This window comes from Terribacillus aidingensis, from assembly GCF_900215625.1.
Taxonomy (GTDB): domain Bacteria; phylum Bacillota; class Bacilli; order Bacillales; family Amphibacillaceae; genus Terribacillus; species Terribacillus aidingensis.
Genome location: NZ_OBEK01000003.1, coordinates 114,012 through 170,201, shown reverse-complemented (window position 1 = coordinate 170,201; position 56,190 = coordinate 114,012). Strand labels below are relative to the sequence as shown.

The following is a 56,190-nucleotide window of genomic DNA, read 5'->3' as shown; positions in this document are numbered from 1 at the left end:
GTCGTACAGCTGCCGTTCCGGTTAGCGGGGTACTGGAATGCACGCAATGAAGCTATTAGTGTGCAGCCCTTCTCTGATTGGCTGGGGGAGTATGCATTAAGTTTACTGCTGCTATATTTGGCTGTAACCGCAGTGGTCTTTCTTTCACAGCTGCTCATGAAAAAGTTTCCGAAAAACTGGTGGATCTCTCTATGGGTTATGCTCGTACCGTGCGTCATCTTTGTCGTTTATGTACAGCCAATTTGGATTGACCCGCTTTATGAGGATTTTCATCATTTACGAGAGGGACAGCTGCGTACACAAATTCAACAGCTGACTGCTGAAGCTGGTATTCCGGATGCAACACTGCTGGAGATAGGGAAAAGTGCGGAGACGGTGACGTACAACGCTTACGTGACAGGAGTGTTTGATAGTGCGCGTGTTGTCCTCTATGATACGACGATAGAGGGGTTGGAGCAGGAAGAGGTGCTGTTCATAGTGGCGCATGAAATTGGACATTATGTGCTGCATCATGTGTATTGGGGCACAGCAGGCTTTCTCGTGCTTGGACTTTTTCTTTTGTGGATGACCAAAAGACTTTCTGCTGTCTATTTGGCCAAGAGGAAACTGCAGGCGCACCAGCTGCAAGCGATGCCGCTTTTCCTGCTCCTGCTGACTGGCTTTCAGCTTATCAGTCAGCCTGTATCGCTATACGTTTCCCGGGAAATGGAACAGCAAGCGGATGCCTATGCACTTGAGCATGCACCTGATACGGTAGCTGGAATTCGTATGTTTCAAAAGATGCAAAGCGTATCCCAAGGCGACCCAGATCCTTGGCCGATTATTACATGGCTGCGTTCTACCCATCCGCCCATGCAGGATCGGATCAAAACAATAAAAGAATATACAGAAAACAAGCAGAAGCAATGATGATAACATCTTGCTTCTGCTTTAATTGTAAGGTTTCTATTAAGAAAGCAAAATTCCGCTGTTTTTCGACGTTTTATTTGCTATTGTAAAAGCAATCCTTCTTTTCCTGCATCAGAAAGGGATGATACAATGATCAATCAAAGCCCCGCAGTGGCAGAACTGACACCGCTAACGATGGCGGTACTGCCGAAAATCCTTGAGAACGGCCATCCAGGCTGCGAAGTGCTGGAAACAGAAAACAGCTATTCCTATCGCACACCTCCAAGTAAATTCATCGACTTAGCTTGTAAGTTTTATGGAAGCAGTTTGAAAGGACGACAGGCGGGCGTCAAGGACATTTGCGGCATCACGCATAAAGCGCCGATATCGATTGACCCTGTCAGCGGTATGTATTTTTTTCCTACGTCTTCGCCGCTTTCCCATACGTGCTCCTGGATCTCTCATTCCCACATAAAGCTCATGGAAGCTGCACCTCATCAGCGTACACGCATCATCTTTAAAAATGGGCATACCCTCACACTTGATGTTTCTTATGGCTCTATGATGAACCAAGTGCAGCGCACAGCCCAATACAGATTTTTGCTGGATAAGCGAATCAGGCATTTGTGGAAGTATGGCGGGGACCAGATTGCGGAACCCTTTGTGTAAGCTCCAGTAAAATCTCCTCAACTTTTTTTCGTATGGCGGGATTAAAGTAGTTTCGCTTCTCTTCACATTCTTTTGTGATAAACAGGAAGGTAGTAAAGGCATCATTTTTTTCAGCTGTCACGATTCGCATATTACACGCTCGTAGTTCGGAACGCAGCTGTCGGCGCTCCTCTAAAGCTGCTTTCTCCATAGACTGTAATGTATGCAGCAGATAGGCTTTAATTTTGTGCTTTCCTCCCTCGATAATCTGGATGTCCTGCTGCAGAACAACAATTGCCATAGATAAAAACAGAAACCGTGATCCCAGCCTGTATTCCGACTCACTAAGACAACGCATTGCCTTCCCTCCCTATTGCGAACATATGTTCTATTATACCCTATTGCTTGTAAAGTGAAAACAGGATCATACCGGTAATTTATAATTGGATAACCAAATGCAGGAAAAGAAGGAGTAATCCAACAGACTTTGCATGCTTGGACTTTTCGTATAGAATGGAAAAAAGATGTTTTGCAGGGAATAGGAGAATGGTTAGATGGTCTTAGGTTTTAGTTGGAACGATGTCATGGAAATGTTCCGCAATGGAACATGGGACGATTTCGCAAAGTCCTGGTTAGATAAATATGAAAATTTAGGTCCTATACCCGGCATTGTACTTCCCTACTTGGAAAGTTTTTTGCCATTTCTGCCGCTCGTCGTATTCGTTTTAACTAATACAGTGGCATACGGTCTGCTATGGGGCTTTCTATATTCCTGGATTGGCACGACACTCGGCGCAATCACTGTGTTTTGGCTGATTAGGCGATACCGTCATACACGCATGATTAATTGGCTGCGGAATAATAAGCAAGTAAAGAAAATAACCAAGTGGCTGGACCGCCATGGTTTTGGTCCGCTCTTTATATTGTTATGCTTCCCATTCTCGCCTTCCGCTATCATTAATGTAGTAGCTGGATTATCGAGAGTCAGTCTGCAGCAATTCGCGCTGGCAGTAATTCTTGGTAAAGCACTAATGATTTTCTCAATCGCTTATGTCGGGGACAGCCTGAGTTCGTTTGCTGAAAATCCAATAAAAGCTGTTGTTGTAGGGGGGGCGATTATCCTCTTCTGGATAATCGGAAAGTATGTAGAAACTAGATTGAAGAAGAAAAACAAAAAACTAGAGCAGTCTCATAAGGATTAACGCATCCTAAGCCGGGGTAAAGTGTTGCAAAACACTTACACCGGAGGATAATACATGAAAAAGACAAAGCACTGGAAGTGGTTCCTCTCTTTAGTTGGCATATTGCTTGTGTTCTTCTTTGCCAGAGAATTAATATTTGCGGATTATCGTGTTGAAGGGCAGTCAATGGAGCCTACCTTGCAGGATGGTAACTTTCTAATGGTAAATAAGTTCATGGATGAGGTGTCCCGTATTCAACGTTTTGATGTCATCGTATTTCATGCAACAGAAGAGGAAGACTATGTAAAGCGAGTCATTGGAATGCCGGGAGATACTGTCGAAGTTCATAACGATAAATTGTTCGTCAATGGTGTATACAGGCCTGAGCATTACTTGGAAAACTATCGAGATAAAGTCGATGGTCCGCTGACCAAAGATTTTACGCTGGAAGAAGTTACGGAGCAAAAAACAGTACCAAAAGGTATGCTGTTTGTTATGGGTGATAATCGCAGAGAGAGCCTAGACAGCCGTTCATTCGGCTTTATACCAATCGAAAAAGTCGTCGGTAAGGTCGACGCGCACTTTTGGCCAATGTCAGCAGCAGGACTTGGTAATTAGAGGCTGTAACGCAAAAACTTAACAAATGAAAAGCCGAGCCATTCTGAGGTGTGATTCCCAGAATGGCTCGGCTTTTTACATAAACATGGAGTCTAGGCTGCTGGAGGGTAGTCAAACCTAAGATGCTATTCTCTAATTATTCACTAAAGTTAATCGTCCATTTCATACCAGCACCTTTCCAGTAAATGCAAGCGAACAAACGTGCTTATCTTTTTTCCTTTGCTGCACGTATCGTGGTAAAATAAGAATAATAGATTGGAAGACAGGAGTGAAGCCTAGCATGGGTGTACGTTTTATAATTGGCCGGTCCGGAGCCGGCAAGACACGCGCTTGTCTCGACGAAATCGCAGACAAGCTGCAAACAGACCCAATGGGGCCGAATATATTTTACTTAGTGCCAGATCAAATGACCTTTCAGCAAGAACAAGCGCTGATCAGACAGACTGGCGTAGAAGGCAGCATTCGAGCACAAGTTTATAGCTTATCCCGGCTGGCATGGTATGTACTGCAGGAAACTGGCGGTGCGACAAAACAATTTATTACCTCGACTGGTGTCCAAATGATGCTGCGTAAAATTACAGAGGAACGCAAATCAGATTGGAATGTATTTCAAAAAGCGATTGAAAAGAACGGATTTATGGAACAGCTGGAGAACATGATTTCAGAATTGAAGCGATATCGCATTACACCTGAGCTGCTCCATGACCAGATTCGCGAAATGGAACAATTCCAGCAGCCGCATTCCAATGAAGGTTCACTTCGGGACAAGCTGGAAGATATCAGTTATATCTACGATAGACTTACCGCCCTTTTGCGGGATAAATATATTGACAGTGAAGATCAGCTGCATTTACTTGCATCTAAAATACCGCTATCTCGTTCGGTGAAGGATTCAGAAATATACTTAGATGGCTTCCATCAGTTTACCCCGCAAGAGTTAGAAGTAATCGGCAGCTTGATGACTGAGGCAAAACAGGTAACTGTGACACTGACATTAGACGGAGCGGATCGTCAAGATGTGGACGAGCTGGATTTGTTTGCGCGCACACATGATACATTTGTTCAAATAAAGCAAACAGCACAAGAGCGGAATGTGCCTATCACTTCAGTAGAGAAACTGGATCCAGCGGAAGGTCGCTTTGGTCATAATCCTGCTTTTCTTCATTTGGAAAAGCATTTTGAGACACGGCCGGCCCCTGCTGTAAAAGGAGAAGTGCCGGTTACGCTGGCGCAAGCAGTCCACCCGCGAGCAGAAGTAGAAGGCGCAGCACAAGAAATCGTTACACTCGTACGTGAAAAAGGCTATCGCTACCAAGACATAGCGCTGCTGCTTAGACAAGCAGATGTATATCACGAATTAATTGAAACCGTATTTGCTGATTATCATATACCTGTATTTATTGATCAGAAGAAACCAATGATTCACCACCCGCTGCTTGAGCTTATTCGATCTGGAATGGAAGTTGTGGACGGGAACTGGCGTTATGAAGCTGTGTTTCGTGTATTGAAGACAGGTCTCATTCCTAAATCTGATGACGAATACCCGCTAACAGAAGAAGCAATTGATGAATTAGAGAATTATTGTTTGGAATATGGTATTCGTTCCCGAGATCGATGGCTGCAAAAGGAAGATTGGATCTTCCAGCGTTTCCGCGGATTCGAATCGGGCCGGCAGACGGACAAGGAATTGGAAACACAAAAGCGAATTAACCATTACCGCCGCCAAGTAGCGGAAGCAATGAAGAAATTTGACCGCAAGCTGCGAGAAGGAAAGACATTCCGTGAGCGCGCAGTTGCAGTTTATAACTGGCTGGAGCAGCTGCATGTTCCGCAGCGGCTGGAAGAAATGCAAATGACATTTGATGAACGCGGAGAATTGGAGAGAGCAAGAGAGCAGGACCAAGTATGGGATGCTGTGCTCCAGCTCTTAGATGAAGCAGTAGAGATTGTCGGGGAAGAGCGCGTTTCTCTGCAGGTCTTCCGTCACACAATGGAAACGGGCTTTGAATCACTTGAATTTGCCCATATCCCGCCAAGTTTGGATCAAGTCATTGTCGGGACAATTGACCACAGTAAAGTGAGCGGTCTGAAATGTGCCTTTTTGCTAGGAGTCAACGAAGGCGTTTGGCCAATGAAACCGAAGCCGGATGGCTTGATTAGTGAAGAAGACCGCGAGCTGCTGGCTGTATATGGCGTTCAGCTTGCAGCCGGAAGCAAGCGCCAGCTGCTGGATGAAAGCTTTTATATGTATGTTGCTTTTACAGCAGCGAGTGAACGGCTGTGGGTGAGTTATCCGATCAGTGACCAAGAGGGAAAAGCCAAGATGGCATCCACGCTTGTACAGCGTGTAAAGGATCTCTTTGATTGGTGCTGCGATGAGCGGTTGCTTCAAGACCCAGAGGATAGTCTCGACACAGCCCGTTTTGTGGCGACGATTGATCAGAGCCGGTCGGCACTGACAACACAGCTTGCTCGGAAAATGCGAAGCTATCCGATTCATCCGATTTGGGACAGCGTTCTAAACTGGTTTATTCAGCATGAGAGCGAAGAAGAGCTGACAGGCAGAATTTTGCAAAGTCTTTTCTATCAAAATGAAGTAGAAGATTTAGCCAAAGAGACGAAGGAGCAGCTGTTCCCGAAAAAGGTAAAAGCAAGTGTGTCGCGGATGGAAACATATTATCGCTGTTCTTACCAGCATTTTGCCAAGTACAGTCTTGGCTTGGAAAACAGACGAACATACAAGTTAGATGCGCCTGATATCGGGCAGCTATTCCATGAAGCTTTAAAACAAATCACGGACTGGGTGCAGCTTGAGGGGCGGAATTATGCACAGCTGAATAAGGAGGATGCTTCCGGATATGCGAAACGAGCAATGGGGAATTTGGCGCCAGTGCTCCAAAATCAAATCCTTCACAGCTCGAATCGATTCAAATATATTCAGCAGAAACTCCAGGATATTATTTCGCGGGCAGCCTATACACTGAGTGAGCAAGCGAGGCAAAGTAAATTCTCCCCTGTCGGACTGGAGCTTGATTTCGGAGAGAACCAGACACTTCCCCCGATTGAACTTACATTGCCGAATGGATATGATATCCAGCTTCGCGGGCGGATTGACCGAGTAGATAAAGCGATTGATCAAGAAGAGCTGTTTCTCCGAATCATTGATTATAAGTCCAGCAGTAAAGCATTGAATTTGACAGAAGTATACTACGGACTAGCACTTCAAATGCTTGCTTATTTAGATGTCGTTTTGTCGCACTCGGAACAGTGGCTGGGGCTGCGGGCAACTCCAGCAGGTGTGCTGTATTTCCATGTGCATAATCCGCTGATTTCCCAATCAAGCAGATCACAAGTAGATATTGAGGAAGAAATCTTTAAAAAGTTCAAGATGCAAGGGATGCTGCTCGAAAACGAATCGGTTGCCCGTATGATGGATACTTCACTTGAATCTGGCATGAGTAAAATCATTCCGGCAGGGTTGAAGAAGGATGGAGCTTTCCGTTCTGGTTCCCAGACAGCCGATCAAGATACATTCCGTGCATTACAGCAGCATACAAGATTTTTGATGGAACAAGCGGGTCTTGATATAACAAACGGCGGAGTACATTTGAATCCGTATCGCCATCATGATCGGAGCGCATGTACATTTTGTGACTTTAAGGCAGTATGCCAATTTGATGCATCTCTTGCCAGCAACCAATACCGCGCCATAAAAGATATGAAAGATGACGAAGTTTTAAACAGCATTAAGAAGGAGGTGGAACCAGATGGTTCAGTGGACAAATGAACAGCAGCTGGCAATTGATGCTAAAGGACATGATATTTTGGTAGCAGCGGCAGCAGGCTCAGGAAAGACAGCTGTACTGGTAGAACGAATCATCCAAAAGCTCGTAAATCAAGACGATCCAGTCGATATTGATCAGCTGCTCGTTGTTACGTTTACAAATGCAGCTGCACAGGAGATGCGCAGTCGAATCGGAACGGCGCTTGAAAAAGCCCTGGAAGCAGATTCATCTTCCCAGCATCTTCGTAAGCAGCTTTCCTTGCTGCAGCACGCCTCTATTTCCACGCTCCATTCGTTTTGTCTGGACGTGGTGCGAAAGTATGCATATATGCTGGATTTGGATCCAAGTTTCCGCATTGCAGATGATTTGGAAGCAGACTTGATTCGTCAGGAAGTAATGGGCGATTTGCTGGAAGAATGGTATGGCAAAGAAGGCGAGGAGCAAGCTGCTTTCTTCGGTGTTGTTGACCGTTTTAGTAATGACCGAAACGATTTGGAAGTAGAAGATCTTATCCTGAAGCTGTATGATTTTGCGACGCAGAACCCGTATCCAGACACATGGCTGGATCAGATGGCACAATTATATGATGTTACAGCAATAAAGGAAGAAACGGAGCTTCCATGGCTGCAAGTGTTAAAGCGTGAAGCAAATGATCAGCTGCAGGCTATGCTGCAGGAAGCAGATCAGGCATTAGCGCTTACGCGTGAACCAGATGGACCGTATCATTATGCCGAAACTTTTGAAGCAGAGAAGCAATTCATTGCAAAAGCGACAGAACTTGTAAGCGGCAGCTGGAATGACGCCGTCAGTTTTATCAAAGAACAGTCATTCGGTCGATTGCCGGCTAAAAAGGTAGAATGTGACGATACGAAAAAAGCACAGGCGAAAGCATTGCGCGATTCTTATAAAAAAAGATGGGGCAAGCTTGCCGGGGACTGGTTTGCACGAAATCTGGAAGTTTATTTAGCTGATATGCAAGAGCTTTATCCTTCTATTCAGCAGCTGGCGCTGCTCGTTAAACAGTTCCGCACCCGCTATCAATCGGAAAAACGTGAGCGGGCTTTAGTCGATTTCTCAGACTTAGAACATTTTTGCCTGGAAGTGCTGATAGACGAAAATAGTACTCCAGAACATATTATTCCGTCTGCTATTGCCGAAAGCTATCAAAGTCGTTTCAAGGAACTGCTTTTGGATGAATACCAAGATACAAACTTGGTGCAGGAGACGCTTGTCACCTTGCTTTCCGACCGTTCGGGAAGCGGTAATATGTTTATGGTTGGGGACGTGAAACAGAGTATCTATCGATTCCGGCATGCGGAGCCATCGTTATTTTTAAATAAATACAAAGCCTTTTCCGAAGCGGAGCATCCTGGTATGCGAATTGATCTTGCCAGCAATTTCCGAAGTCGCCAGCAAGTGCTGGATGGTGCAAACTACATCTTCCGCCAGCTGTTTTCAGAGGATGTCGGGGAGATGCAGTACGAGAAAGAAGCCGAGCTGATTTATGCAAATAAGATGTACGATGAGCTCAAGCAAGCAGATACCGACGTCGAGCTTCTTGTCATTAACCGAGATGGATCGGAGGAATCATACGAGGCAGATACCGATACGGAAATGGTGGAGGATTTGGAGAAAGCGCAGCTGGAAGGGCGCGCTTATGCTCGGATGATTCAGCAATGGATTGGACATGAAGGCGAAGGGGCGATGCAAGTAGTCGATAAAAGCACGCAGCAGCAGCGTGATCTTCAGTATCGTGATATTGTCATTCTGCTGCGTTCCATGACGTGGGCACCAGCTATTGTGGATGAATTAAAGCAGCAAGGTATTCCGGTATATGCAGAGCTCTCGACTGGTTATTTGGAAGCAATTGAAATTAAAGTTATGATGAGCGTGCTGAAAATAATCGATAATCCACTGCAAGACATCCCATTCGCAGCCGTCCTTCGTTCGCCTATCATTGGGCTGAAAGAAGACGATCTGGCTAAAATTCGCTTAGCTGATCAGCGAAGCAGCTACTTTGAAGCTGCTAGATCCTATGCGAAAACAGCAAATGATGCTATTTCAGTTAAAATTGAACGGCTGCTGGAGTGGCTGGACAGCTGGAGAATGGAAGCCAGACAAGGTGCATTATCTGCACTCATTTGGTCCATTATGCGAGAAACAGGTTATTATGACTTTGTCGGTGGTATTCCAGGCGGCCGTCAGCGTCAAGCGAATTTGCGTGCGCTGTATGACCGGGCGCGCAATTATGAGAACACGTCATTCCGGGGACTTTTCCGCTTTGTGAAGTTTATTGAACGAATGGAAGAACGCGGAGATGATTTGGGAGCTGCCAAAGCTTTAGGTGAGCAAGAAGATGTAGTCCGCATCATGACTATTCATAAAAGTAAAGGACTCGAATTCCCCGTTGTTATTACCGGCGCTATGGATAAAATGTTCAATCAGCAAGATCTTCGGGAGCGCTATTTGCTGCATAAAGACTTGGGTTTTGGCAGTAAATATATCGACCCTGCGAAACGACTTATGTATCCTACTTTGATTTACCATGCATTAAAAGCGGAGAAACAGCGTGAATCATTGGCGGAAGAAATGCGGGTATTATATGTAGCGTTGACACGAGCGAAGGAAAAGCTTGTTATGGTCGGTAATGTGGCTTCTTTAGATAAAAAGCTGCAAAAATGGCGGCAGATAGCCGAGCATCCTGACTGGGTGCTGCCATCTTATTATCGTTTAGAAGCGACCTCTTATCTGGATTGGGTCGCACCTGCATTGATGCGGCATGAGCAGGCACAAGAACTTCGTGCCGACGAGCTAACCGCAAATCTGCCGCAAGAAATCACCCAGGACCAGTCCAAGTGGCGAATCAGTTTGCAAGCCAGCAAAGATTATGTGCTGGCAGAGGAGCGAAAAGAAGAAGCAAACCAGGAGCTGCTCCAGCGTATTAGCAACTGGCAGTCTGGCGAGGAAAATGCAGACTGGAAAGCGGAAGTAGAGGATCGGCTGACATATCGTTATCCATATGCAGAAGCAACGAGATTTCGCGCTAAACAGACAGTAACAGAAATCAAACGGCAGCGAGAAATTCGGGATAGCTATAGCGATATTCGAGTCGTAAATCGGATCCAGCAGCGAGCTTCGATTGCCAGCAGACCGCGATTTCTGCAGGAGTCGAAGGAACTTACGCCAGCAGAACGAGGAAGTGCTGTTCATGCGGTATTGCAGCAGCTGGATCTCCATAAAGAGTGGAGTAAACAAAAACTAGATGAATTCCTGCTAAAGTTAGTAGAAAATGAGTTTCTGCAGCAAGAAGCGTTAGCGGCAATTGATGGAGAGAAGATACTTGATTTCCTAGCCTCCCCACTTGCGGAGCGTATCCGCCAGGCCGAACAATCTTATCGGGAAACGCCTTTTACATTAGCACTGCCTGCGAACGAACTGTATAACGATTGGTCGGGAGCCGCTTCTGATAAGGTAGTCGTCCAAGGAGTCATAGACCAAATTATTGCAGAAGACGATGGTTTAGTACTGCTGGACTATAAGACAGACACACTATTTGGAGACGACCCAGAAAGAAGGGCAGATGTCCTTACGGAGAAATACCGCGTGCAGATTGAACTATACGCTAATGCAATTGAGCGAATATGGAAGAAGCCCGTCAAAGAAAGATATCTTTATTTCTTCGACAAAGGAATTTTACGGAAGCTATAAAAAAAGGAGACAGCATCGCATGCTGTCTCCTTTATAATTAGTTTTTCAGGTAGCGTTCCAACTCATAATAATCCATTGTATATCCGGTGGCATCAGCCAATTCCTTCATGTTTTGGAGTAAGCGGGTGCGATCGGCTTGAAAGAAAGCGGAACTTGGAACATTATACACCGTATCTTTGGCAAATTCCCAAATGACTGCGTAATTTTTCTCTGAAATAGAGTCGGTTAATCGAATGAATATCTGCATCATCTCAATGATAAGTAGATAATCTTCTCCTGCATAATGACGGATTCTCCCAAACCCTTCATACAAATAGGTGGAGAAAGTGACAGAATTATAGACGACACGTGTCTGTTCTTCATCATCTTGAAGATAAGGATGCAGAGTAGTAGACGCATCCATGTTGATCATTAATACCGCCATTTGATGGAAGGTGTTGATAGCGGAAGTGGGATCATCATTCCCGATTGATTTAATCGCAACTTCGCTTAATTTATTCATACTCATTTCGACGTCTTGGATTTCGGATCTTTTATGTCCGACTTGGATAAGCTTACTGTATTTCTCAACCTTCAAATCTTGTGCTCCGGGACCCCGGTAACTGAATAAACAGTTGCCGTTAAGGACAAAATCCCCTGATTTTGCTTCCAGTTTAACAACGATATTATCTTCTTTTGCGTGTTTAATCATGTCTTTAAAATTAATGAGCTGAATATATCCTGCTTTGGAAGCTTTATAGGTATAAGCAGGATAATCCTCAAATGTATATCCCGGTTCATCGGCTCGATAAGGTTCCAGCTCATCAATTATTGTAGACTTGATAATCTTTTCTGACTCATCTTTCATAGCTTCTACAATATTATGGAGCTGCATCCAATTTGTCGTGTGGTTTACGAAAATAGTGAAGCCGATAACCGCTGCCAGTGTAACGAGTGTACAAGCTATCGGAACAGCCGTGAAATAATCCCTGGAGCTATTCGTGACAAAGAGGAATGAGATGAGCATAAAAACGAAACTTCCATAGAAAAGCCCTAAAATATGCTGCGTTGTACGATCAGATATAAAGTTGAATAGCATCCGAGGTGAATACTCTGAGCTGAAACTTGTCAGCACAACGAGAATAGAGTTAAGCGTATAAGCAGCAAGCAGTAAGGTACCGCTCACTAACACACTAACGAGTGTCCCTGTGTTGGAAGCAGAAGCATTAAAAAATCCCGTTGTATAGTAAGGTAAGTTTAAAACAAGATCCAATAATAATGGGATGGAGACGAGAAGCAATGTTCCTAATATATATATAGTCGGCATCAGCCATAAATTTTGCTGCAATTCGTGCTTACGCTGTCTGTGCGACATATGTAAAATTTTTCGTACCGATCTTGGTAATAGTTTGGTAAGCATAAAAGGCGCCTCTCTCATTGTTGTTATTCTTTTAACCTTTCCCATATTAAACAAATTCCAAACCAGAATTGACAAGATGCATACCTGTCAGAATAGGGGGGTAGAGTAAAAGAAGAAGGAGAAAAAGGAGGCTGAAGAATGGCTAATATAAAACAAGAGGACGGACGTTTCTTTGTCGGGAACGGGGAAGAACCGGATGCGGAAGTGTCTTTTCGAGAAACGGATGATATTGTGATTGAACATACGTTAGTTAAAGAGAAACTGCAAGGTGACGGCCTTGGCACCCAATTAATAGATCATGTAGTTGATTATGCGAAAAAACAAGACAAACAAATCATTCCTGTATGCACATTCGCTCATCAAGTGCTCAGTTCTGATAAGAAATACGATGGATTTTGGGAAGGACCGCTCTAAACAAAAAAGGAGTGACCCGCAACGTGCGAGTCACTTCTTTTTAGTTGTTGATATATTTCTCATAAACGGAACCAAAGTCATGAGTGTGGTATTTATCTTTGGTAGAAGACAACCATTCAAAGCCAAATTCGGTAAGTTTTTTGTATGTATCGTCCAACGTCCCATCCGTGTAGCGGGATTGCTGGAGGATAGCAGCAGCTTTATCGAGGCTCGTATGTGCCATATCTGTATACAAGCTGTTTTCATAATTGATTTCGGCAATACGCAGTAAAGCTTTGTACAAGTCTTTCAACTGATCGATTTGGTCTTTTTTCACATCAATGCTGATTGCCTGACCGTCAATTGTAAATTTAATTTCGATATCTAAGTCTACCTTTCCAGCTGTTTCTAAATAAACATTGCTGATACGGTGCTGCATGTATGGGTAACGGCGCAGTGTGCGCTTAGAGGAAACAGCGCTTTCTCCATCTACATGGATGATGGATAGATTAGTAAAACAGTATTCGTCTTGTCTCGTTTTAATAAGGAAGTAGATTTTTTCATTATCTTCATTCATTACATAGTCATCGGCATCTGTTTTATCATAATCACTAGGCGATATAATCGTGCCGATATCGGATAGACCTAAAGCATCTGAAGCTAGTTTTTTAAACATAAAACAATCCTCTCTGCTGCGCAAGTATGTGATATACTAATTTTAGCAATTCTGACAGCTTGTATCCATCTATTTTTCCGAAATGGTGCATCTGGACTAATATGAATACGGAAGGCGGAAACACATGAACGAAAAGTTACGCGCAATGCCGCAGACAAAGCGCTTGAACTGGATTGACGCAGCAAGAGGAGCAGCTATTCTTGGTATCTTTATGGTGAACGCACCATCATTCGGATCTCCTTACTATATGCCAGGGATGAATTCGCCAGAATGGAATTCAGCACTTGATAACTTTTTACTCGGCGGCATCGATATCTTTTTCCAGGCTAGTTTTTATACGTTGTTTTCCATCCTCTTCGGCTTCGGAATGCAGCTTATTTTTGACAGCCGAAAACGAGATGGCATCAGACCAGGCTGGTTTTTGAGCAGACGAATGCTCGTACTGCTCGTTTTAGGTTCTATCCATGCGTTTCTCATCTGGCATGGAGATATTTTGTTTACATATGCAATTTTAGGTTTATTGCTCATTCCTTTTCTTTATACCCCAAGATGGGTGTTACTGATGATGATTCCGATTCTGTTAATACCGGTTGTCATATTGTTAACATTGAGTTCGCTTCTAGGTTCACTTCTGCCAGAAGGCGAGCTGGATGCGTACATGGTTGAATCTATGGATATACCAAACAAACTTGCTGCTTACGGACATGGGTCCTATGGAGATATTCTTCAGCAAAACTGGATAGACTGGTCAAGCACAAATAGCATAGGTATTATTTCAAGTATCTTCATGATTTTACCGCTGCTGATGCTCGGCGCTTACCTTGCGCGCACGAAGCTGCTGCATGACCCTGTAGCAAATCGACGTAAGCTAATCTGGTTCACGGTTATTACGGGAGGTATTTTCCTTATCTTCAAGGCTGGCCCATACTTAATTGGTGCGCCGCTTTGGCTGAGTATTGCACAAGATTCCATCGGAGGACCTGCCTGTGCGTTGTTCTACCTCTCAATCATCACGCTTGTGTCTCGGCTGCCTGTTTTCAGCTGGATTGCACATCAGCTCAGCTATGTGGGGCGTATGTCATTATCTAATTACTTGTTCCAATCCGTCTTCATGTTCTTCCTGTTTTATAATGTAGGTTTTGGATTATACGCATCTTTCTCTTTGATTGGCTTTGTTGCTTTTGTTTTAGGTGTATTCGTCCTTCAAGTAATTGGAAGCCGGATTTGGTTCCGGTATTATACATTCGGACCTGTGGAGTGGCTGTGGCGTATACTGACATACGGAAAAATACAGCCATTGCGAAAGAAAAAGATGCAGCGGGTGTCTTGATGCCGAATTAAAGGGAATCATGGTATGATAGGAACGAATTGTTCAAAAGGAGGTACATAATGGACGCTATAATATTGACTCATATTATTGGCTGGGGCCTCGGAATAGTGCTCTTCTTTGCGGCACTTGTTCTGTACAACGAGAAAAAAAGCAAACAAGCAACGATTCCGCACATGATTCTGCGCTTGGACTATTTAGTCATCTTGTATACCGGCTTTGTATTATTATGGAGATACTTTGACGCATCTGGATCTTCCTTTACTGTCCAAGCAATCATTAAAGGTATTGCTGGCTTGATTGTTGTTGTCTGCATGGAAATGATCTTAGTCAAAATGAAAAAAGAAAAATCAGCAAAAGCATGGTGGATCATCTTTTTCATCGCACTTGTGCTTACACTGCTGCTTGGCTTCGGTATTTTGCCGATGGGATTTTTGCCTGCATAAGTCTGCCATTTATGGCAGGCTTTTTTCAATACTCACGTTTATCGCCGCTTTTCATATGTTGTAGAAGTAACGGCTATTGAGATGAAATCGGCGAGTAAAGGAGTAGAGCGGCAAAATGTGCGGTATTACTGGGTGGATTAACTTTAAAAGAAACCTGACACGAGAACAGCCTGTGATTCAAAAAATGGCACAGACTTTATCAAAAAGAGGACCAGATGAGTATAACGATTGGGGTGCGTCACATGTGTTGTTCGGACATAGACGACTAATCGTGGTAGATGCTGCAGGCGGCAAGCAGCCGATGCAGTACACCGATGGACGCGGTACTTATACATTGGTTTATAATGGAGAGCTTTACAACACGGAAGATATCCGCAAAGAATTGCAGCAGCGCGGGTGGACTTTCCAAGGACATTCTGACACGGAAGTGTTGCTAAAGAGTTATATCGAATGGCAGGAAGCGTGTGTTGAAAAATTTAACGGTATTTTTGCTTTCGCTATTTGGCATGACAAATCAGAAACACTTTTCTTTGCCAGAGACAGATTAGGGGTAAAGCCTTTCTTTTACATGGAACAAGATGGCGGACTCTTAATTGGATCGGAAATAAAAGCAATTCTTGCTCATCCTGAAGTAGAGGCTGTTCTGGATCAAGATGGTCTTTCCGAAGTTCTCTCACTTGGTCCATCCCGGACACCTGGTCATGGCGTTTTTAAAGACATCAACGAACTGCGAGCAGGTCATGTTGGGAAGTTCGACCGAAACGGTTTGAAACTGACGCGTTATTGGAATGTCGATAGCAAAGAGCACACCGACTCCATAGAGGAAACAGCAGCAACTGTGCGTGAGCTGCTGACAGATGCTGTAGTAAGGCAGCTCGTTTCGGATGTACCGCTTGGCACGTTCCTTTCCGGCGGAGTTGATTCCAGCGCCATAACTGCGATTGCAGCAAATCACTATAAAGAAACAGGCAAAGGGCAGTTGTCTACATTCTCCATCGACTTTGATGGCAATGACACCTACTTTCAGAAAAATGAATTCCAGCCCGAGAGCGATCAGACCTTCGTGAAAAAGATGCAAAAAGATTTCGGAACTCATCATACGACACATGTGATGGATAATCAGTTGCTCGCTGATTCGCTAAAAGAAGCAACAATACTTCGCGATCTCCCAGGTATGGCAGACGTGGATGCTTCCTTATTCTGGTTTTGCGGACGTATTAAAGAAGATGTGACTGTAGCTTTATCCGGGGAATGTGCCGATGAAATTTTTGGCGGCTATCCGTGGTTTTATCGGGAAGAAGATCTCAACAGAGAGGGCTTCCCATGGATTCGATCCGCACAAGTCCGAAACAACCTGCTAAAAAAAGAATGGCAGCAAGATCTAGATTTACACGGGTATATGCTCAGCAGATACCAAGCTACTATTGATGAAACACCGCAGCTGCCAGGCGAGGAAGCAGAAGCAGCGAAGCGAAGACAGATGTTTTATTTGAATATGCAATGGTTCATGCCGACATTGCTCGACAGGAAAGACCGGATGAGCATGGGAGCAAGTTTTGAGGCACGTGTTCCGTTTAGTGATCACCGTTTAGTGGAATATGTGTGGAACATACCGTGGGAAATAAAAACACATGGGAATAAGGAGAAGGGCATTTTGCGAAAGGCCCTGGAAGGTATTTTGCCAGATGAGGTGCTTTACCGGAAGAAGAGTCCTTATCCGAAAACACATAATCCAGTGTATACGGCAGCCGTTGTCAAATGGATGGGAGAAATTTTACGAGATAAGGATGCGAGATTATTCGATCTGTTCGACCGTCAAGAAATTGAGGCGCTTGTGAAAAGCAAGGGACAGGATGTGACGGCACCTTGGTTTGGTCAATTGATGACAGGACCACAGCTGCTGGCGCATTTGGCACAAATCGATTACTGGCTGCGTCATTATAATGTAAAAATACGCGCATGATCGAGCAGGGAGCTTTTTTGCTCCTTACATAATAAAACTATTTTCTTTTGCTTTCATTTTCGCTATAATGATTCGCAGGCTTGGCGCAGGAATAGCTTTCTGCTGTTCTGCGCAAGCTTTTTTATGAGTGTTTTAGAAGGAGGTACATAGTTGTTTTATTTTGAAGTGAAACGAATTATTGTTGTTATATTCGGCGCCCTGCTAAACGCGGTCGCATTAAATTTCTTTCTAATACCTGCAAGTGTATATGGCAGCGGGTTTACCGGTGCTGCACAGCTATTATATGATTTCTTTGCGCAAGTAGTTGGAACCACTGCGATTGGGACGGGTATCTGGCTCTTCCTATTAAATGTTCCAGTAGCTATTTTAGGCTGGATGAAGGTAGGAAAAGGCTTTACGATCTACAGCCTCTTTTCTGTTGCTTGTATGACTGTCATGCTGGAGCTGCTGCCGATTCACGCGCTTTCAGATGATATTATCCTAAACGCAGTGTTTGGCGGAGTAATTGCTGGTGTGGGTGTTGGTCTTACATTGAAGTGGGGTGCTTCTACTGGAGGGATGGACATTGTTGTCATGATTCTGTCTCGCCTGAAAGATAGACCTGTCGGTACTTACTTCCTCATGTTAAATGGAATCATTATTCTTCTGGCTGGCCTGCTTAATGAGCCCGCCAATGCCTTGTATACGCTCGTTACCTTGTATGTTTCTACTCGAGTCATTGATGCCATTCATACGCGTTATGAAAAAGTAACTGCTATGATTGTCACCTCTCAGGCGGACGAGCTGCAGCAAGCTATCTACAACAAGATGGTTCGCGGCATTACAGTTATTCCAGTTCGAGGCGGTTACACAAAACAAGATAAAAATATGCTGATGCTCGTGATTACACGTTATGAATTGTATGATTTAGAGCATATCATCAAAGAAGTGGATCCGGCTGCTTTCATGAACGTTGTCGAGACAGCAGGTATTTACGGTTTCTTCCGGAAAGACAAATAAAAGCTGAGGAGCATATAGTAGCTCCTCAGCTTTTTAATAGCCTGCTTCTTCCATTACGGCGACGACTTTTGCAGAAAGTGCGTCCCAATCTGCGTTCGGCAGCTTGTTAATTGTAATGAAGTTTTGGAAGCCGAATACATTATCGACACCTTCAACTGTCATCAGCTGATTCATGATGTCGTATTCACTCGTTTGTCCAGGCATAACAGAAACACTGCCATTCCCTTCAAAAATCATTTTATCAGTTGTAAATTTCTTTGCATTCGGATTCGGGGTATTTTCCACTCTAATACTCATGCTCTTGACCTCCTAGCGTCCATACTTATTCCTATCATAGCAGATAGACAACATTTAAAAAAGCGAGAAATATCTAGCTCGATTACAGGGACGGACGGGTATGCTCAAAGGAAAAGGAGAAGTTTGGATTGTTTGTCAGAATCTTGCTGATGGCGGCATTGCTGGTCTTATATTATCCGAATGGATGTTTCTTTGTCAGCAGCTTACAGGTATCCGCGTTTATACACTATTGATGAATGTGGACTTTATTCCAGTCTTGAAACAGGTGAAGTGGAATAAACGGATGCTTAATGCGTTTCATTTAATTTATTTCCTGGGCAATTGTTACCACTTACATCTTGATGAAGAGAAAATTATCTGCTAACAAGTGGATAATCGCTCTTATAATGAGTGCTGCTGTGGCATGTGGAGAAGGCAAAAGAATATAAAATAAATCATTATCTTATAAAACCTTCATCGTTTATAAAAAAGAAGAAGAAGTAAAGAGGCAGATCCGATACTCGGATCTGCCTCTTTTTGTTACTGGTCGAGCTTCTGCTGGAAGTCCTGCAATTTCTGCTTTTCTTCTGCAGTTGCATCATTGTATGCAGATTGGATGGCCTCTTGCGCTGTGGCAGAGTCATCCTTACTTGGCTTGTTCGTCAAGCTCTGCATTTTGTGTTTTGCTTTCTCGAAGAAGTTTTCCATCCTAAAACCCTCCATTATGGCTTTCTGATTTTTGCTTCTTCACCGTATCGCTGAAGCGTTCGCGGTAAACGAAGATCTCGTCATGCTGCCTCACCGATTGTGCACCTTGACTTGTTATACGTTTTGATTTACTTCTCTTGCTCATTCGTTACCCCTCCGAACGTCTTAAGAAGTAAAAGCATAACCGGCTTTACCCGATTACGCTTTTATTTTGCACCCATAACGGAAAGATTATAAGATGAAAAAATTGCTAATTAGTTTGCAGGCGTTTCCAGCTTTAAATACGAATGAAGGAAGGATGCAATACCATCTTCCATATTCGTACCGGTTGTGTAATTGGCCAAGTCCTTCAAAGGCGCAATGGCATTCCCCATTGCTACGCCAGCACCGGCGTATTCAATCATTTCCAAATCATTATCTTCATCACCAAAAGCAATAATGCGATTTTGCGGAATGCCGTAATAATGGGAGATCTTCTGAAGACCAACAGCCTTGCTCAGGCCTTTACGGATAATCTCTATTATGTGGTAAGGTGCTCCCCAGCGTCGGTGTTCAATCACCTCGGCATGCTCTTGTTCCAACGTTTCACGTATGGAAGCAACTTGGTTTTCATGTGGATAAATAAGTAAGGATGTAGGATCATCCTGCAGCAGCGATGTTAAACTGCCGACTTTTATCGGATCATCTTCCTCTTCCAAATGAAACAGATCCAATAAGTATTGGTCGTACCGATCAATATAAACATCATCCATCACTTCAGCAATGATATTTTTGACGTCAAGCCGATGGCAAGTTTCGACGATTTTCCTTGCCGTCCGAATTGGCATTGGTGAGTGAACCGCATCCCATTTCTTCTCATCAGGATGATGGATAAGCGCACCATTAAAGTTGACCATCGGTGTAGTTAAGCCTAGCTCTCGGTAATAATCGAGAGAAGCTCGGTGCGGTCTTCCTGTTGCAATAACGACAATATGACCTGCTCGTTTCGCTGCCGCAATTGCTTGTTTGTTTCTTTCGGATATGTGTTTATCATCTGTTAAGAGTGTTCCGTCCAAATCTAGTGCTATTAAGTGCTTTTCCATTATTTATCACCTCTATATTGTACATTATAGTGTATCTCTCTCTTCTTTATCTGTAAAGAAATCGTCAAGACGAGCAGAATCAATTTACAAAGACCATCTGAACATACTAAGATGAAACAGTAGGTAATGGAAAATGAAGAAGAGGATGAAGTGAATGATCGTCATTAAAGAAGAAGTCTGGAACGAGGTGCCACTGCTTCGAGTCGAACAAGCAGGTGCTGAAGATCAGGAACTTCCAGTGTTTACATATTTCCACGGATTTACAAGCGCAAGAGAACATAATTTACCGATGGCTTATATGCTTGCTGAGAAGGGCTATCGTGTCTTGCTGCCCGAAGCACTGCATCATGGAATACGAGAGGATGCTAACAGCAGCAGCAAGCGCCAAATGGAATTTTTCGCTATCGTAAAGGAAAATCTTCATGATTTAGAGCGAATTCATCACTACGCATCGGAAAATGGCTTCATCCGAGATAATCGTTTTGCCATTGGTGGTACGAGTATGGGCGGAATTACGACATGTGCAGCATTGACGCAGTATGATTGGGTTAATGCCGGTATGGTCATGATGGGATCACCCAAAATTGCTGCTTTCGCACGAGATATGGTAGAAGCAGTAAAACAATCAGGTATGCAAATGAATATTTCAGATGATGAGTTAGAACAGCTTTACACACAGCTGGAAACAATTGATTTGTCGCTTCATCCGGAAACAATCGGCAGCCGGCCGCTGTTCTTCTGGCATGGTGATCAAGATCCAGTTGTTCCGTATAAACATTCTCGTAGCTTTTACGAGATTCTGGAACAAAAAGCGAAAAAACCTGAACAGTTCACCTACGTGTCAGAAGCAGGCACAGGTCATAAAGTTTCCAGAAAGGCCATGCTGGCAGGAACAGCGTGGCTGGAGACTGTATTGTAAGGAGTTTATTTCTATTTTGACGAAAATATGTTTAAATAGATGCAGACAAACAGTTATTGGAACTGATTTAAAGGAGGAGCAGACATGGATCAGGCATTAGAAGAGAATATGATGGGTGCACTGGAGAACGTTATCGACCCCGAACTTGGAATTGATATCGTGAACCTTGGACTAGTGTACGGCGTAGATATAGATGAAGATGGTACAGGCATCGTAACGATGACATTAACAGCAATGGGTTGTCCGCTTGCTGGCCACATTGAACAGGATGTTAAGCGAGTTCTAATGGACATTCCGGAAGTGAAAGAAACAAAAGTAAATATCGTATGGAGTCCGCCATGGTCTAAAGACCGTATGTCCCGCTATGCAAAAATAGCGCTCGGAATTCCGGATTGATGCATAATCCTCCTGCATAAGCAGGAGGATTTTTTTGCACAACCCAACCCTTCCCTGCATAGGCTGTGGGTGAAAAGGGGGAGGTTCATCGTGACACATTCTTATGAACAGTATCCGCAATTAAAGCAAATGATGGATAAATGTAAGCAGCATAAACATCAATATGTAATGGTTCAATTATTGGATGGCTATCAGATGGATGGTATTATCTTAGATGTAGATGACGAATACGTTCATCTTGCGATACCGGCTTCGGAACAGTATGATTATGTCGAGCAAGATGAATATCGATATGGCTATCCTGGTTATCCGGGATATGGATATGGTTACGGCTACAATCCGCGCTACAGACTGCGCCGATTAGTTTTGCCGCTAGTTGGTCTAGCTGCACTTAGCTTGATTCCATGGTAATAGAAAAACCTTGCCGGTTGGCAAGGTTTTATTCGTTCTCTTCCGCATCTGGAAGTACTGCAGATACAGTCCAGACACCTAGACTGAAGATAATTGTCATGACAATCACAAGTGACATGTCATAAGGATCACCAGACATACTTGTCAGTACGAACGCTGCAACAGCACTAAGAACGAATCCCCAAATAATGGTTACGATAAATCGCATTAGTATCACCTCTATTATTCACACATATACTTCTATCATAGCAGGTTCCGGCTAAAAAGAAAACGATTCTTGTGCATTTGCTCACATGAATAGAAGAGGTGGTCAGGTATGCATTTTCTCATCGACAACTGTTACTCTTTTGAAGGGTATCATCTGGTTGAAACCTTATTGGAAGAAGGGCATGAAGTGTCAGGTATCCATTCTTCCGTTTTATCCAATAAGGAAGTACATTTGAGTATGTATCTTGGGCGGCATGCATTGTTTAGTGAAGGTATTCAAGAGAAGGATTACGCTGCTTATGTGACATTTTTCGGAGAAGGAGCAAAGCAAGTTGATGTCCAAAGGCGTGTGAATTTGCACTATGGAACATCAGAAGATACAGATGCTGATGTACAAATTCTGCTGCCGATCTGTTATGGGAAATGGATGCCAAGAGACACAGACGCCCTGCAATGGGAGGGACAGAATATTCCTTTTGATGATGCTTTCTTCCGTGCACATGCGCTGCCGATTCAGCCTGTCATGCAAACTGTCAGCAAACTGCTAGCGGGAGATACGAGCTCTAAGAACTATCGTTTTTATGCAAAAGATGTCTGTCCGGAGCAGGAAGATCGGACAGTTATTGCTTTTACGCGTAATTTGAAGGATGATTTAACTGCTTTACATCAACATTATGCGAAATACAGTCAATTTTATAAATAAGCCTGCTCCGTACAGTATTATTTTGAAAGGAATTTCATGGCGTGTTTCTTAACATGTTTTACATATGGAGAAAGCTGGTCATACGTTTCCATAAGCGTACCAGCGGTCTCCATTAGATTAAACTCTTTTTTTGGTTCCTCCTTGGCTGTTTCTTGCTTTTTGCCAAATAAAAAAGCGTCCATACGGGAATTATTTCGTTTCATAATCACACCTCCATACGTTACAATATGTCCAGAAAGTGCTTCTTGGCTATGCCGCTACCTAGCAAAAGAAATTTTGTTATATGTTTTAAGCTTACAGAACGCCAAAAATACGTTACAATATATCTCAGATTATGCACTTTATCTATATAAATATGGTCTTATTCTATTTTCGACCAGTTAGAACAGCTTCAGCAGTATTTTTGCTGAAGGAGGAGGAACCAACGTATGGAAAAGAAAAGAGTTGTTGTCACAGGTATTGGCGCAGTGACACCAGTAGGAAATGACGCTGCAACAATGTGGCAGAACCTTTTAGAAGGAAAATCGGGTATTGACTATCTTACTCGAGTAAATAAAGAAGACTACCCTGCAAAAGTGGCAGCGGAAGTGAAAAATTTCAATCCAGAAGATTATATGGAAAAGAAAGATTCTAAACGGATGGATTTATTCACCCAGTATGCCGTTGCTGCAAGTAAAATGGCAGTAGAAGATGCGAAGCTTTCCATTACCGATGAAAATGCAAACCGTATTGGTGTTTGGATTGGATCTGGTATCGGCGGTATGGGAACGTATGAAGAACAGTTTGAGAAACTGATGACAAAGGGTCCTCGCCGTGTGAGTCCTTTCTTCGTTCCAATGATGATTCCGGACATGGCTTCCGGACAAGTATCCATTCAGCTGGGAGCGAAAGGTATTAACTCTTGTACGGTTACTGCTTGTGCATCTGGTGCAAACTCCATTGGAGATGCTTATAAAGTGATCGAGCGCGGAGATGCAGATATCATGATTACCGGCGGTACAGAAGCGCCGCTTACTAAAATGGCATTCGCAGGTTTTGCTGCTGCGAAAGCTCTTTCCTTTAATGATGATCCAGCTACTGCAAGCCGCCCATTTGATGCAAACCGTGATGGTTTCGTTATGGGAGAAGGAGCCGGTATCTTAATTTTGGAATCCCTTGAATCAGCACTAGAACGCGGTGCAACGATTTATGCAGAAATCGCAGGATATGGTTCTTCAGGTGATGCTTATCACATTACAGCGCCAGCTCCAGAAGGCGAAGGAGCTGTCCGTGCGATGCGTCAAGCGATGGAAGACGCAGAGCTGCAAGCGGAAGATATTGATTACGTTAACGCCCATGGGACAAGCACGGAATTGAATGATAAATTCGAAACGGCTGCTTTAAAACAGCTCTTAGGCGATCATGCGTATCAGACAGCTATTTCCTCAACGAAATCCATGACAGGCCATATGCTTGGCGCTGCTGGAGCAGTTGAAGCAATTATCTGTGTTAAATCGATTCAGGATTCGGTTGTTCCGCCAACAATCAATCAGTCAGAGAAAGATCCGCTTTGTGATTTAGACTATGTACCAAATGTGAAACGAGAGAAAACTGTCCGTGCAGCGTTAAGCAATTCACTTGGATTCGGCGGTCACAATGCTGCTCTAGTATTCAAGCAATATCAATAAACACAAAAACCTCCTACTTTAATTTTTAGGAGGTTTTTTTTGTTGCTCGATTCATGGTTTAGAAGAATAAAACTTTGCTGGTTGGTCATAATGTATCCTACTACAAGCCACACGGCACGTGCTCCCTACACCCAATAGATATAGCACCATGCAAGTGCGTACCAGTGTCGGATTAGCAGAATCGAAAAGCAAAGTGAGGGTTATCTATGTTATTTATGCATGATATTTGGGTGAACTGGTTCGAAGGTGAAGAAAATGGCTATAACGTATGCTCATTCCATGAATGGCGTAAAGAAGATGGGATCGAACTGCTGGATCAAGTACCACTGCTTTACATAGAAGATTCGCTGTTCACCTACATTGAAAATGATTTACAAGAATTGCCGAAAGCACTGCTGGATTTGATTCACCGAAAAGCTTTCTTGCGAAAAAATCAAGAACGGATTGCTATTGATTATGCATGCATTGTAACGAACGGAAAAGCAATCCTGGCCATTGATACGATGGGGTATATTACTCCTGTTCGAAAAAGCAGACTCATTCCTCGTCAGGAAAGACTGGTTTATCAGATGATTGAAGATTCGCAGCCGGAAAGTTTTGATTGGCGTACAAGTGAAGAGAACAAGCAGTATCATATCCTATCTTTGCAGCCGGACTTAATGGTTGGGCTGACACGAAAAGAAAGACAGTTGAAACAGCTTCTTATGATGGCGATGGATCAGCTGGAAACGAGTGAAAATCTCGAACAGGTCCGCTACTGGCTGACTGAGTGGAAGCCAGAGGAATATCATGTGAATCGTTCCCTGAACTTCCAGGAAGCGTGGCAGAAACTATACGAAGGTGTTTCAATTGGCTGGAGCAGAAAACAAGAAGAACTTTGCGAAAAGATGGTAAAAGGACAGCCGTTTTACGAAAAACTGTGGGAATTAGAACAAAGTGACCAGGCGAAAACTTCATAAAAAAAATGACCGGCAGGTAAACTGCCGGTCATTTTTTATTTGCCGCGACCTAAGCCCATCGCTTTTTTAGCTTTTCTTAATGTCTTGTTGGCAGCAGCCTGTGCGCGTTCTGCGCCCTTATCAAGCACTTCGTCTAATTCATCGCTTTCCAACCATTCATAATAACGCTTTTGCAGCGGAGCAAGCATATTCACAACAGCATCTGCAACCGCTTGTTTGAAATCGCCATAACCGCTATCGGCAAATTCTTGTTCACTTTCTGCAATGGTTTTGTTCGTCGCAACAGAGTAAATCGTCAGCAAATTGCTGACGCCTGGTTTATTTTCTTTATCGTAGCGTACGACTCCTTCAGAATCCGTAACGGCGCTCTTTATTTTCTTCTCAATCTGTTTTGGTTCATCTAAGATGAAGATAGAAGCTTTCAAATTTGTATCTGACTTGCTCATTTTCTTTGTTGGCTCCTGTAACGACATAATACGTGCGCCAACTTTCGTTATTTGAATATCAGGAACAGTGAATATGTTGTTGAATCGATTATTGAACCGCTCCGCCACATTTCTTGTTAATTCCAGATGCTGCTTTTGATCATCTCCGACAGGTACAATATCGGTATTGTATAGAAGAATATCGGCAGCCATCAGCGGGGGATACGTAAGCAAAGCAGCAGAAACGCCATCTTTGCCATCTGATTTATCTTTGAATTGAGTCATCCGTTCCAATTCACCAATATAACTGATTGATTGAATCATCCAGCCTAGCTGTGTATGTGCAGGCACTTCGGATTGGATGAAAAGAACCGATTTATCTGGATCAATTCCAGCAGCAAGGTAAAGCGCTGCAAGTGAGCGAATCTGTTTTTTTAGCTTTAGTCTGTCTTGCGGAACTGTAATCGCATGTTCATCCACGATACAAAAGTAGCATTGGTTTTCTTCCTGCAACGCTGGAAATTGGCTAAGAGCACCAATATAATTACCAAGCGTTAAACTGCCGCTTGGCTGAATACCTGAAAAGATTGTCTTCATTGTCATCTTCCTCCTAAAAAAGTCCATAAAAAAATCCATTCGCTAACCTGCTTGCATGCAGGGACGAATAGACCGCGGTGCCACCCTAATTACCCTTCTAATGAAGGATCACTTTACGCAGTTAACGCCTGCCAAAACGTCGGGAGACAATCCCGCAGCTCCGAAAACCCAATTTCCGCTACCCATAGTGCTCGTTCTCACCAGCCACAAGCTCTCTTCAACTAGAGGGGTACCGTACTATATTTTCATCTTCGCTTTTTTAAACTTGTTAGTTAACTATTATATGCATCTTGCGACCGGTTTGCAAGCTGGTCTGTCAGATGAGGTAGAATATTGCCAGCAGGATAAGCATTAGTCCGATTAAGACGGCTGCTTGGAATTGCAGGTACCGCAGAAATGAGCGGTTCACCCATTGCGACGGATCCCCATTCTCTTCAAAGTCTAGTAATCCCTTGCTCATCATTTTTCCGAACCTGCGGAAACTTCTCGTAATTCCATCCAACACTCTGCCTTTAATAACGAATAAAAGTAAAGCAGCAACAAAGTAGAAGAATGCTACATAAAAGAAAGAGTTAATAAGTGTAAGCAGACTTTGTTCATCCGAAGCAAGAAATAGAACCAATGTGATGACTAAGTTGATCATTAATAAGATAAAATGCCCTTTACCAAACAAAATACATAACCGCCTTCGTAATATGATGAACCATTATAGCATAAGTGCTTCCAGTATTTTAGTAATCGAATATTATAGGTGAAAGGAGCATTTTTAGGATTCTTACTCTGCAAATTGTGTGAAAAGCATAAAATAAAGAGTAAAATCAGTAAAATAAACTAGGTTTATAGTCCTATTTTGTGTTATGAAAATGCAATGTTTTCGCACTTTTGTAAAATTCCTATAAATTTAGGGGTGCACAAATTGTGAGAAAACTTGTATAATTCTAATTGCGAACAAGTTGTTCGTTGAAAGTTGAAAAAATTTAGAATTTTTGGGGAGGTCATGTTTTACATGAGAAAGAAGAACTGGTTATTAGTTGCACTTGTTTTAGTACTTAGTTCATTCCTAGCAGCATGTTCCAGCGGCTCTGATAGCTCGGGCGGAGATGGCGGCAGCGGAAGCGGAGACAGCGCTTCAGGTTCTGCAAATGGCGAACAGGTATTCAACCTTACAGAAGCATCTGACATTCCTTCTATGGATCCGCAAGTTTCTACGGACACAGCAGGAAGCCAATGGATCTCCGAAACATACGAAGGACTTTACCGTATGAAAGATGGAGAAATATCTGAAGGTATCGCTAAAGGTGAGCCTGAGGTTAGTGAAGATGCTTTAACTTGGACATTCAATTTACGCGATAACGCGAAGTGGAGTAACGGTGATCCTGTTACAGCGCACGATTTTGTATACGGATGGCAAAGAGCTGTTGATCCAGAAACAAAGTCTGAATATGGACCGTACATGATGGGCGGCGTAATTAAAAATGCTGAAGCTATTGCAACAGGTGAGAAAGATGTATCTGAACTTGGTGTAAAAGCGGATGGCGATTACAAGCTAGTTGTAGAACTTGAAAAACCAGTTCCTTATTTCGAATCTCTTACTGCTTTCACTACATTCTTCCCTGTTAATCAGAAGTTTGTAGAAGAACAAGGCGATAAGTTCGCTCTTGAAGCGGATACAATGATTTCGAATGGTCCATTCAAAATGAGTGAATGGAATCATGGCAGCAGCTTTAAATTTGTAAAGAATGAAGATTACTGGGATGCAGAAACAGTTCAATTAGAAGAAATCAATGTGCAAGTTGTTAAAGATTTAGCTACAGGTGTTAACTTGTACGATACTGGAGAAATCGATCGTACACCACTATCTTCTGAATTTGTAAATCAAAAAATTAATGACCCTGGTTTTGCTACTTATTTGGAAGCAGGTCCATGGTACTTGAAACTTAACCAAAAACGAAATGGCGAAGACACGCCACTAGCAAATATCAATGTGCGTAAAGCTATTGCACAGGCGATTGACAAAAAAGGTCTAGTTGATGTAGTACTGAACAACGGTTCTACTGAAATCAATGGCTTGATTCCAGAAGGTTTCTATTCGAATGAAGATGGTCAAGATTTCCGTGAAGCAAGTGGAGACTATTTGACTTATGATGTTGAAGCTGCGAAAGAGTCTTGGGAAAAAGCGAAAGAAGAGCTAGGAACAGAAGAAGTAACTGTAGAAATCCTTACGGGTGATACAACTACTTCCACTCAAATGGTTGACTATTTCCAAGAGCAATTAGAATCTAATCTGGAAGGTCTTACTGTTAAAACGTTGAAAGTACCATTCCAACAAAGATTAGAGCTAGACACAGCTGAAGATTACGACATTGAAGTTGCAGGTTGGAATCCAGATTACGTTGATCCATATACTTTCCTAAGTTTGTTTGAAACTGACGGAGAGAATAACCATATGAATTACTCTAGCGAAGCATATGATACTGCAGTTGAGAGATCTGTAAATGAAAATGCTCTTGATCCAGAAGCTCGCTGGAACGATGCACTTGAAGCAGAGAAAATTCTAATGGAAGATGCTGCAATTGCACCAATTTACCAGGATGGTCGTTCTTACTTGATCAGTCCGAAGCTTAAAAATGTATATAAGAACCAAACTGGTGCACGTTGGGAATTTAAATGGGCATATGCCGATAACGCAGCAGCAGAAAATGCACAATAAGCTAACAACTTATAATTGAAGTGTTGGTTAAGGGAGTATAAACGCCTGATAGTTTATACTCTCTTTCCCTTTGTATAATATTGTCTAAATAGAAAAAAAATTCAAATATCTTAGGAGGCTATCATGGCTAGGTATATTGGACAACGCTTAATATACATGGTGATAACGTTATTTTTAATCGCTACAATCTCATTTATTTTAATGAAGTTCCTACCAGGAACGCCACTTTCAGCTGCAGATAAGCTTAGCCCTGAACAGAGAGAGATTATATTAGAAAGCTATGGCTTAAATGATCCCATTCCTGTTCAGTATGGGAAATACTTAGTAGGATTGGTACAAGGAGATTTGGGGATTTCTTTCCAATTCGATAACAGACCCGTAACAAGCATATTGGGCGAGGGTATCCCTGCTTCTGCCAAGCTCGGCATACAAGCCTTGCTGCTAGGTACAATACTTGGGGTCGCGTTAGGATTATTATCTGCTGTTTACCATAATGGTTTTACGGACTACGCCTCTACTGTTATTGCTGTATTAGGTACCTCTATTCCTTCATTCATTTTTGCGGGGATAATGCAGTATTTCATCGCTGTTAAGCTCGGATGGTTACCGGTAGCATTTTGGAATGGATTTGAATACACAATTCTTCCAACTATCGCATTAGCCATCTTCCCGCTTGCCACTTGTGCACGTTTCGTAAGAACAGAGATGATTGAAGTTCTAAATCAAGATTATATTACTACAGCAAGAGCTAAAGGGTTATCTGGTACTACAGTCGTCTTCAAACATGGTATTAGAAACGCATTAATTCCTTTGATTACGGTTTTAGGACCTCTTGCAGTAAGCTTGCTGACTGGTACGTTGGTAATTGAACAAATTTTCTCTGTACCTGGGATAGGTCAACAGTTTGTTTCTTCCGTTGTTACAAATGATTTCCCGGTTATTATGGGTACGACTCTGTTTTTTGCTGTAGTATTTATAGCCATGATTCTAATTATAGATATCCTTTATGGAATAATCGATCCTAGAATTAGAATATCTGGAGGCAAATAACACATGGAAAATAAAAAACAATTTGATCAGGACCTATTCAAACGCGTAGATCGTACCAATGAACAGAGTGACAATATTGTAAGAGAGAGTCGCACGCTTTTACAAGATGCTTTCCGAAGTCTAAGAAAAAATGTATTTGTAATGATAGCGGCTGTTGTGTTACTTGTCATCGTATTAATGAGTATATTTGCTCCAATATTCAGTGACTATACTACTCGGGAACAAGATTTAAATAAATCATTGCTTGGTCCGCGAATTCCTGTACTTGAAAATATATCTTGGCTTGGATTAGATGGTATGGAGACAAAGACATTTAATGGTAACAACGTAGAAACAGCGAAACAAAAAGCATTGCTGCAATATAAAAATAATGAGGATTTCATTTCGTTTGATGTAGTTAGTGAAGGAAATGGAACACCAAACTCAGCTAAAGTAGAAGCTACCTACGATAAATATGCTGCTAGCGGCTTTGAAAATGAGTATTTTTATTTTGGTACCGACAGACTTGGCCGTGACCTATGGACGAGAACATGGGACGGTACTAGAGTGTCACTCTTAATAGCAGTGGTTGCAGCATTAATTGATTTGGTAATAGGGGTCCTTTATGGAGGAATCGCCGCTTATTATGGCGGGAAAGTCGATAATATGATGATGCGTTTCCTAGAGATTGTTATAGGTATACCGAATTTAGTAGTCGTTATCCTCATGATTTTGATTCTGGAACCAGGGCTTTGGGCTATAATCATTGCACTTACCATAACTGGGTGGACGAGTATGGCCAGAATTGTTAGAGGTGAGATACTGAAATTGAAAGGACAAGAATTTGTTCTTGCTGCTAGAACACTCGGTGCTCCGGATAAAAGAATAATTTTGAGACACTTAATTCCAAATGTGATGGGTCTAATTATTGTTAATACAATGTTCTCTATCCCATCGGCTATATTCTTTGAATCCTTCTTAAGCTTTATTGGTCTAGGATTACCTTCACCAGCAGCATCATTAGGAACATTAATTAATGATGGTTTTGCAGCATTGCAGACAACACCATCTATACTAGTATTTCCAGCAGTACTGATTTCTTTGATAATGATAGGATTCAATATACTCGGTGACGGTGTTCGTGATGCATTTGATCCAAGATTGAATAAAAAATGATAGCAGGTGAAAATATGGATAGACTACTAGAAGTGAATGATCTGCATGTTTCTTTTAATACGTATAGTGGTGAAGTTCAAGCAGTTAGAGGTGTGAATTTTCATTTGAATAAAGGGGAAACACTTGCGATTGTAGGGGAATCAGGATCAGGTAAATCTGTTACTACAAAAGCTTTAATGGGACTGCTTCCAAAACCTCATGGGTTTATTAAACAAGGGAGTATTACATTTGATAATACAGATATTTCGAAGATGAAAGATAAGGATCTTCAGAAGATCCGAGGTAAAGAAATAGCAATGATCTTCCAGGATCCAATGACTTCTCTGAACCCAACTTTAAAAGTTGGTACACAGATTATGGAAGGTCTAATCAAGCACCAAGGAATGGGAAAAGCAGATGCACGCAACAAAGCGATTGAGCTAATGAACTTAGTTCAAATACCAAATCCTGAGGCTCGTATGAAACAATACCCGCACCAATTTTCTGGCGGTATGCGTCAGCGAGTCGTCATTGCAATGGCACTTGCTTGTAACCCGCGCGTACTCATTGCGGATGAGCCAACGACAGCATTGGATGTAACTATTCAAGCTCAAATTCTTGATTTGATGAAAGATATCCAAAAGAAAGTAAACACTTCTATTATCTTCATTACCCATGATCTTGGCGTTGTTGCCAACATTGCAGATCGGGTAGCAGTTATGTATGCAGGGAAGATCGTTGAGACGGGAACAGTCGATGAGGTGTTTTACAATCCGAAGCACCCGTATACTTGGGGGCTGCTAGGTTCCATGCCTACTCTGGAGAGTGATGAAGAGGAACTATTTGCAATTCCAGGTACACCTCCTGATTTAATTGCGCCACCGAAGGGAGATGCATTTGCTGCGCGTAACCGCTTTGCGTTAGAAATTGATTTCGTAGAGGAGCCGCCAATGTTTAAGGTGTCAGATACGCATTATGCGGCAACTTGGCTGCTGCATGAAGATGCACCGAAGATCGAGCCGCCCGCCTCAGTAAAGCGACGTATCGAGTCTATGGATCATTCTGAGGAGGCGACGCGATCATGAGTCAGGAAAAATTAGTTGAAGTTAAGAATTTGAAGCAGCATTTCAAACTTGGACGAAATAACGTCGTCAAAGCAGTTGATGGATTGACGTTTGATATTTATAAAGGAGAAACATTCGGTCTTGTTGGAGAGTCGGGCTGTGGGAAATCGACAACAGGCCGCTCGATTATCCGTTTGTATAACTCCACTGATGGAGAAGTGCTTTTTAAAGGCGATAATGTGCAAGGGAAGAAGAATAAGTCTGAGTTGAAAAAATTCAACCGTCAGATGCAGATGATTTTCCAGGATCCATATTCTTCTTTAAACCCGCGTATGACGGTAATGGATATCATAGCAGAAGGTATTGATATCCACGGGCTGGCGAAAAATGCAGAGGAACGAAAAGCAAAAGTTTATGAGCTGTTAGAGACGGTAGGTTTGAATAAAGAGCATGCGAGCCGTTACCCGCATGAGTTCAGCGGCGGGCAGCGTCAGCGTTTAGGAATTGCACGTGCACTAGCTGTAGACCCAGAATTCATTATAGCTGATGAACCCATCTCTGCACTGGACGTATCGATTCAAGCGCAGGTTGTTAACTTGATGAAGAAGCTGCAAAAAGAAAAGGGCCTAACGTACCTGTTCATTGCCCATGACCTTTCTATGGTTAAGTACATCAGTGACCGCATTGGCGTTATGTACTTCGGTAAGCTGGTTGAGCTTGCTGATGCGGAAGAACTGTACAAAAATCCTATTCACCCATACACACGCTCTTTGCTTTCTGCCATTCCGCTTCCAGATCCGATTTATGAGCGTAATCGCAAACGTATCGTGTATGATCCATCGCAGCATGATACAAGTGAAGAACCAGAATTTCGTGAAATCAGCCCAAAACACTGGGTCCTATGTACAACGAAGGAATTCGAAGCATATAAAAAAGAGCAGCAAAACACAGTAACAAACTAATAAATGAAAATCGCAGCCCAGAGCTGCGATTTTTTTTGTATTCAGGTTTCCTTTCCAGTAAATTTGGCTAAATAGGAAATGGGGAGAACACCAAATGACGATGTTCGGCATTGTTTTGCAAAAAAGCGGTTTCATCTGCCATATAACTCCCTTATAATGAAGATAACCAACATATAGGAGATTGATAGAATGGGTAAATGGAAGAATGTAATGCTGACAGCAGCTTTAACAGTAACCGCTCTTGTTCCAACAGCTGCATTTGCTGCAGAAGAAGGAGAAACGCTGGAAACAAAACAGCTGAAGACGCGGACAGCGACTGTGCAGTCGTATGAAGTACCGCAAGTTATGAAACGATTTACCTACTCTTCGGATTTGTCATTTGACTACCCAGACGCTGTAAGAGGTATTTATGTAACAGGTCCTAGTGCAGGAGGAGCAAGATTTGACAGCCTCGTAAAGCTTGTAGATGACACCGATCTGAATGCAATGGTTATTGATATTAAAGATGATCACGGTAACATTACATATAAGCCAGATAAAAAATCTCCATACTACGATATAGCACAGGATTATATAGACGACCCCCAGAAGATGCTGAAGGAATTAGAAAAGCACAAGATATATCCAATTGCCCGAATTGTTGTCTTTAAGGATACACTGTTAGCAGAACAGAAGCCGGAGCTGTCCTTCCAAAACCCGGATGGAAGTGTTTGGAAAAATGGGCGCGGAGAGGCGTTTGTAAGCCCATTCCAGCACGAAGTATGGGAATACAATGTAGAGCTGGCAAAAGAAGCTGCGATGATGGGCTTCCAGGAAATCCAGTTTGACTATGTTCGATTCCCTGAAGGATTTGAGAAAAGATCGGAAACATTACAATATAATCATGGCGATTATACAAATTCAGAAACAACTGGTGTTCAAAAGCGAGTACGCGCTGTTACCGACTTTGTAGCTTATGCCAAAGAAGAACTATCCAATTACGATGTACAAACATCGGTTGACATTTTTGGCTATGCTGCAACGCTAAAAGAGGCACCAGGTATAGGGCAGAATTTCTCTAAGATTTCCTCTAATGTAGATGTTATTTCTTCTATGATTTATCCGAGTCATTGGACTTCGTATTTCGGTATTGATGTACCTAATGACCATCCATACAAACTTACGGCTGAATATGCCAAAGTAGAGAATGAAGTATTAGGAAAACTAGAAAGTGCTCCGGAGTCCAGACCTTGGATCCAAGATTTTGAAGCACCTTGGGTTTCATCAAAACAATACGGCAAGCAAGAGGTAGAAGATCAAATTCGTGCGCTAAATGAGAATGGAATCGACGAATTTCTCATTTGGAACGCCGGTAATAGTTACACAGAGGGTGTAGATTACACACCATAAGACAAAAACAGCTCCTTTTAAAAGGGGCTGTTTTGTTTAGCGCAAGCGCTCTGGGGAATAAATAGTATATAACGCCACTGAAGGAGCTGCCCTATGAATTGGTATGAAAAACTGAGTAAATATTTTCCGATTGAAGAGATGAAATCAAAGAAGCATATGGAGCTACTGCTGAAAGAAAAAGCAGATGTATACTTTAAAGACGAAAGCGAAGATTATGTGTTGATGTATGCAGAGTTTGATCACTTTCTGTTTATTGATTACGTCTATGTTTCTGCCAAGACGCGCGGAAAAGGGGTCGGCGGGAAGCTAATTGATAAGCTGAAAGCAAAAAACAAACCTATTCTTTTAGAAGTAGAGCCTATCCAATATGAAGATTCCGATTCGGAAAAGCGATTGCGTTTTTACGAGAAACAAGGCTTTCAGCATGCACAGTCGATTGGTTATAACCGTCGTTCCCTAGCAACAAATGAAGAGAATCCGATGGAAATCCTGTTTTGGGCTCCAAACAATGAATCAGAAGAGGAAATCTACCAGGCGATGCGAGAGATGTATGAGCAGATTCACACATACAAAGATAAAGATTTATATGGAAAAGCGTATCAGGAGGCGGATGAAGTGCTGACGTTTGAGAAAGATGCTGCAAAGGATAGCATTTTCCATACTTTAAAAGAGAATAAGAAATAATTTAATAAAAATGGTTTTAAACCATGCGGACGGGGTAAACAGGAACCATAGGAACGGAACAAACGTATATTTGTGTAAAATCTGTGGTATCTTTCAGGAAGTCTTTCAAATACTTGACCGCTGTAGTATACTTGTACATAGAGAGATTACATTAAAATTATTTTAAATAAAATCTTTCAATGGGCAAAGAAATAGAACCATATTCTGTATTGAGGAGTGAAGTTTAAATGGTAACACTTTATACCTCACCAAGTTGTACATCTTGCCGCAAAGCTAAAGCTTGGTTAGAAGAGCATGATATTCCATTTACAGAGAGGAACATCTTCTCCGAGACATTATCACTTGAAGAAATCAAGGAAATCCTGCGTATGACAGAAGATGGTACGGATGAGATCATCTCTACACGCTCGAAGGTTTTCCAAAGTCTAGATATGAACTTAGATCAATTACCATTGAAAAAGTTATATAGCTTGATTCAAGAAAACCCTGGTCTGCTGAGACGTCCGATCATCCTTGATGAGAAACGGCTGCAGGTCGGATATAATGAAGACGAAATTCGTCGCTTCCTGCCAAGAACAGTCCGTACATTCCAGCTTCGAGAAGCGCAGCGAATGGTCAACTAGTTCTAGCTGCTGAAGGGCGCAGATCCCATGGGATTTGCGCCCTTTTGCTTTAAGTAAAGCGGATGACAAATCATCTTATATGCGCTACAATGTACAGAATCCCAATGGGGTCATTCGCCTTTTTTCGGCAATCCTAGGCCTTTCTATTTTCCATTAGGGACAATTTATCATAAAATAGAAATAGACACAGAAAAAGTTTGGTTGAGGGTAAGGGAATGCGGGAAGTGTAAATGCGAGAGGGCGTTTTTCACCTGCCACTTTACTGGAGGGAGAGAAAACCATGGAAATCGAAAGAATTAATGAAAATACGATTAAATTTTATATTTCTTATATAGACATTGAAGACCGCGGTTTTGATAAAGAAGATATCTGGTACAACCGTGAACGCAGTGAACAGCTATTTTGGCAAATGATGGATGAAGTGAACTACAAAGAAGACTTTAGTGTGGACGGCCCGCTTTGGATTCAAGTGCAAGCAATGGACAAAGGCTTAGAAATCGTCGTGACAAAAGCTCAGCTTACAAAAGATGGAGAGAGCGTGGAGTTGAATGTAGATGATAAAACGATTCAAGCATCTGTCGAAGATAAAGTCGACTCTGTGCTGGAAGAGAAGTTCGGCTCCCATAATGAAGCAGCTGAAGAAGAGGATGAGGGCGAACTGTCCTTTGTAATTCAATTCCGTGACTTTGAAGATGTCATACAGCTTAGCCATTATTTTGGAGAGACATCTGGCATTGAAAATAGACTATTCCATTACAAAGATAAGTATATGCTATATGTAGAATTTGATGATAGCGTGCTCGGTGATGATGAGCAAGAAGATATCTTGAGTCAGGTGCTGGAGTTCGGCTATGATTGCCAGACAACGATTTATCGACTAGAAGAATACGGCAAGGTGATTTTCGCTGAAGACGCACTCGTACAAGTAAAGCAGTACTTCCCTCTTAAATAGACATTCCTACAAGAATGTCTATTTTTTTGTGGACAAAAATTAAAATTACAGCGTTTTTCTTCCTTAGTCTGCAGCTGATGTAAACTGGTCGTAAGGAGGTGGTAACGAGCATGTTGCAGGCACAGCTGGAAGACGGCAGAATGATAATGCTTGCTGCTTATCGAAAGGAACAAATTCAATGCTTCCGTCACGCGCATTTCTTTTGCCCTGTCTGCCGCAGACCAGTCAAGATACGAGCAGGAAAGAAAATCATTCCCCATTTTGCACATGTTCATATACAGGATTGTGAAATGGAGAGGAAAGGAGAAGGTTTTTATCATCTGCGCGGGAAGCTGCAGTTATATCACTGGCTGAAAATGCAAGGTTATACGGTTAACGTAGAGGAACGCATTGCGAATGCGCATAGACGGCCGGATCTGCTGGTGCATGCAAAAGATGGCAAAAAAATAGCCATTGAGTATCAATGCGCATCTATATCGGATGATGAATTGATGAGCCGGAATGAAGTGTATCAGCAGCGAGGGATTAAAGCTGTCTGGATTCTTGGCGGCAATCGGTTAAAGCGAACATCCACTTATCTGCTTCATTTACCAAAAAGAGAACAGCGATTTCTTATGAAACAAAAGCCAAACCTGCCATTGCAGATGCTTTATTATTGTGCTGATGCGCAAGCGTTTTGTAATGTGCAGCATATCCTTTTAACCGGAAAAAAACAGACAGTCGGACAGTTTTATTACCGGTCACTCCAACAGACAAAGTTTCCGCAGTTATTCCAGCCTCTCCCTAAATATCAGCAAGCAATTGACCTTGCCTGGGAACGACTTCAGAGCCGAACAACCGCAAAGCCGCTGACTTATGCTCCAAGATCGGTGAAACAATGGATAATGCAAATATATGAGAAAGGGTATTTTCTGCAGGATATTCCGGTTTCTATTTTACTTCCTGTGGAAGCACAGTACAGCTTGTCAGTTCCTCCTTTTATTTGGCAGACAGATTTATGGCTCAATCAATTGCACCCAGCTGTCGTCGGTGAAAATATTACGCTTGCGCAATTGCTCTATACGTGCCGAAGATGGGAAACAGCAATAAAGCCGTTTGCTGTACATACAACGAAGCATCCGGTGGAAACATATATGGAGAAGCTTTGTCAGGCAGGCTTGTTTGAACAAAATCAGGATGGTTCCTATCTTAAGAAAAAAGCTTCCCCTTTTTGAGGGTTCGCTGTACAATCGTTTTCTTCGCATGAAACTGCAGTTTATATATATAATAAGAAGAGAGAAAATGCTTGTAAATGAAGGATTTTCCCATCAATTATACGAAATAGTTTAGGATAAGAAAAAGGCAAGAGTATTGGAGGAGGATGTTCGTGGCAAAATCAAAGTCTTTACCAAAACGTAGCGAGGTGCCAGTGGAGAACACGTGGAACCTGGAGAATATATTTGCAACTGATGAACAATGGGAAGAAGAACGCAAATCGTTAGCCGAGGACGGAGACAAAATTTCCGCATTCCAAGGCAAGCTAGATGAATCTGCAGATACGTTATACCAGATGTTCAAGCTGCAGGACGAGCTTTCTGAGCGGATAGGCAAGCTTTATACATACGCGCATATGCGTTATGACCAAGACACAACAAATGGTCACTATCAGGCTCTTCAGTCCAAAGCAGAGTTACTGATTACCCAAATTTCAAGTAAGATGAGCTATATTGTGCCGGAATTACTTGCGATTGATGAAGCCCGTATAGAGGAGTTCCTAAAACAAAACAATGACCTCAAACTGTACGAGCATACATTAAACGAAATCAGCCGTCAGCGGGCGCATGTATTGTCTGAGAAGGAAGAAACATTGCTTGCACAAGCTTCTGAAGTGACAGATAACGGTGCTGCTACATTCGGCATGTTAAATAATGCTGATCTTACTTTCCCTAGCATTAAGAACGAAGAAGGGGAAGAAGTGGATGTTACACATGGCCGTTATGTCACGTTCTTGGAATCCAGTGATCAGCGTGTCCGCCGAGATGCGTTCAAGTCCATGTATGATACATTTGGTCAATTCCGTAATACATTTGCCACGACGTTATCTGGAACGGTGAAGAAAAATAATTTCTACGCAAAGGTGCGAAATTATGAATCTGCCCGTCAAGCAGCGCTTGATAATAATAAGATTCCAGAAAAAGTGTACGATAATTTAGTCGAAGCAGTAAATGAGCGTTTGCCGCTGCTTCATCGATATGTAAAGCTTCGCAAGAAAGTACTTGGGCTTGATGACCTGCATATGTACGATTTGTATACGCCGCTTGTTAAAGGTGTCGATATGAAGGTATCGTATGAAGAAGCAAAAGAGCTTGTGCTTAAAGGGTTGAAGCCGTTAGGTGAGGAGTATCAGTCCATCCTAAAAGAAGGCTTCGAAAATCGCTGGGTGGATGTGGAAGAAAATAAAGGCAAACGCAGCGGTGCTTATTCCTCTGGCGCATATGGTACGAATCCATATATTCTAATGAATTGGCAAGATAATGTGAACAACCTGTTTACGTTGGCACATGAATTCGGCCATTCGGTTCATAGTTATTATACACGCAAGAACCAGCCTTATCGCTACGGCAATTATTCTATTTTCGTTGCGGAAGTCGCATCTACTTGTAACGAAGCATTGCTGAACGAATATATGATCAATAGTGTGGACGATGAGAAGGAGAAGCTGTATTTGCTCAATCACTTCCTCGAAGGATTCCGCGGCACTGTCTTCAGGCAGACGATGTTTGCTGAATTTGAGCATCTGATTCATAAGCATCAGCAGGATGGCGAAGTGCTGACAGCGGAGAAACTCACATCCATGTATTATGATTTGAACAAGAAGTACTTTGGTGAAGCGTTGACGATTGATGAAGAAATTGGATTGGAATGGGCGCGTATTCCGCATTTCTATTACAATTACTATGTCTATCAATATGCGACAGGATATGCAGCAGCGACAGCGTTGTCTGCAAAGATCTTGGAGGAAGGACATTCTGCTGTTGATAAGTATGTAGGCTTCCTTAAAGCAGGCAGCAGTGATTATCCGATAGAGGTGCTGAAATCTGCAGGAGTGGATATGAACGATAAGCAGACGATTTTGTCAGCGCTTGATGTATTTGAAGCAAAACTGAACGAAATGGAAGAGCTGTTACAAAAATAAAGTGAAAAAACCGGCGCTAGCTAACGCGTCGGTTTTTTCATGCCTTTAAATTGTCTTTTTCTGGTTAGAAAGTAACAGAGCGCAAATAGAGATAAAAACAATACAGGCAGTGTGATTGCTAATGAAACGAGCTGCAGCAATCCGAGAATGTTAAAACAAAGGGCACATATTACTAAAGCTATCAATAGAATGCCAATACCTTTCATCGCTTCACCTCCGCTATTTTAACTGTATGCAGAAGGGGGAATAGCTAGACTAGCCGAGCTTGTGTCTTTTTTGTGAAATAATGCACATAAAGGTTGCTATTCAAATATATATTTGGTACATTATATTTGTGAGAAACATCACAAACAAGTCCCCTTTGTTTGGATTATTGTTCTCCCATCCCCTCAGTAGAAGTTATACATGAAAAAGGTCTGCCATTAGGCAGGCCTTTTTTTATACATTCCATTGACTTAGAAATTGATGAACAGAGGCAGTGAAGCCATCCAAACCTTCAAAATGAATGGCATGGCCGCAGTTTTTTCAAATTGTTCCACTTCTGCAAGTGGATGCAGTTGTTTCATTTCTTCCCAGACTTCTTCAGACAAAATAGGGGGAGTAGACACCCCGCATCAGCAAAGCAGGACAGGAAACATGCTGGAAGGTTTCTGTATAATCCCCGTTTGAGTATTCTTGTGATGCCTGGATACCTTTGTTATCAAACAAAGACGCTATCCATCTTTTGCTTCATAAGCACTTTCGGCATAATACAGGTAATGGTTTTCATCTTGGGCTTGTTCAATGCTCTGACAGAGAGAGATAAGCGTTGGTGCAGGCTCTTGGAATTTCATTGCATAAGACAGCTCGCCATGATACTTTATGTCCCATATCTTCAATGATAAGACCATCAATGCGGTCAGGGTGAGCGGCGGCGTATTGATAAGCTGTGACAGCTGATAAAGAGTGGCCGAGAAGTACAAATTGTTTGGCTGGTCCGATTGCGTCGAGCAATACCTCCAGATCATGGAGATAGGCAGCACGGTTATAATCTGCAGGTGCTCTTGCATGATCACTTTTTCCGTGGCCGCGCAGGTCCGGAGCAACAATCCGCCAATTTATTGGCTCTATAAACGGGATATACAAGCTGGCACGAGCGAAAAGTCCATGCATCAGAATTAACACATGATCCGACACTGCGCCATTGTCTAAGTAAGCAAGTTGCAGACCGTCTGATTCTGTATAATGTTGTTTCATATATCATTCCCTCCTTCAGCTGAATATCTTGTTCCGATGCGTTTCGATGCAACAAAAAACAGCCGCACATGTTGTGCGGCTGTCAAAATAAGTGCAGCAAGCTTTACTCAGCTTTAGAAGTAATATTATATCTCCAAAAAGTATCATGTTTCACAGGAATACGTTCTACCATCTGTTTTAATTGCAGCTTTTTCATTTCCTTTTCTGTCTGAGCAGCTGTCCAGTCATAAATCAAGGAGATTTCACGGCTGCCGACAAATTTGTAACTGGATAGGAATTCTTCCACAGGCGGCTTATCCGCCGGCTGCGGATCCTTTTGCAGCATTTGGTGCAGAACATTCACGTAAACATCATAGCTGTATATACCGGAAATCTTAATTCCTGAGTCTTCTTCTGATTCATTAAAAAAGACAATGGAAGGCGATTCATCAATTTCCAGCTCTTTAGCTAGTTTAACGTCACACTGGAATGCTTTTTTCGCTGATGCAGAATACATATCGTCATGGAATTCATCCAAATCTAAATTAGAGATCTTTGCACAATCCATTAAAATCTCATCTGCTGTTATATCTTGTTTATTTAAGAAAAGTGCTTCTTGAATGGTGCGAAGAAAACGTGTGCCTGCTTTCCTTCCTTGCAGCTCAGCTGCTTTTACTGCCAAGGATGTTCGCCATGGGAAGGAAACTGCATTGTTCAGCAGTAAGTTATCCGGCTGCAAAACTGTTTTTGGATACGTGCACTCATTTTTCTCGCGAACAAGCGGCTGATAATCTCCAGTTAAAATTGGACGTAATGTGAAGTACTGTCCGTATTCCATCCTCAGTTTTTTGAGTAAAGGCTCGAGGGACCAGCAATCTTTGCAAAGCGGATCAATAAAGACGTAAATCTCTACAGGTTTCTTGGAAGAGGAAGACAATCCGCAAAATCCACCGCAGTCATCCTCAGAGATTTGCTGGTTTGAATTGGAAGATTCCCAGATCATATTGATTCTCCTTTCTCTTCTTCTGGTGTGTTAATCATATGATGTGCGGTTAGCGCAAGACGTTCAAAAATAATGCTGTTATAAGGTTCTTCAATCCCGGTTTCCTCCAGGGCAGCTGCCATACAAGAAAGCCAAGCATTCTTAAGCGTCGTTGTTATTTCAAAAGGGAGGTGCCGGTATCTTAATTTTGGATGACCATGCTCCTCTGTATAAAGTGGCGGTCCGCCAAAAAATTGAGTAAGGAACTGCTTTTGTTTGCGTCGGGTCTCACTTAAATCTTCTGGAAAGATTGGTTTTAATTGCGGGTGCTTTGCTACATGTTGGTAAAAAGCCTCCACAAGCCGTTCAAGTGCAGCCTGTCCGCCAATGTTTTCGTACAATGATTCCGAATGATTCATCGTTCTTCCTTTCTAATACAAAGCGATTACCTAACAATTGCCCCTGCTTGTGGGGTCAACTGTAACTTATTTTAGCAGGCAATGCGCAGGTTGAGCAACTTATCTGTTTTCAAGAGAGTCATAGAATCGCTGAATCTTGTTTGGTGTCTTCCGCTTTGTTACATTATAATCGGCAAGAATCGTTTGGAATACAGACTGTCCATGGGCAAACGTTTTAGCTTCTAATTCCAGCTCATAGTCAACTCTATCTCCATATTCGCTTCGATCAAGTACAACTGTCGTATCATGATAAGCGGTTTCGCGTCGAGTCGTTTTCAAACAGCCTCCGTACGCCAGTTCCTCGGTGGAAATGCCTAGCTCTTGAAGCTGCTTTCTGATTTCAGGTCCTAATGTAATTTCGCCCTGTATCCAAGCATTCGCTTGTTCTGCTGTCAAAGAATCGTGGGTTTCCAGCAAACCGTCTTCATAGGGCTGTTTTAAAGTGGACTGGTATTCTCCATTTTTCTCACGAATCCGCAAGGCAGCACCATGCTGTTTGAGTTGAAAATCCTTTGTTTCAAAGTAATGATTCACTTGCTGAATCTCAGGTTCTTTTTCCATTTTAAATATCGTATATAATGTGTCAAATTCTGCTTCTGTGAGCAGATTTTTAAATTCAATTTCTATTTCTTGCGGCATGTGATTACCCCCTGTACGTACATCTGTTGTTTTCCATTGTTATGCCAAGCTGCTTTTATGATACACTGAATGAAGAGATAATGCATCTGGAACAACTAGACGGGGCTGGTAAGAAAAGGGGCAATGTGAAGCATGAACTGGGAAGTTTTTTTGGCACCATATGCACAAGTGGTTGAAGAACTGAAAGTGAAGTTGAAAGGGATGCGCTCCCAATTCGAATATGAATCACGCCATTCACCAATTGAATTCATTACAGGTCGTGTGAAACCGGTACGCAGTATTTTACAGAAGGCAGCTACAAAACAAGTTACTGTCGATCTGCTTCACCGGGAAATCCAAGATATTGCTGGTTTGCGGATCGTTACACAGTTTGTAAATGACATTTATACAGTGGTAGGCATGCTGAAAGCGCGCAAGGATTTCATCATAGTAGATGAGATTGATTATATTGTGCAGAAAAAAGACAGCGGTTACCGTTCTTATCATATGATCATTGAGTATCCAGTTGAAACCATTCATGGTGAAAAGAAAGTGCTGGCAGAAATACAGATTCGGACGCTGGCGATGAATTTCTGGGCGACGAATGAGCATTCTCTTAATTATAAATATGATGGCCAAATTCCAGCAGATTTGAAAGCACGATTAAAACGGGCAGCTGAAGCTGCATTCCGCCTGGATGAAGAGATGTCAAAAATTCGCGATGATGTTCGAGAAGCACAACAGATTTATCGTGATCAGCAGCAAATAAAAAAGCATAAATAGGGGTGTGAGCTGGGATGAAATATACGGTACTTTCAAGGGGAGATGAGAAGTCCGATCGTATCAAAGAGACGATCGTCGACCATCTCGCTCATTTCAATTTTGATTACGATGAAAAAGAGCCTGATCTTGCCATCTCTGTTGGAGGCGACGGCACTTTCCTGGAGAATTTCCATACGTTTGTCCACCGGCTGGACAGTACAGCTTTTATTGGTATTCATACCGGGCATTTAGGATTTTATGCTGACTGGGTCCCGGAGGAACTGGAGAAGCTGCTGCTTCAAGTAGCGAATAAACCGTACCATATCGTAGAGTACCCGCTCTTGGCAATCTCGATTGCCCATAAGGACGGCAGAGTGGACGAGCATTTAGCCTTGAACGAATGCTCTGTTAAAACACCAGACGGTTCGGTTGTACTTGATCTCTCGATAAAGGGGGAGCACTTTGAGACATTCCGCGGAGACGGCCTTGTCATTTCAACACCTTCTGGCAGTACTGCATATAATAAGGCGCTAAACGGAGCAATTATCCATCCGTCACTTGCTTCCATTCAGGTGACAGAGCTAGCTTCTATTAATAATCGCGTATTCCGGACAATTGGTTCGCCGCTTATACTGCCGAGCCATCATCCATGTACGCTTCGCCCTGTCTTGGATAAAAGTTTCTTGATTGCCATTGATCATATGACCGAAAATCATACCGATATTGAGTCTATTACTTGTTCTGTAGCCAAGCAGCGCGTTCGCTTTGCTCGCTTTCGTCCTTTCCCGTTCTGGAAACGAGTGCATGACTCCTTTATTGCAGATAAGAGGTAGACAATATGAAATTGAGTTGGACTTTACAGGAAGAAGTCAGCCTGAAGGACTTCTTGAAGTCACAAGGCGTGTCCAGAAGATTGTTCAAAACATTGAAGGAGGAGCCGGAGCTGGTGACACTCAATCAGCTGCCGGCCTTTCTTTGGTATACCGGAAAACCTGGCGATTTCTTGGAAGTAAAGCTTCCGGATGAAGAAGCAGGTGGGTTTATGGAGCCAGAGCCGATTGACCTGGTAATAGTGTTTGAAGATGAGCATGTTATTGTGCTTGATAAGCAGCCAGGCGTAGCAGTCATTCCATCAATGAATCAGCCGAATGGGACAATTGCGAATGGTTTGCTTTGGCATTACCAGCAGCAAGGGCTTGCTTATACGGTTCACATTTTGACAAGACTTGATCGTGATACTTCTGGTCTGATGCTTATTGCTAAACACCGATATGCGCATACCCTCTTGGCGGCAGACCAAAAACAGGGGAGAATTTATCGGTCTTATGCCGCACTTGCAGAAGGGCATGTCGTACAGGAAACTGGATTCATTCATCAGCCGATTGGCAGAAAAGAAGGTTCGATCATCGAGCGGGAAGTCAGACAAGATGGCCAAGATGCTTTGACTTATTATCGTATACAAGAACGATTTGCTCGTCATACGTTGCTGGAGATGAAGCTTGCAACGGGAAGGACCCATCAAATTCGAGTGCATATGGCTTTTCTGGGTCATCCGCTGGCAGGGGACACACTTTATGGCGGCCGAACAGATGTGTTGAAGCGACAAGCGCTGCACTCTCAGCAGCTGCGCTTTACCCATCCTTTTACGAAACGTATACTCAACTTCCACTCGGCGATACCAGCTGACTTTTTAATCAAATGAGCGGAACTTTTCTTCAACAAAAGGCTGCTGTGATGGAACACTATAAAGCGTACGTTCCGGGAAGCGGCAGGCAGTCAGTTTGTTGCCGAAAACACAGCCAGTATCGATATTTATTGTATGATGCATGATGCGGGCTTCCATAACAGGCGTATGACCGTATATAATCCAATCATCGCCGTGGTAATGCTTGGCCCAGTCACGTCTGACAGGACGGCCAAGCTCATCCATTTCCCCGGTAGTATCACCGTACAGGACAAAGCTTTTTACCTTGTTCCCCTCTTTTCCAATAAGCGACTCTTTTATTCCAGCGTGTGCTGCGATCGCGTTTATTTCTGGAAGCTGTTTATACAAAGGTGCTTTTTTGTAAAGCTGCATGAACATATTCGTTAATTTACGGCGTTTATTGGGTTCACATGCTTGTAATTCAGCTACCGTTGTTTCTAACCCGTGTTTGACTTGTACATTATTGCCGAGTAAGTAGCGGTATAACTTATCACAATGATTCCCTGGCACATAAAAGCCCATGCCAGCTTCTGTCAGACGATAGACAAGTTCGATGACGCCAATAGAATCTGGACCGCGATCCGTTAAATCACCGATGAATAAAGGTTTTCGGTTATCGGAATGAACAGGCAGATTATCTTTCATTTCATAACCTAGCTCATGGAATAGTTCTAGCAGTTCTGGCAAGCAGCCGTGAACATCTCCAATAAAATCAATTTTCATTCAAATCACTCCTATATAAAAAGGGAAAGCTTTGATGAAAGCTTTCCCTTTTTTACGTCTAGTTATTTCTGTGTTTCGAACATGTACGTTCTGGTTCGTGAGTGTATATTGAGTACGATACCTATCGCAATCATGTAAGCGAGCGTGGAGCTTCCGCCATAACTGAGAAACGGAAGCGGGAGGCCAGTGATTGGCACAAGGCCGACAGACATACCGATGTTTTGGAAAATTTGATACGTGAACATACCAATGAAGCCAGCAGCTAAATAACTGCCGAACGGCTCATTGCTCTCTAAGCCTACTTGAATCATTCGATAAATCAGAATGAAGAACAAGAAAAGGACAACTGCTGAACCGATGAATCCATATTGCTCGGCGATGGCAGAAAAGATGTAATCGGTATGGCGTTCTGGAATAGATACCTGAAAATTAGACGCTCCCTTTCCAAGCAAAATGCCGGAGCCGATTGCCATCAAACCTAACCGGTACTGATAACTGGAATCAGGGTATTTCTCTGGATAAAGCCAGCCGAGAAAACGGCTTTCCACATGCTTAAAGATTGTTTCTTGTAAGAATGCTCCGACCTGATTCGGAAAAATAAACGCCAGCAAACCTACAATTGTTGCAATTCCCAGCACAACACCGAGAATCATCAGCAAAAGCCGCCAGCTGATACCTGATACCAAAATGGTAGCGCCGAGAATAGCACATAATACTAGGAAACCACCAAGGTCAGGCTGTGAAGCAATTAATCCCATCGGGGGCAATGCAACAGCTAACAATTTTCCTAGCAGAATCAAATCGGTTTTGTTCGTCCGTAGCGCATGTTTTTCATTATGGGACATGATTACATGCGCCAGGGCAATAACGACAAATACTTTAACAAATTCCGCCGGCTGCATCGAGCCGATACCAGGCAGGATAAACCAGCTTGTCGCACCGTTTGCTTCATTGATAATGGCTGCTGGAAACTTGAAGAAGAGCATAAGCAGCATGACAATACCAATTCCGTAAAATATCCACACAAGCTGGCGCAGACGGTCGTAATCAAGCAGCATCATAACGGTAATGACAATGGCGCCAAGCACATACCATAAAATTTGTTTTGGCATATATTGTGTCTGAGCGGCAAGGCCAGATAAAGTCGGCTGCAGTTCATGTAACGTAAACGAAGAGACAATACCAAGCAATATAAAAACTAATATAATTGTTAGATCTAACCGAAATTTGTTAGAATTCATACACAAAACCTTTCTTTCGTTCCTTCCGCATCTCTAGCTGCTATAAAAGCGATTAGATTTTGCAAATGAGTGGAATATAATCTTGTTACAGTTTACAACAAAAATACGGATAAATTAAGTGAACACTATAAAAGTTTTTTAAACCTTTCAGGAAACGAACGTTTATCCGTTGACAAATAACGGCACGTTGCATACTATTGATTTTTCTTGCAAGCGAGGAGGCTGGCTTATGGATCATTTAGAAAACCAAGAAGTCTTACTATATCAGAATAAAATAAGGGAAGCACTAGCCAACCAGCAAATCGATCAATTTCGTGCGGAATACCTAGAACTGCACCCATATGATCAGGCTGCCGTTTTCGAAGAGCAGCCAGAAGAAGTTCGTAAACAAATCTATTCCTATCTTTCTCCTGAAGAAACAGCTGAGATAATGGAAAACGTTGATCAGGAAAATGCGGACGAATATTTCACGGAAATGTATTCCCGCTACGCGGCCCAGGTGCTGGCGGAGATGTCGGCCGATGATGCGGTTGATATATTGAAGGAAATGGACAAGAATAAGGTTGCTAGTTTCATTACAATAATGGAAAAAGAAGCTGCGGACGAAATTAAGCATCTTCTTCATTATGAAGATAAAACGGCAGGAAGTATTATGACGACGGAATTCGTTAGTGTCAGTGCCGCCGATACAGTAAGAGAAGCGATGCTGCATCTGCGTGCAGAAGCACCGGATGCCGAGACGATTTATTATACGTACGTCGTCGATATCGACAAAAAACTAGTCGGTGTCATTTCTCTGCGTAACTTAATTATTGCAGAAAAGGATTGGCTTATTTCGGAAGTGATGAGTGATCGTATTGTCAGTGTAGCTGTTGGAGATGACCAAGAACACGCTGCGCAGATGATGCGTGATTATGACTTCCTGGCACTGCCAGTTGTTGATTTTCAAGATCATATTCTTGGAATTATTACAGTCGATGATATTCTTGATGTTATGGAAGAGGAAGCAGATGAAGATTACAGCCGGCTAGCCGGTGTAAGTGATACCGAAAAAGGTGAAGACAGTGCCTTTGTGTCTGCGCGAAAACGCCTTCCGTGGCTTGTTGCGCTCCTTTTCCTTGGTATGATTACGGCCAGCTTGATCAGCCGCTTTGAGTCAACGCTCAGCCAAGTTGCTATCCTTGCAAGCTTCATACCGCTCATTGGTGGTATGGGAGGTAATACAGGAACCCAAGCACTTGCAGTCGCAGTACGCGGTATGGCAACTGGCGATATCGCCAAGCGCGGTAAGATGCGCATGGTGCTGCGTGAAGGCTTGACTGGGATGATGACCGGATTAAGCTGCGGTATCGTGATTACTATCGTCGTTGCGATTTGGCAAAATAATGTCTATCTTGGCTTACTTGTAGGACTGTCCATTTTTGCTACTTTGATTATTGCCACATTAGCAGGAGCCATTATTCCGCTCCTCATGCACAAAATGAAGATAGATCCGGCAATTGCTTCTGGTCCCTTTATTACGACAATCAATGACATTATATCCATCTTGATATATTTTGGGCTGGCAACAGCCTTTATGGGATTAATTACACAATAGAAAAAAGGAGGGTCCAGCATGGAGCACGAATCCATTCTTTCCCTAGTAGTAGTTATTCTGGCAGCATTCCTCACACCGATTTTAATGAATCGTCTGAAGCTCCGTGCGCTCCCGGTCGTTGTTGCAGAAATTATCGTTGGTATTATTATCGGCCAAAGCGGTTTTGATTTAGTAAATCAGAGCACGTGGCTGGAAACACTATCTACACTTGGTTTTATCTTTCTCATGTTTTTGAGCGGGCTGGAAATCGACTTTTCCATCTTCGCGAATAAGAAGAAAAAGAAAAAGGAAGGTCAGCCTACCCAATCTCCGTTTATTATCTCGGTTATTGTGTTCACAGGCATCCTTGTTTTATCTGTCGGTTTATCTTATGCTTTCGTTCTGGCAGGCTTTATCGATAATGTCTTCTTAATGACACTAATCATTTCAACGATATCATTAGGTGTTGTCGTTCCCACATTAAAAGAAGCGCAAATGATGAAATCGACTTTTGGACAAACGATCTTGATGATTGCAGTTATTGCGGATTTGTCCACGATGATCCTGCTCGCGGTGTTTGCCTCCATCTATGGGCACGAAGGGGGCAGTATGTGGCTACTGCTCATTCTGTTTGGCGTTGGGATTCTGCTTTACTTTATCGGGAAGGTCTTCCAAAAGCGATCCTTTGTTGAAACATTATCAAAGGGAACCGTCCAGATTGGTACAAGAGCTGTCTTTACATTAATCATCGTGCTTGTAGCTGTATCTGAATCCGTAGGTGCGGAGAACATTTTAGGTGCTTTCTTAGCTGGGACACTCGTTTCCTTGCTGTCGCCAAATCAGGAACTTGTCCACCAGCTGGACAGTTTTGGATATGGCTTCTTGATCCCGATCTTCTTCGTAATGATTGGGGTAGAAATGGATTTACGGTCTCTGCTTACAGATCCGCAAATATTAATGCTCATTCCGCTGCTTTTAATTGCACTGCTCGTATCAAAAATTGTGCCCGTACTGTATTTACGAAGGTGGTATGACTGGCGCTCGGTCATCAGTGCAGGTACAATTCTGACGTCTACATTATCGTTGGTAATTGCTGCTGCTGCAATTGGTGAGCGGATCGGCGTTATTGACAGTAAGATGGAAGGAGCACTAATCCTCGTAGCTGTTATCAGCTGTATTGTTACACCGTGGTTCTTCAAGCGATTTTACGTGCGTTATGCGGAAACGGAGAAGAAATATGATGTCGGATTTATTGGTGCGAACCAGCTGACAATGCCTTCTGTCCGCAATCTAGACGAGCGATATTACCGGACGCATTTGTATCATACAAAGCAGGATAAGCTTGATGAAAGTTTGGCGCAAACCCGCTTTGACATCCGGGAACTGGAGGACTATGATCCCGTAAAACTGGAAGCTCTCGGTGTATTCGATGTCGATATTTTGGTTGTTTCAACAGGGGATGAAGAGAGAAATAAAGAACTTGCGCTACATGCCAAAGGACTTGGAATCGAACGAGTTATTGCTCGTATTGAACAGCCAGATATAAGCGATGAATTGAAAGAAAAAGATGTTGAGGTATTTTCTGTACTGCTATCAACGAATGCACTATTTAAAGCGTTGATTGAAGCGCCTAGTGTTGTCAATATTATGACGAACCAGGATAATGCGCTTTATCAAGTTTCCATGCAAAATCCTGCTTATGATGGCGTGTCCTTGCGGCAGTTCCCGTTTCATGGGGATTTGATTATTGTCCGTATTTTCCGAGGAAAGGATTCTATCGTTCCGCATGGCGATACCGTGCTTCGATTGGATGATATGCTTATTGTTACAGGTTCTGGTGAATATGTAGGGGATCTGCGAGAGGTATTAGAATAAAGGCTGTCTGCGGACAGTCTTTTTTTATGCAATTATCTGGGCACCGACTTGCAAGCAGCTGCATACACTAGGTAGGAATCCTAATGCAGAGGAGGACAAAGCATGTCTAAAGGGAAAGTACGACGCGAGCAGCCGCTGCTGTTTATCTCCCAGCCAAAACTGGAGTTGCCGAAAGCAGCCATGCAGCAAGTTTACCGAACAACGAAAAGGAAAGAAGAGGTAGCAGAAGCGATAGCAGAAGAAATAGCAGAAGAAATAGCAGAAGAAATAGCAGAAGAAATAGCAGAAGAAATAGCAGAAGCAGCTGTGCATTTGGAAAAAGAGGAAAAATCAGCAGAGCCGGAAGTCCGGAAACAGAAAAAGAAGGGGAATTTCAAAGATCTGTCGCTCATTGAGAGGATAGATTACTGCTTGAACCTTCCTTCTCAAATTCCTCGGATGAAGTGTGAAATTGCAACCGAAGAAGTTAACATTATTGGAATCATTTTAGGAATGGAAGACGATGTCATCCAGGTAAAGTCAGTTCGCCGTCCATTTAAACGAGAAATTAAGTTAGCTGCCATCAAGGATATCAAGCTGCTTGGATTTTAAAAAAAAAAGTTCAATCTTGATTTTCAAGATTGAACTTTTTCCCTTTAGATACCTGGTGTTGATCCAGTATTTCCGGTGAAAGCAGAGATTGCTGGAAGCGTCGTAATGTGGCAGAAGCAGTGCAAGTCGACAGTGAAGCAGACGCCAGTTGCAGTTAAGTTCAAAACTTGCTGCACATCAATTGTATCTGGTGTAAGGTCTAGGTCTCCTGGATCACGCAGCAATTCCAATACCGCACAGCCATCTTCGTATACTGTCTTCACACGGAAGTAGTAGCTCGCAACAAGCGGTCCAAGTGCTCCTGGTACAGATCCTGGTACGACTCCAAGACCTCTAAATGGAGTGCCGTCCTGGTTGTAAAGAATAAATGGTACTGTATCAAAACCAGTTGATCCTCCCCAGTTGCCTAGAAGATCGTTGATGGATTGTTCCGCACTTGTTGCACAGCATTCTGTGTAGATATCCTTTTGTGCATTAGCGATTTCTTTTAGGATATCGATTACGCAGCCTGTGCCTTTTTCACATCCACAGCTCATGATGTTAACCCCTCTCGAAAAGATAAAGTAATGACGTATCGTCCTTAATAAGATATGGGATGCCCGGTGTTATGTGTGGGCGTTTGCCCTGATTGCTAAATAAGTTATTAGGTAATGATGGAATCGAGAAGTCCTTCTCTATAATAGGCATACTATGCACACCACCTTTTCATTGCTAACATAGACTATTTCAGAATTGAGTTTAGGAAAAGGAGTGAAACGTATGTCGGAAGAGAAAAAAGTAATTCACGTAAAAAACTTAATCATCAAAGCGGATAAAGTTATTCTTCATACAGAAGACGTGAAAGAAGAAAAGCATGATCATCATAAAAGACGTCAGCATGATCCCTTCTTTGGTCCGCATCGTAAAAGAGACGAAGAGAAAGAACATCATCATAATGAGAAGCATGATGATGAAGATAAGAAGGAAAACAACAACGAACACAAAGATACAGATAAAAGACGCCGGAATTTCTGGTTCTAAGTTAGAAAGCAGCCGCGGCTGCTTTTTTTATGTTAGTAAAGGAAAAATAGGGGGAATAGAAGAATAGAAGTAAAGGAGGAGGAGATGGCCATGACTTGGGGAGTACCAGTACCAGGATATCAGTATATGGATTACCAAAATAGGGGCATTGGAACAAGGAAAAGTCGTTATACAATCGAAAGCGTTAATCCGGTGATACCAGATCAAACGCGAGACACATTTGAGCAGCGGGTTCAGGGCCGTCTTGATTATCAAGCAACTATGCCTAATTTCAACAAAGATCATCCCACGGAAAAAACGCCCTTCGATCGCAAGTCATTCAGCTTGCTGACTGGCAAAGGGCGCCACTTTGATACGTATTGTTAAACATTAACGGTAGGCTTTTGCCAATAAACCATCAGTAGGTGTCCATTCTGCATAGGCCACCTCAGCCACCTTATCAAAACCTAATTTTTTAATTTCTTGGTGGAGCCAATCCAATGTTTGCCCGCTGTTGATTACATTATCTTTAATGATTTCTCCATCCAATATGAAGGAGACAGGAAGCGGATTAGCTTGTTCCGGCAATTTTAAATCATTCCGTGTTGGTGTTTGGTAGGCGCTTTTCTTTAAGATACTCAAAGTACCATTTGCTTCGATAATGGCATAATCCACTTCTGCTATCGAAAATACATTGTTTGATCGAAGCTGGTGCATCAGCTGGTTGAAATCCATTTTATTAGCCTTCATATCCTCATAGCGGATTTCACCTTGGGAGATAATAACAGACGGCTTTCCTTCAAAAAATCCTCTAGTCCGTTTATAGCGCTGCGTGATTTTTTCAATGACAATCATCAGCAAGCCCCACGTGATAATAGCAACTGCGATATGAGTTAATCCTGCTTCGGGATCGAATATAGCATTCCCGAACAATTCTCCGGCAGCAATAGCGGCAATAAAATCGAACACTGTAATCTGGTTCATTTGTGTTTTTCCAAGTACTTTGGTTAACAGAAACAGACCAAGGAATCCGAAAATAACTTCTACTATTATTTCTGCGTACGTACCCACGCTTCTCTCACATCCCTTCATAGAAAGCTTTCCCAAAGGACTCAAGTGTATACAAAAAGAGACTCCCGAAATGGAAGTCTCACAGTTGTTTGGTCATCGTTTTATGCGGAATACCCGCGTCCATAAATTCGTCGGAAACGACAGTGTAGCCAAGTCGTTCGTAAAAAGGTATGGCTCTTGTTTGAGCATGAAGCTTTGCTTTTTTCATGCCGCGTTTTTTCGCTTCTTCTTCCATTGCCCAGACAAGTTCATTGCCATAATGCTTACCGCGAAAATCTTTTAGAATACAGATGCGTTCGAATTTAGCATAACCATCGACGAAGCGCATTCGGGCAGCTGCCCCCGGTGTATTTTCTTCATAACCGACGAAGTGAATACTGTCATTTTCTAATTCATCAATCTCAAGATCGGCGGGTACTCGCTGCTCTTCTACAAAAACGAGCGTTCTTACTTGGAAGGCATCTTGCTGTTGTAAACTAGTTTCTGCTACCGTAATCTTCATTAATTATTCCTCACCTAACGTAAATGATTCTTTAACTGTCCACTTGCCATCCGTCTGCTGTTCTAACAGATGAAACTGCGTCACTTCTTCATGGAATTGGAAGGTTTTCAGCTTAAGCGTCCCGTGTAAGTCGGCGTATTCTCCGTTAGACAATTCTTGAGCGATGGTAATATGCGGAACAAAGTTATATTTTTTTTCTCCGTCAAAGAAACCTTGATACAAACGCTCATGCAAGTTCACCAGATCTTCCGTTGGGGACACTTTGAAATAAAGTGTGTTGTGTGCTGGAGCGAATGTGCTCACCTTCTCAATTGTGTAAGAGAAGGGGGCGGTATCACGTGCAATTCGTTTTAGTTCACTGACAGCATCAATCAACTCATTCTCGTTTAGCGTAAAGGGCTGTCTTATCTTTACATGAGGCTTAATAAGTGCGTAAGCTGCGTCAAATCTTTTCCGGTACGAATTGGCTTCTTGCTGCACGTGCTCGGATGGGAAAAATGCTATCGTATAGTTCATCTTACATACCTCCTAATAAGAATGAATAACTTGCCTATCATTTCTTCTGTCTTTTATTTTTATTATACCAAAGTTCCCGAGTGCTGTATGCGTTGTTCCAATCACCCGAAGACGTCAAGCAGCACTTGTTTCATATCGCGCTGCCAATACTTCCATGTATGTTCTGCATCCTCTAGTTCCCGATACGTATAATCGACAGCCTGGGACTGAAAATGTGCTTGCAAACTGCGATTAGGTACTACAAAATCCATTTCCTTTTTAAAGGAAGTCGGAACGGCAGTCTCTTTTGTTCCAATTGTATGATAAATAGAAAGACTATCTAATTGTCTGGCATCCTTCACTTCCTGCATAACTGTGTCATCGACGAGAGGGGACTGCATCACTACACTGCCAAACGTATGCGGAAAGCGCATAGCAGCAAGAAGTGCAAAGGTGCCGGCCAACGAATCACCCATTAGTGTTCTAGTTGCACCCATATGTAATGTCGGCAGGTCATCCTCAAGCAGCGGCAGCACCTCGTGCAGGAGGAATTGCAAATATGCCTCGTGTTTCTTGCCTGTCGGATAGTACTTATCAATCCGGTCGTAGCGATCGCGGTAATGAATACCAGCGAATACGGTATTTTGGATTCTTTCTTCGCTATGAAGCTGATCACTTAATGTAGCAATTCGTCCCATTTGAAAATAATCATTGCCATCTTGCATGATACATAGCTGATGCTTATACAAAGGAGAGAAAGTTTCTGGTTTGTACCAGCGTACTTCCAAGCTTTCGTCTAAGAAGATACTGTCTATGACGACGCTTTCCATTTTTCCGTTACGTTTCATTTGCTAAACCTCGCTTTGTGAAGGGTTATGCTGTCATTTTACCATGAATGGCAGCAAGACGAATGAAAAAAGCAAATGGCAAGTGCCATTTGCTTAAGGGGAAGCTGCTGCAGTAAACCGTCGCAGCAAGCCATATCGCGGGGAGAAGATCCACGTGAATAAGAATAAGATGCCTCCAGCTGTACTCATGGCTCCGGAGATAGAAACATCAAACCATACAGCACCATAATAGCCGAACATGGCACTGGCAATCCCAAACATACAGCTGCAGAGCAGCATAACCGATAATCGGTCAGTAAGCAGGTAAGCACATACCCCGGGGACGACAAGCATACTGACGACGAGGATAGCGCCCACTGCATCAAATGACCCAACAGCTGTGATACTGACAAGCCCCATGAGCAG

The 56,190-nt window shown here is 42.7% G+C and carries 61 protein-coding genes and 1 other annotated feature (2 of these 62 running past the window's edge); of the genes, 37 read left to right on the top strand and 24 right to left on the bottom strand.

Annotation, left to right across the window (positions count from 1 at the left end):
- Window positions 1–909: the 3' portion of a M48 family metalloprotease gene (locus tag CRO17_RS11400; RefSeq protein ID WP_097042325.1), read on the top strand. Its footprint begins 270 nt before the window's first position; 909 of the gene's 1,179 nt are visible here — the last part of the coding sequence; the start codon falls outside the window, past its left edge; it ends in the stop codon at window positions 907–909.
- Between the two features lie 129 nt (window positions 910–1,038).
- Complete coding sequence (locus CRO17_RS11395) at window positions 1,039–1,557, top strand: competence protein ComK (RefSeq protein WP_097042323.1); 519 nt, start codon at window positions 1,039–1,041, stop codon at window positions 1,555–1,557.
- On the opposite strand, the gene CRO17_RS11390 is transcribed toward CRO17_RS11395, so the two are convergent.
- Complete coding sequence (locus tag CRO17_RS11390) at window positions 1,505–1,894, bottom strand: YhjD family protein (RefSeq protein WP_097042321.1); 390 nt, start codon at window positions 1,892–1,894, stop codon at window positions 1,505–1,507. The genes CRO17_RS11395 and CRO17_RS11390 overlap by 53 nt on opposite strands.
- Window positions 1,895–2,090: 196 nt before the next feature.
- Between CRO17_RS11390 and CRO17_RS11385 the strand changes: the two genes are divergently transcribed.
- The 4 genes from CRO17_RS11385 to addA all read left to right on the top strand — a co-directional run bounded on the left by CRO17_RS11385 (window position 2,091) and on the right by addA (window position 10,828).
- Window positions 2,091–2,738 (top strand): TVP38/TMEM64 family protein, encoded by a 648-nt coding sequence (locus CRO17_RS11385; protein WP_097042320.1) that lies wholly within the window; start codon window positions 2,091–2,093, stop codon window positions 2,736–2,738.
- Between the two features lie 54 nt (window positions 2,739–2,792).
- On the top strand, window positions 2,793–3,335 hold the full coding sequence (gene lepB, locus CRO17_RS11380; RefSeq protein WP_097042318.1) for a signal peptidase I: 543 nt from the start codon (window positions 2,793–2,795) through the stop codon (window positions 3,333–3,335).
- Between the two features lie 280 nt (window positions 3,336–3,615).
- Window positions 3,616–7,122 (top strand): helicase-exonuclease AddAB subunit AddB, encoded by a 3,507-nt coding sequence (gene addB, locus CRO17_RS11375; protein ID WP_097042316.1) that lies wholly within the window; start codon window positions 3,616–3,618, stop codon window positions 7,120–7,122.
- A complete protein-coding gene (gene addA / locus CRO17_RS11370; protein WP_097042314.1) occupies window positions 7,103–10,828 on the top strand; it encodes a helicase-exonuclease AddAB subunit AddA in 3,726 nt (1,241 codons plus the stop codon). The genes addB and addA overlap by 20 nt, the downstream gene beginning before the upstream one ends.
- Before the next feature lie 37 nt (window positions 10,829–10,865).
- Here the strand turns inward: addA and CRO17_RS11365 are convergent, their stop codons facing one another.
- A complete protein-coding gene (locus CRO17_RS11365; protein ID WP_179636995.1) occupies window positions 10,866–12,227 on the bottom strand; it encodes a DUF2254 domain-containing protein in 1,362 nt (453 codons plus the stop codon).
- A 138-nt stretch (window positions 12,228–12,365) separates the two neighbouring features.
- Here CRO17_RS11365 and CRO17_RS11360 point away from each other — a divergent pair, with 138 nt between their 5' ends.
- Window positions 12,366–12,641 carry a GNAT family N-acetyltransferase gene (locus tag CRO17_RS11360; RefSeq protein ID WP_097042310.1) on the top strand — a complete coding sequence of 92 codons (276 nt, stop codon included), beginning with the start codon at window positions 12,366–12,368 and terminating at the stop codon, window positions 12,639–12,641.
- A gap of 40 nt (window positions 12,642–12,681) precedes the next feature.
- Here CRO17_RS11360 and CRO17_RS11355 read toward each other — a convergent pair whose 3' ends face one another.
- Window positions 12,682–13,296 carry a PH domain-containing protein gene (locus tag CRO17_RS11355; RefSeq protein ID WP_097042308.1) on the bottom strand — a complete coding sequence of 205 codons (615 nt, stop codon included), beginning with the start codon at window positions 13,294–13,296 and terminating at the stop codon, window positions 12,682–12,684.
- A 124-nt stretch (window positions 13,297–13,420) separates the two neighbouring features.
- On the opposite strand from CRO17_RS11355, the gene CRO17_RS11350 reads away from it, so the two are divergent.
- From CRO17_RS11350 to CRO17_RS11335, 4 genes are all read left to right on the top strand, one after another.
- Window positions 13,421–14,626, top strand: a complete 1,206-nt coding sequence (locus CRO17_RS11350; RefSeq protein ID WP_097042306.1) for a DUF418 domain-containing protein — start codon at window positions 13,421–13,423, stop codon at window positions 14,624–14,626.
- 59 nt (window positions 14,627–14,685) lie between these two features.
- Window positions 14,686–15,069 carry a YisL family protein gene (locus tag CRO17_RS11345; protein WP_097042303.1) on the top strand — a complete coding sequence of 128 codons (384 nt, stop codon included), beginning with the start codon at window positions 14,686–14,688 and terminating at the stop codon, window positions 15,067–15,069.
- A gap of 115 nt (window positions 15,070–15,184) precedes the next feature.
- Window positions 15,185–17,032: an asparagine synthase (glutamine-hydrolyzing) gene (gene asnB, locus CRO17_RS11340; protein ID WP_097042301.1), complete on the top strand. Its 1,848-nt coding sequence runs from the start codon at window positions 15,185–15,187 to the stop codon at window positions 17,030–17,032.
- A gap of 150 nt (window positions 17,033–17,182) precedes the next feature.
- Window positions 17,183–18,031: a YitT family protein gene (locus tag CRO17_RS11335; protein WP_097042298.1), complete on the top strand. Its 849-nt coding sequence runs from the start codon at window positions 17,183–17,185 to the stop codon at window positions 18,029–18,031.
- 33 nt (window positions 18,032–18,064) lie between these two features.
- On the opposite strand, the gene CRO17_RS11330 is transcribed toward CRO17_RS11335, so the two are convergent.
- Window positions 18,065–18,328 carry a NifU N-terminal domain-containing protein gene (locus tag CRO17_RS11330; protein ID WP_097042296.1) on the bottom strand — a complete coding sequence of 88 codons (264 nt, stop codon included), beginning with the start codon at window positions 18,326–18,328 and terminating at the stop codon, window positions 18,065–18,067.
- 100 nt (window positions 18,329–18,428) lie between these two features.
- Here CRO17_RS11330 and CRO17_RS11325 point away from each other — a divergent pair, with 100 nt between their 5' ends.
- Complete coding sequence (locus CRO17_RS11325) at window positions 18,429–18,692, top strand: hypothetical protein (protein WP_097042294.1); 264 nt, start codon at window positions 18,429–18,431, stop codon at window positions 18,690–18,692.
- 155 nt (window positions 18,693–18,847) lie between these two features.
- On the opposite strand, the gene CRO17_RS17360 is transcribed toward CRO17_RS11325, so the two are convergent.
- The 3 genes from CRO17_RS17360 to CRO17_RS11320 all read right to left on the bottom strand — a co-directional run bounded on the left by CRO17_RS17360 (window position 18,848) and on the right by CRO17_RS11320 (window position 20,097).
- Window positions 18,848–19,015 (bottom strand): DUF3813 family protein, encoded by a 168-nt coding sequence (locus CRO17_RS17360; protein ID WP_179636993.1) that lies wholly within the window; start codon window positions 19,013–19,015, stop codon window positions 18,848–18,850.
- Between the two features lies 1 nt (window position 19,016).
- Window positions 19,017–19,160 (bottom strand): hypothetical protein, encoded by a 144-nt coding sequence (locus CRO17_RS17565; RefSeq protein ID WP_179106589.1) that lies wholly within the window; start codon window positions 19,158–19,160, stop codon window positions 19,017–19,019.
- Window positions 19,161–19,269: 109 nt separating this feature from the next.
- Entirely contained in the window at window positions 19,270–20,097 is an 828-nt protein-coding gene (locus CRO17_RS11320) for a Cof-type HAD-IIB family hydrolase (RefSeq protein WP_097042292.1), read from the bottom strand.
- A gap of 154 nt (window positions 20,098–20,251) precedes the next feature.
- On the opposite strand from CRO17_RS11320, the gene CRO17_RS11315 reads away from it, so the two are divergent.
- From CRO17_RS11315 to CRO17_RS11305, 3 genes are all read left to right on the top strand, one after another.
- Window positions 20,252–21,016 carry a prolyl oligopeptidase family serine peptidase gene (locus tag CRO17_RS11315; RefSeq protein WP_097042290.1) on the top strand — a complete coding sequence of 255 codons (765 nt, stop codon included), beginning with the start codon at window positions 20,252–20,254 and terminating at the stop codon, window positions 21,014–21,016.
- Between the two features lie 84 nt (window positions 21,017–21,100).
- Window positions 21,101–21,412 (top strand): metal-sulfur cluster assembly factor, encoded by a 312-nt coding sequence (locus CRO17_RS11310; protein WP_097042288.1) that lies wholly within the window; start codon window positions 21,101–21,103, stop codon window positions 21,410–21,412.
- 90 nt (window positions 21,413–21,502) lie between these two features.
- Window positions 21,503–21,823 carry a hypothetical protein gene (locus CRO17_RS11305; protein ID WP_245864778.1) on the top strand — a complete coding sequence of 107 codons (321 nt, stop codon included), beginning with the start codon at window positions 21,503–21,505 and terminating at the stop codon, window positions 21,821–21,823.
- A gap of 28 nt (window positions 21,824–21,851) precedes the next feature.
- On the opposite strand, the gene CRO17_RS11300 is transcribed toward CRO17_RS11305, so the two are convergent.
- Complete coding sequence (locus CRO17_RS11300; protein ID WP_097042286.1) at window positions 21,852–22,031, bottom strand: DUF2929 family protein; 180 nt, start codon at window positions 22,029–22,031, stop codon at window positions 21,852–21,854.
- A 108-nt stretch (window positions 22,032–22,139) separates the two neighbouring features.
- Here CRO17_RS11300 and CRO17_RS11295 point away from each other — a divergent pair, with 108 nt between their 5' ends.
- Window positions 22,140–22,733, top strand: coding sequence for a hypothetical protein (locus CRO17_RS11295; RefSeq protein WP_097042284.1), 594 nt, complete (start codon window positions 22,140–22,142; stop codon window positions 22,731–22,733).
- 17 nt (window positions 22,734–22,750) lie between these two features.
- Here CRO17_RS11295 and CRO17_RS11290 read toward each other — a convergent pair whose 3' ends face one another.
- Entirely contained in the window at window positions 22,751–22,936 is a 186-nt protein-coding gene (locus CRO17_RS11290; protein WP_097042282.1) for a hypothetical protein, read from the bottom strand.
- 225 nt (window positions 22,937–23,161) lie between these two features.
- Here CRO17_RS11290 and fabF point away from each other — a divergent pair, with 225 nt between their 5' ends.
- Both fabF and CRO17_RS11280 read left to right on the top strand, forming a co-directional pair.
- The gene (gene fabF / locus CRO17_RS11285; protein WP_097042280.1) at window positions 23,162–24,400 is read left to right on the top strand and encodes a beta-ketoacyl-ACP synthase II; all 1,239 of its coding nucleotides are present in this window, start codon (window positions 23,162–23,164) and stop codon (window positions 24,398–24,400) included.
- A 206-nt stretch (window positions 24,401–24,606) separates the two neighbouring features.
- A complete protein-coding gene (locus CRO17_RS11280; RefSeq protein ID WP_097042278.1) occupies window positions 24,607–25,359 on the top strand; it encodes a YjbA family protein in 753 nt (250 codons plus the stop codon).
- Between the two features lie 35 nt (window positions 25,360–25,394).
- Here CRO17_RS11280 and trpS read toward each other — a convergent pair whose 3' ends face one another.
- Window positions 25,395–26,381: a tryptophan--tRNA ligase gene (trpS, locus tag CRO17_RS11275; RefSeq protein ID WP_097042276.1), complete on the bottom strand. Its 987-nt coding sequence runs from the start codon at window positions 26,379–26,381 to the stop codon at window positions 25,395–25,397.
- A gap of 56 nt (window positions 26,382–26,437) precedes the next feature.
- Window positions 26,438–26,642: a binding site (T-box leader), on the bottom strand.
- 55 nt (window positions 26,643–26,697) lie between these two features.
- Window positions 26,698–27,054, bottom strand: coding sequence for a DUF3899 domain-containing protein (locus tag CRO17_RS11270; RefSeq protein WP_097042273.1), 357 nt, complete (start codon window positions 27,052–27,054; stop codon window positions 26,698–26,700).
- Between the two features lie 333 nt (window positions 27,055–27,387).
- Between CRO17_RS11270 and CRO17_RS11265 the strand changes: the two genes are divergently transcribed.
- The 11 genes from CRO17_RS11265 to pepF all read left to right on the top strand — a co-directional run bounded on the left by CRO17_RS11265 (window position 27,388) and on the right by pepF (window position 40,124).
- Window positions 27,388–29,091: a peptide ABC transporter substrate-binding protein gene (locus tag CRO17_RS11265; RefSeq protein ID WP_097042271.1), complete on the top strand. Its 1,704-nt coding sequence runs from the start codon at window positions 27,388–27,390 to the stop codon at window positions 29,089–29,091.
- Window positions 29,092–29,214: 123 nt separating this feature from the next.
- A complete protein-coding gene (opp3b, locus tag CRO17_RS11260; RefSeq protein WP_097042268.1) occupies window positions 29,215–30,141 on the top strand; it encodes an oligopeptide ABC transporter permease in 927 nt (308 codons plus the stop codon).
- Window positions 30,142–30,144: 3 nt separating this feature from the next.
- Complete coding sequence (opp3C, locus tag CRO17_RS11255) at window positions 30,145–31,296, top strand: oligopeptide ABC transporter permease (RefSeq protein ID WP_097042266.1); 1,152 nt, start codon at window positions 30,145–30,147, stop codon at window positions 31,294–31,296.
- A gap of 14 nt (window positions 31,297–31,310) precedes the next feature.
- On the top strand, window positions 31,311–32,360 hold the full coding sequence (locus CRO17_RS11250; RefSeq protein ID WP_097042265.1) for an ABC transporter ATP-binding protein: 1,050 nt from the start codon (window positions 31,311–31,313) through the stop codon (window positions 32,358–32,360).
- Entirely contained in the window at window positions 32,357–33,301 is a 945-nt protein-coding gene (locus CRO17_RS11245) for an ABC transporter ATP-binding protein (protein ID WP_097042262.1), read from the top strand. The genes CRO17_RS11250 and CRO17_RS11245 overlap by 4 nt, the downstream gene beginning before the upstream one ends.
- 189 nt (window positions 33,302–33,490) lie before the next feature.
- A complete protein-coding gene (locus CRO17_RS11240; protein WP_097042261.1) occupies window positions 33,491–34,690 on the top strand; it encodes a putative glycoside hydrolase in 1,200 nt (399 codons plus the stop codon).
- A 93-nt stretch (window positions 34,691–34,783) separates the two neighbouring features.
- On the top strand, window positions 34,784–35,374 hold the full coding sequence (locus CRO17_RS11235; RefSeq protein WP_097042258.1) for a GNAT family N-acetyltransferase: 591 nt from the start codon (window positions 34,784–34,786) through the stop codon (window positions 35,372–35,374).
- A 227-nt stretch (window positions 35,375–35,601) separates the two neighbouring features.
- Entirely contained in the window at window positions 35,602–35,997 is a 396-nt protein-coding gene (spxA, locus tag CRO17_RS11230) for a transcriptional regulator SpxA (protein ID WP_077310206.1), read from the top strand.
- 280 nt (window positions 35,998–36,277) lie between these two features.
- A complete protein-coding gene (mecA, locus tag CRO17_RS11225) occupies window positions 36,278–36,949 on the top strand; it encodes an adaptor protein MecA (RefSeq protein ID WP_097042256.1) in 672 nt (223 codons plus the stop codon).
- A gap of 110 nt (window positions 36,950–37,059) precedes the next feature.
- The gene (locus CRO17_RS11220) at window positions 37,060–38,163 is read left to right on the top strand and encodes a competence protein CoiA (RefSeq protein ID WP_097042254.1); all 1,104 of its coding nucleotides are present in this window, start codon (window positions 37,060–37,062) and stop codon (window positions 38,161–38,163) included.
- A gap of 146 nt (window positions 38,164–38,309) precedes the next feature.
- Window positions 38,310–40,124, top strand: coding sequence for an oligoendopeptidase F (gene pepF / locus CRO17_RS11215; protein WP_097042252.1), 1,815 nt, complete (start codon window positions 38,310–38,312; stop codon window positions 40,122–40,124).
- A 20-nt stretch (window positions 40,125–40,144) separates the two neighbouring features.
- Here pepF and CRO17_RS11210 read toward each other — a convergent pair whose 3' ends face one another.
- The 5 genes from CRO17_RS11210 to CRO17_RS11190 all read right to left on the bottom strand — a co-directional run bounded on the left by CRO17_RS11210 (window position 40,145) and on the right by CRO17_RS11190 (window position 43,418).
- Window positions 40,145–40,330 (bottom strand): hypothetical protein, encoded by a 186-nt coding sequence (locus CRO17_RS11210; RefSeq protein ID WP_097042250.1) that lies wholly within the window; start codon window positions 40,328–40,330, stop codon window positions 40,145–40,147.
- 574 nt (window positions 40,331–40,904) lie between these two features.
- Complete coding sequence (locus CRO17_RS11205; protein ID WP_097042248.1) at window positions 40,905–41,360, bottom strand: alpha/beta fold hydrolase; 456 nt, start codon at window positions 41,358–41,360, stop codon at window positions 40,905–40,907.
- Between the two features lie 103 nt (window positions 41,361–41,463).
- Window positions 41,464–42,342, bottom strand: a complete 879-nt coding sequence (locus CRO17_RS11200; RefSeq protein WP_097042246.1) for a ClpXP adapter SpxH family protein — start codon at window positions 42,340–42,342, stop codon at window positions 41,464–41,466.
- Window positions 42,339–42,740: a globin domain-containing protein gene (locus CRO17_RS11195; protein WP_097042244.1), complete on the bottom strand. Its 402-nt coding sequence runs from the start codon at window positions 42,738–42,740 to the stop codon at window positions 42,339–42,341. Before CRO17_RS11195 ends, CRO17_RS11200 begins: the two co-directional genes overlap by 4 nt.
- Before the next feature lie 99 nt (window positions 42,741–42,839).
- Complete coding sequence (locus CRO17_RS11190; protein ID WP_097042242.1) at window positions 42,840–43,418, bottom strand: CYTH domain-containing protein; 579 nt, start codon at window positions 43,416–43,418, stop codon at window positions 42,840–42,842.
- A gap of 132 nt (window positions 43,419–43,550) precedes the next feature.
- Here CRO17_RS11190 and yjbM point away from each other — a divergent pair, with 132 nt between their 5' ends.
- The 3 genes from yjbM to CRO17_RS11175 are packed head-to-tail and all read left to right on the top strand — an operon-like array spanning window position 43,551 to window position 45,861.
- Window positions 43,551–44,180: a GTP diphosphokinase gene (gene yjbM, locus CRO17_RS11185; protein ID WP_097042240.1), complete on the top strand. Its 630-nt coding sequence runs from the start codon at window positions 43,551–43,553 to the stop codon at window positions 44,178–44,180.
- Between the two features lie 14 nt (window positions 44,181–44,194).
- Window positions 44,195–44,992, top strand: a complete 798-nt coding sequence (locus CRO17_RS11180; protein ID WP_097042239.1) for an NAD kinase — start codon at window positions 44,195–44,197, stop codon at window positions 44,990–44,992.
- A 5-nt stretch (window positions 44,993–44,997) separates the two neighbouring features.
- The gene (locus CRO17_RS11175; protein WP_097042237.1) at window positions 44,998–45,861 is read left to right on the top strand and encodes an RluA family pseudouridine synthase; all 864 of its coding nucleotides are present in this window, start codon (window positions 44,998–45,000) and stop codon (window positions 45,859–45,861) included.
- On the opposite strand, the gene prpE is transcribed toward CRO17_RS11175, so the two are convergent.
- Window positions 45,850–46,587, bottom strand: a complete 738-nt coding sequence (gene prpE / locus CRO17_RS11170) for a bis(5'-nucleosyl)-tetraphosphatase PrpE (protein WP_097042235.1) — start codon at window positions 46,585–46,587, stop codon at window positions 45,850–45,852. The genes CRO17_RS11175 and prpE overlap by 12 nt on opposite strands.
- A 62-nt stretch (window positions 46,588–46,649) precedes the next feature.
- Window positions 46,650–47,828: an FtsW/RodA/SpoVE family cell cycle protein gene (locus CRO17_RS11165; RefSeq protein ID WP_097042234.1), complete on the bottom strand. Its 1,179-nt coding sequence runs from the start codon at window positions 47,826–47,828 to the stop codon at window positions 46,650–46,652.
- A gap of 229 nt (window positions 47,829–48,057) precedes the next feature.
- On the opposite strand from CRO17_RS11165, the gene mgtE reads away from it, so the two are divergent.
- From mgtE to CRO17_RS11150, 3 genes are all read left to right on the top strand, one after another.
- Window positions 48,058–49,425, top strand: coding sequence for a magnesium transporter (gene mgtE, locus CRO17_RS11160; protein ID WP_097042232.1), 1,368 nt, complete (start codon window positions 48,058–48,060; stop codon window positions 49,423–49,425).
- 18 nt (window positions 49,426–49,443) lie between these two features.
- Complete coding sequence (locus CRO17_RS11155; protein ID WP_097042230.1) at window positions 49,444–51,279, top strand: monovalent cation:proton antiporter family protein; 1,836 nt, start codon at window positions 49,444–49,446, stop codon at window positions 51,277–51,279.
- A 102-nt stretch (window positions 51,280–51,381) separates the two neighbouring features.
- Window positions 51,382–51,870: a CotO family spore coat protein gene (locus CRO17_RS11150; protein WP_097042228.1), complete on the top strand. Its 489-nt coding sequence runs from the start codon at window positions 51,382–51,384 to the stop codon at window positions 51,868–51,870.
- Between the two features lie 44 nt (window positions 51,871–51,914).
- On the opposite strand, the gene CRO17_RS11145 is transcribed toward CRO17_RS11150, so the two are convergent.
- Complete coding sequence (locus tag CRO17_RS11145; protein ID WP_097042226.1) at window positions 51,915–52,406, bottom strand: CotY/CotZ family spore coat protein; 492 nt, start codon at window positions 52,404–52,406, stop codon at window positions 51,915–51,917.
- 223 nt (window positions 52,407–52,629) lie between these two features.
- Here CRO17_RS11145 and CRO17_RS11140 point away from each other — a divergent pair, with 223 nt between their 5' ends.
- Together CRO17_RS11140 and CRO17_RS11135 are read left to right on the top strand one after the other, a co-directional pair.
- Window positions 52,630–52,890: a hypothetical protein gene (locus CRO17_RS11140; RefSeq protein WP_097042224.1), complete on the top strand. Its 261-nt coding sequence runs from the start codon at window positions 52,630–52,632 to the stop codon at window positions 52,888–52,890.
- Window positions 52,891–52,980: 90 nt separating this feature from the next.
- The gene (locus CRO17_RS11135; RefSeq protein ID WP_097042222.1) at window positions 52,981–53,256 is read left to right on the top strand and encodes a hypothetical protein; all 276 of its coding nucleotides are present in this window, start codon (window positions 52,981–52,983) and stop codon (window positions 53,254–53,256) included.
- Between the two features lie 3 nt (window positions 53,257–53,259).
- Here the strand turns inward: CRO17_RS11135 and CRO17_RS11130 are convergent, their stop codons facing one another.
- The 5 genes from CRO17_RS11130 to CRO17_RS11110 all read right to left on the bottom strand — a co-directional run.
- Complete coding sequence (locus CRO17_RS11130; RefSeq protein ID WP_245864777.1) at window positions 53,260–53,940, bottom strand: DUF421 domain-containing protein; 681 nt, start codon at window positions 53,938–53,940, stop codon at window positions 53,260–53,262.
- Window positions 53,941–54,019: 79 nt separating this feature from the next.
- Complete coding sequence (locus CRO17_RS11125; RefSeq protein ID WP_097042218.1) at window positions 54,020–54,442, bottom strand: GNAT family N-acetyltransferase; 423 nt, start codon at window positions 54,440–54,442, stop codon at window positions 54,020–54,022.
- Between the two features lie 3 nt (window positions 54,443–54,445).
- Window positions 54,446–54,958 carry a 2'-5' RNA ligase family protein gene (locus CRO17_RS11120; RefSeq protein WP_097042216.1) on the bottom strand — a complete coding sequence of 171 codons (513 nt, stop codon included), beginning with the start codon at window positions 54,956–54,958 and terminating at the stop codon, window positions 54,446–54,448.
- Window positions 54,959–55,059: 101 nt separating this feature from the next.
- Window positions 55,060–55,785 carry an alpha/beta hydrolase gene (locus CRO17_RS11115; protein ID WP_245864776.1) on the bottom strand — a complete coding sequence of 242 codons (726 nt, stop codon included), beginning with the start codon at window positions 55,783–55,785 and terminating at the stop codon, window positions 55,060–55,062.
- A gap of 93 nt (window positions 55,786–55,878) precedes the next feature.
- Window positions 55,879–56,190 carry the 3' portion of a metal ABC transporter permease gene (locus CRO17_RS11110; RefSeq protein WP_281253820.1) on the bottom strand. The gene runs 12 nt beyond the window's last position, so the window shows 312 of its 324 coding nt (coding positions 13–324); its start codon lies off the right edge, out of view; the stop codon is at window positions 55,879–55,881.

Coding starts and splice junctions, on each gene's coding strand:
- CRO17_RS11395 (WP_097042323.1), top strand. CDS start 1,039: ATGATCAATCAAAGCCCCGCAGTGGCAGAACTGACACCGCTAACGATG.
- CRO17_RS11390 (WP_097042321.1), bottom strand. CDS start 1,894: ATGCGTTGTCTTAGTGAGTCGGAATACAGGCTGGGATCACGGTTTCTG.
- CRO17_RS11385 (WP_097042320.1), top strand. CDS start 2,091: ATGGTCTTAGGTTTTAGTTGGAACGATGTCATGGAAATGTTCCGCAAT.
- lepB (WP_097042318.1), top strand. CDS start 2,793: ATGAAAAAGACAAAGCACTGGAAGTGGTTCCTCTCTTTAGTTGGCATA.
- addB (WP_097042316.1), top strand. CDS start 3,616: ATGGGTGTACGTTTTATAATTGGCCGGTCCGGAGCCGGCAAGACACGC.
- addA (WP_097042314.1), top strand. CDS start 7,103: ATGGTTCAGTGGACAAATGAACAGCAGCTGGCAATTGATGCTAAAGGA.
- CRO17_RS11365 (WP_179636995.1), bottom strand. CDS start 12,227: ATGCTTACCAAACTATTACCAAGATCGGTACGAAAAATTTTACATATG.
- CRO17_RS11360 (WP_097042310.1), top strand. CDS start 12,366: ATGGCTAATATAAAACAAGAGGACGGACGTTTCTTTGTCGGGAACGGG.
- CRO17_RS11355 (WP_097042308.1), bottom strand. CDS start 13,296: ATGTTTAAAAAACTAGCTTCAGATGCTTTAGGTCTATCCGATATCGGC.
- CRO17_RS11350 (WP_097042306.1), top strand. CDS start 13,421: ATGAACGAAAAGTTACGCGCAATGCCGCAGACAAAGCGCTTGAACTGG.
- CRO17_RS11345 (WP_097042303.1), top strand. CDS start 14,686: ATGGACGCTATAATATTGACTCATATTATTGGCTGGGGCCTCGGAATA.
- asnB (WP_097042301.1), top strand. CDS start 15,185: ATGTGCGGTATTACTGGGTGGATTAACTTTAAAAGAAACCTGACACGA.
- CRO17_RS11330 (WP_097042296.1), bottom strand. CDS start 18,328: ATGAGTATTAGAGTGGAAAATACCCCGAATCCGAATGCAAAGAAATTT.
- CRO17_RS11325 (WP_097042294.1), top strand. CDS start 18,429: ATGCTCAAAGGAAAAGGAGAAGTTTGGATTGTTTGTCAGAATCTTGCT.
- CRO17_RS17360 (WP_179636993.1), bottom strand. CDS start 19,015: ATGGAAAACTTCTTCGAGAAAGCAAAACACAAAATGCAGAGCTTGACG.
- CRO17_RS17565 (WP_179106589.1), bottom strand. CDS start 19,160: ATGAGCAAGAGAAGTAAATCAAAACGTATAACAAGTCAAGGTGCACAA.
- CRO17_RS11320 (WP_097042292.1), bottom strand. CDS start 20,097: ATGGAAAAGCACTTAATAGCACTAGATTTGGACGGAACACTCTTAACA.
- CRO17_RS11315 (WP_097042290.1), top strand. CDS start 20,252: ATGATCGTCATTAAAGAAGAAGTCTGGAACGAGGTGCCACTGCTTCGA.
- CRO17_RS11310 (WP_097042288.1), top strand. CDS start 21,101: ATGGATCAGGCATTAGAAGAGAATATGATGGGTGCACTGGAGAACGTT.
- CRO17_RS11300 (WP_097042286.1), bottom strand. CDS start 22,031: ATGCGATTTATCGTAACCATTATTTGGGGATTCGTTCTTAGTGCTGTT.
- CRO17_RS11295 (WP_097042284.1), top strand. CDS start 22,140: ATGCATTTTCTCATCGACAACTGTTACTCTTTTGAAGGGTATCATCTG.
- CRO17_RS11290 (WP_097042282.1), bottom strand. CDS start 22,936: ATGAAACGAAATAATTCCCGTATGGACGCTTTTTTATTTGGCAAAAAG.
- fabF (WP_097042280.1), top strand. CDS start 23,162: ATGGAAAAGAAAAGAGTTGTTGTCACAGGTATTGGCGCAGTGACACCA.
- CRO17_RS11280 (WP_097042278.1), top strand. CDS start 24,607: ATGTTATTTATGCATGATATTTGGGTGAACTGGTTCGAAGGTGAAGAA.
- trpS (WP_097042276.1), bottom strand. CDS start 26,381: ATGAAGACAATCTTTTCAGGTATTCAGCCAAGCGGCAGTTTAACGCTT.
- CRO17_RS11265 (WP_097042271.1), top strand. CDS start 27,388: ATGAGAAAGAAGAACTGGTTATTAGTTGCACTTGTTTTAGTACTTAGT.
- opp3b (WP_097042268.1), top strand. CDS start 29,215: ATGGCTAGGTATATTGGACAACGCTTAATATACATGGTGATAACGTTA.
- opp3C (WP_097042266.1), top strand. CDS start 30,145: ATGGAAAATAAAAAACAATTTGATCAGGACCTATTCAAACGCGTAGAT.
- CRO17_RS11250 (WP_097042265.1), top strand. CDS start 31,311: ATGGATAGACTACTAGAAGTGAATGATCTGCATGTTTCTTTTAATACG.
- CRO17_RS11245 (WP_097042262.1), top strand. CDS start 32,357: ATGAGTCAGGAAAAATTAGTTGAAGTTAAGAATTTGAAGCAGCATTTC.
- CRO17_RS11240 (WP_097042261.1), top strand. CDS start 33,491: ATGGGTAAATGGAAGAATGTAATGCTGACAGCAGCTTTAACAGTAACC.
- CRO17_RS11235 (WP_097042258.1), top strand. CDS start 34,784: ATGAATTGGTATGAAAAACTGAGTAAATATTTTCCGATTGAAGAGATG.
- spxA (WP_077310206.1), top strand. CDS start 35,602: ATGGTAACACTTTATACCTCACCAAGTTGTACATCTTGCCGCAAAGCT.
- mecA (WP_097042256.1), top strand. CDS start 36,278: ATGGAAATCGAAAGAATTAATGAAAATACGATTAAATTTTATATTTCT.
- CRO17_RS11220 (WP_097042254.1), top strand. CDS start 37,060: ATGTTGCAGGCACAGCTGGAAGACGGCAGAATGATAATGCTTGCTGCT.
- pepF (WP_097042252.1), top strand. CDS start 38,310: ATGTTCGTGGCAAAATCAAAGTCTTTACCAAAACGTAGCGAGGTGCCA.
- CRO17_RS11210 (WP_097042250.1), bottom strand. CDS start 40,330: ATGAAAGGTATTGGCATTCTATTGATAGCTTTAGTAATATGTGCCCTT.
- CRO17_RS11205 (WP_097042248.1), bottom strand. CDS start 41,360: ATGAAACAACATTATACAGAATCAGACGGTCTGCAACTTGCTTACTTA.
- CRO17_RS11200 (WP_097042246.1), bottom strand. CDS start 42,342: ATGATCTGGGAATCTTCCAATTCAAACCAGCAAATCTCTGAGGATGAC.
- CRO17_RS11195 (WP_097042244.1), bottom strand. CDS start 42,740: ATGAATCATTCGGAATCATTGTACGAAAACATTGGCGGACAGGCTGCA.
- CRO17_RS11190 (WP_097042242.1), bottom strand. CDS start 43,418: ATGCCGCAAGAAATAGAAATTGAATTTAAAAATCTGCTCACAGAAGCA.
- yjbM (WP_097042240.1), top strand. CDS start 43,551: ATGAACTGGGAAGTTTTTTTGGCACCATATGCACAAGTGGTTGAAGAA.
- CRO17_RS11180 (WP_097042239.1), top strand. CDS start 44,195: ATGAAATATACGGTACTTTCAAGGGGAGATGAGAAGTCCGATCGTATC.
- CRO17_RS11175 (WP_097042237.1), top strand. CDS start 44,998: ATGAAATTGAGTTGGACTTTACAGGAAGAAGTCAGCCTGAAGGACTTC.
- prpE (WP_097042235.1), bottom strand. CDS start 46,587: ATGAAAATTGATTTTATTGGAGATGTTCACGGCTGCTTGCCAGAACTG.
- CRO17_RS11165 (WP_097042234.1), bottom strand. CDS start 47,828: ATGAATTCTAACAAATTTCGGTTAGATCTAACAATTATATTAGTTTTT.
- mgtE (WP_097042232.1), top strand. CDS start 48,058: ATGGATCATTTAGAAAACCAAGAAGTCTTACTATATCAGAATAAAATA.
- CRO17_RS11155 (WP_097042230.1), top strand. CDS start 49,444: ATGGAGCACGAATCCATTCTTTCCCTAGTAGTAGTTATTCTGGCAGCA.
- CRO17_RS11150 (WP_097042228.1), top strand. CDS start 51,382: ATGTCTAAAGGGAAAGTACGACGCGAGCAGCCGCTGCTGTTTATCTCC.
- CRO17_RS11145 (WP_097042226.1), bottom strand. CDS start 52,406: ATGAGCTGTGGATGTGAAAAAGGCACAGGCTGCGTAATCGATATCCTA.
- CRO17_RS11140 (WP_097042224.1), top strand. CDS start 52,630: ATGTCGGAAGAGAAAAAAGTAATTCACGTAAAAAACTTAATCATCAAA.
- CRO17_RS11135 (WP_097042222.1), top strand. CDS start 52,981: ATGACTTGGGGAGTACCAGTACCAGGATATCAGTATATGGATTACCAA.
- CRO17_RS11125 (WP_097042218.1), bottom strand. CDS start 54,442: ATGAAGATTACGGTAGCAGAAACTAGTTTACAACAGCAAGATGCCTTC.
- CRO17_RS11120 (WP_097042216.1), bottom strand. CDS start 54,958: ATGAACTATACGATAGCATTTTTCCCATCCGAGCACGTGCAGCAAGAA.
- CRO17_RS11115 (WP_245864776.1), bottom strand. CDS start 55,785: ATGAAACGTAACGGAAAAATGGAAAGCGTCGTCATAGACAGTATCTTC.